50 protein-coding genes, 1 tRNA gene and 2 pseudogenes (1 of these 53 cut by a window edge) are annotated in these 57073 nt (G+C 62.5%); 21 read left to right on the top strand and 32 right to left on the bottom strand.

Features of this window, described 5'->3' with window-relative positions; genetic code table 11:
- The 3 genes from NKG99_RS23560 to bglA form a co-directional block, all read left to right on the top strand.
- On the top strand, positions 1 to 106 hold the 3' portion of the coding sequence (locus NKG99_RS23560) for an alpha-D-glucose phosphate-specific phosphoglucomutase (RefSeq protein WP_352871082.1). Its footprint begins 1523 nt before the window's first position; only the last 106 of its 1629 coding nucleotides appear in the window; the start codon falls outside the window, past its left edge; it ends in the stop codon at positions 104 to 106.
- 118 nt (positions 107 to 224) lie between these two features.
- Complete coding sequence (gene glgX / locus NKG99_RS23555; protein WP_352871080.1) at positions 225 to 2231, top strand: glycogen debranching protein GlgX; 2007 nt, start codon at positions 225 to 227, stop codon at positions 2229 to 2231.
- On the top strand, positions 2218 to 3843 hold the full coding sequence (bglA, locus tag NKG99_RS23550) for a beta-galactosidase BglA (RefSeq protein WP_352871078.1): 1626 nt from the start codon (positions 2218 to 2220) through the stop codon (positions 3841 to 3843). The genes glgX and bglA overlap by 14 nt, the downstream gene beginning before the upstream one ends.
- 18 nt (positions 3844 to 3861) lie before the next feature.
- Here bglA and NKG99_RS23545 read toward each other — a convergent pair whose 3' ends face one another.
- On the bottom strand, positions 3862 to 5628 hold the full coding sequence (locus tag NKG99_RS23545; RefSeq protein ID WP_352871076.1) for a Tad domain-containing protein: 1767 nt from the start codon (positions 5626 to 5628) through the stop codon (positions 3862 to 3864).
- Entirely contained in the window at positions 5629 to 6084 is a 456-nt protein-coding gene (locus NKG99_RS23540) for a TadE family protein (RefSeq protein WP_352871108.1), read from the bottom strand.
- A gap of 356 nt (positions 6085 to 6440) precedes the next feature.
- On the opposite strand from NKG99_RS23540, the gene NKG99_RS23535 reads away from it, so the two are divergent.
- The 4 genes from NKG99_RS23535 (at position 6441) to NKG99_RS23520 (ending at position 11871) form a co-directional block, all read left to right on the top strand.
- Positions 6441 to 8030 carry a peptide ABC transporter substrate-binding protein gene (locus tag NKG99_RS23535; protein ID WP_352871074.1) on the top strand — a complete coding sequence of 530 codons (1590 nt, stop codon included), beginning with the start codon at positions 6441 to 6443 and terminating at the stop codon, positions 8028 to 8030.
- A gap of 166 nt (positions 8031 to 8196) precedes the next feature.
- Complete coding sequence (locus NKG99_RS23530) at positions 8197 to 9120, top strand: ABC transporter permease subunit (protein ID WP_352871072.1); 924 nt, start codon at positions 8197 to 8199, stop codon at positions 9118 to 9120.
- A complete protein-coding gene (locus tag NKG99_RS23525; protein WP_352871071.1) occupies positions 9113 to 10234 on the top strand; it encodes an ABC transporter permease subunit in 1122 nt (373 codons plus the stop codon). Before NKG99_RS23530 ends, NKG99_RS23525 begins: the two co-directional genes overlap by 8 nt.
- Positions 10235 to 10251: 17 nt before the next feature.
- On the top strand, positions 10252 to 11871 hold the full coding sequence (locus tag NKG99_RS23520; protein ID WP_352871069.1) for an ABC transporter ATP-binding protein: 1620 nt from the start codon (positions 10252 to 10254) through the stop codon (positions 11869 to 11871).
- Between the two features lie 51 nt (positions 11872 to 11922).
- On the opposite strand, the gene NKG99_RS23515 is transcribed toward NKG99_RS23520, so the two are convergent.
- The 6 genes from NKG99_RS23515 to NKG99_RS23490 all read right to left on the bottom strand — a co-directional run bounded on the left by NKG99_RS23515 (position 11923) and on the right by NKG99_RS23490 (position 15007).
- Positions 11923 to 12291 (bottom strand): hypothetical protein, encoded by a 369-nt coding sequence (locus NKG99_RS23515; RefSeq protein ID WP_352871068.1) that lies wholly within the window; start codon positions 12289 to 12291, stop codon positions 11923 to 11925.
- Positions 12292 to 12464: 173 nt separating this feature from the next.
- Entirely contained in the window at positions 12465 to 12905 is a 441-nt protein-coding gene (locus tag NKG99_RS23510) for a hypothetical protein (RefSeq protein ID WP_352871067.1), read from the bottom strand.
- Between the two features lie 6 nt (positions 12906 to 12911).
- Positions 12912 to 13127 carry a hypothetical protein gene (locus NKG99_RS23505; protein ID WP_352871106.1) on the bottom strand — a complete coding sequence of 72 codons (216 nt, stop codon included), beginning with the start codon at positions 13125 to 13127 and terminating at the stop codon, positions 12912 to 12914.
- A gap of 70 nt (positions 13128 to 13197) precedes the next feature.
- Positions 13198 to 13497 (bottom strand): DUF1236 domain-containing protein, encoded by a 300-nt coding sequence (locus tag NKG99_RS23500; protein ID WP_352871104.1) that lies wholly within the window; start codon positions 13495 to 13497, stop codon positions 13198 to 13200.
- A gap of 556 nt (positions 13498 to 14053) precedes the next feature.
- Positions 14054 to 14341 (bottom strand): hypothetical protein, encoded by a 288-nt coding sequence (locus tag NKG99_RS23495; RefSeq protein ID WP_352871065.1) that lies wholly within the window; start codon positions 14339 to 14341, stop codon positions 14054 to 14056.
- Positions 14342 to 14930: 589 nt separating this feature from the next.
- Positions 14931 to 15007, bottom strand: a tRNA-Pro gene (locus NKG99_RS23490).
- Between the two features lie 201 nt (positions 15008 to 15208).
- On the opposite strand from NKG99_RS23490, the gene NKG99_RS23485 reads away from it, so the two are divergent.
- Both NKG99_RS23485 and NKG99_RS23480 read left to right on the top strand, forming a co-directional pair.
- Positions 15209 to 16729, top strand: a complete 1521-nt coding sequence (locus NKG99_RS23485) for a phosphomannomutase/phosphoglucomutase (RefSeq protein ID WP_352871064.1) — start codon at positions 15209 to 15211, stop codon at positions 16727 to 16729.
- Between the two features lie 12 nt (positions 16730 to 16741).
- Positions 16742 to 18981: pseudogene (locus NKG99_RS23480) on the top strand (mannose-1-phosphate guanylyltransferase/mannose-6-phosphate isomerase).
- Positions 18982 to 18988: 7 nt separating this feature from the next.
- Here the strand turns inward: NKG99_RS23480 and betB are convergent.
- The 5 genes from betB to betI form a co-directional block, all read right to left on the bottom strand.
- Positions 18989 to 20452 (bottom strand): betaine-aldehyde dehydrogenase, encoded by a 1464-nt coding sequence (betB, locus tag NKG99_RS23475; protein ID WP_352871062.1) that lies wholly within the window; start codon positions 20450 to 20452, stop codon positions 18989 to 18991.
- 80 nt (positions 20453 to 20532) lie between these two features.
- The gene (betA, locus tag NKG99_RS23470; protein ID WP_352871060.1) at positions 20533 to 22185 is read right to left on the bottom strand and encodes a choline dehydrogenase; all 1653 of its coding nucleotides are present in this window, start codon (positions 22183 to 22185) and stop codon (positions 20533 to 20535) included.
- On the bottom strand, positions 22178 to 23182 hold the full coding sequence (locus tag NKG99_RS23465) for a threonine/serine dehydratase family protein (RefSeq protein ID WP_352871059.1): 1005 nt from the start codon (positions 23180 to 23182) through the stop codon (positions 22178 to 22180). Before NKG99_RS23465 ends, betA begins: the two co-directional genes overlap by 8 nt.
- Entirely contained in the window at positions 23179 to 24708 is a 1530-nt protein-coding gene (gene betC / locus NKG99_RS23460; protein WP_352871057.1) for a choline-sulfatase, read from the bottom strand. Before betC ends, NKG99_RS23465 begins: the two co-directional genes overlap by 4 nt.
- Entirely contained in the window at positions 24705 to 25295 is a 591-nt protein-coding gene (gene betI, locus NKG99_RS23455; protein ID WP_352871055.1) for a choline-binding transcriptional repressor BetI, read from the bottom strand. Before betI ends, betC begins: the two co-directional genes overlap by 4 nt.
- Positions 25296 to 25495: 200 nt before the next feature.
- Between betI and NKG99_RS23450 the strand changes: the two genes are divergently transcribed.
- Entirely contained in the window at positions 25496 to 26662 is a 1167-nt protein-coding gene (locus tag NKG99_RS23450) for an acetyl-CoA acetyltransferase (RefSeq protein WP_352871053.1), read from the top strand.
- Positions 26663 to 26690: 28 nt separating this feature from the next.
- Positions 26691 to 27695 carry an asparaginase gene (locus NKG99_RS23445; RefSeq protein ID WP_352871051.1) on the top strand — a complete coding sequence of 335 codons (1005 nt, stop codon included), beginning with the start codon at positions 26691 to 26693 and terminating at the stop codon, positions 27693 to 27695.
- A 7-nt stretch (positions 27696 to 27702) separates the two neighbouring features.
- On the opposite strand, the gene NKG99_RS23440 is transcribed toward NKG99_RS23445, so the two are convergent.
- The gene (locus NKG99_RS23440) at positions 27703 to 29079 is read right to left on the bottom strand and encodes a TIGR03808 family TAT-translocated repetitive protein (RefSeq protein ID WP_352871049.1); all 1377 of its coding nucleotides are present in this window, start codon (positions 29077 to 29079) and stop codon (positions 27703 to 27705) included.
- 120 nt (positions 29080 to 29199) lie between these two features.
- Here NKG99_RS23440 and greA point away from each other — a divergent pair, with 120 nt between their 5' ends.
- Positions 29200 to 29673 carry a transcription elongation factor GreA gene (gene greA / locus NKG99_RS23435; protein ID WP_352871047.1) on the top strand — a complete coding sequence of 158 codons (474 nt, stop codon included), beginning with the start codon at positions 29200 to 29202 and terminating at the stop codon, positions 29671 to 29673.
- Here greA and NKG99_RS23430 read toward each other — a convergent pair.
- From NKG99_RS23430 to NKG99_RS23415, 4 genes are all read right to left on the bottom strand, one after another.
- Positions 29670 to 30059 carry a type II toxin-antitoxin system death-on-curing family toxin gene (locus NKG99_RS23430; protein ID WP_352871046.1) on the bottom strand — a complete coding sequence of 130 codons (390 nt, stop codon included), beginning with the start codon at positions 30057 to 30059 and terminating at the stop codon, positions 29670 to 29672. The two genes, greA and NKG99_RS23430, sit on opposite strands and share 4 nt — an antisense overlap.
- The gene (locus NKG99_RS23425) at positions 30056 to 30277 is read right to left on the bottom strand and encodes an AbrB/MazE/SpoVT family DNA-binding domain-containing protein (protein ID WP_352871044.1); all 222 of its coding nucleotides are present in this window, start codon (positions 30275 to 30277) and stop codon (positions 30056 to 30058) included. The genes NKG99_RS23430 and NKG99_RS23425 overlap by 4 nt, the downstream gene beginning before the upstream one ends.
- Before the next feature lie 70 nt (positions 30278 to 30347).
- Positions 30348 to 32465, bottom strand: coding sequence for a methylmalonyl-CoA mutase (gene scpA / locus NKG99_RS23420; RefSeq protein ID WP_352871042.1), 2118 nt, complete (start codon positions 32463 to 32465; stop codon positions 30348 to 30350).
- On the bottom strand, positions 32462 to 33904 hold the full coding sequence (locus tag NKG99_RS23415) for a methylmalonyl-CoA mutase subunit beta (RefSeq protein WP_352871040.1): 1443 nt from the start codon (positions 33902 to 33904) through the stop codon (positions 32462 to 32464). The genes scpA and NKG99_RS23415 overlap by 4 nt, the downstream gene beginning before the upstream one ends.
- 352 nt (positions 33905 to 34256) lie before the next feature.
- On the opposite strand from NKG99_RS23415, the gene NKG99_RS23410 reads away from it, so the two are divergent.
- Complete coding sequence (locus NKG99_RS23410) at positions 34257 to 35804, top strand: helicase HerA-like C-terminal domain-containing protein (protein ID WP_352871038.1); 1548 nt, start codon at positions 34257 to 34259, stop codon at positions 35802 to 35804.
- Between the two features lie 36 nt (positions 35805 to 35840).
- On the opposite strand, the gene NKG99_RS23405 is transcribed toward NKG99_RS23410, so the two are convergent.
- Positions 35841 to 36665, bottom strand: a complete 825-nt coding sequence (locus NKG99_RS23405; RefSeq protein WP_352871036.1) for a L,D-transpeptidase — start codon at positions 36663 to 36665, stop codon at positions 35841 to 35843.
- A gap of 174 nt (positions 36666 to 36839) precedes the next feature.
- A complete protein-coding gene (locus NKG99_RS23400) occupies positions 36840 to 37502 on the bottom strand; it encodes a haloacid dehalogenase type II (protein ID WP_352871034.1) in 663 nt (220 codons plus the stop codon).
- A gap of 158 nt (positions 37503 to 37660) precedes the next feature.
- On the opposite strand from NKG99_RS23400, the gene NKG99_RS23395 reads away from it, so the two are divergent.
- From NKG99_RS23395 to NKG99_RS23380, 4 genes are all read left to right on the top strand, one after another.
- On the top strand, positions 37661 to 38539 hold the full coding sequence (locus NKG99_RS23395) for a branched-chain amino acid aminotransferase (protein WP_352871032.1): 879 nt from the start codon (positions 37661 to 37663) through the stop codon (positions 38537 to 38539).
- A 107-nt stretch (positions 38540 to 38646) separates the two neighbouring features.
- On the top strand, positions 38647 to 39249 hold the full coding sequence (locus NKG99_RS23390) for a superoxide dismutase (RefSeq protein WP_352871030.1): 603 nt from the start codon (positions 38647 to 38649) through the stop codon (positions 39247 to 39249).
- A 140-nt stretch (positions 39250 to 39389) separates the two neighbouring features.
- Positions 39390 to 39827 carry a c-type cytochrome gene (locus NKG99_RS23385; RefSeq protein WP_352871028.1) on the top strand — a complete coding sequence of 146 codons (438 nt, stop codon included), beginning with the start codon at positions 39390 to 39392 and terminating at the stop codon, positions 39825 to 39827.
- Positions 39828 to 39836: 9 nt separating this feature from the next.
- Positions 39837 to 40787: a cytochrome c gene (locus NKG99_RS23380; protein ID WP_352871026.1), complete on the top strand. Its 951-nt coding sequence runs from the start codon at positions 39837 to 39839 to the stop codon at positions 40785 to 40787.
- Here NKG99_RS23380 and NKG99_RS23375 read toward each other — a convergent pair.
- The 3 genes from NKG99_RS23375 to NKG99_RS23365 form a co-directional block, all read right to left on the bottom strand.
- Positions 40784 to 41185 carry an SET domain-containing protein gene (locus tag NKG99_RS23375; RefSeq protein ID WP_352871024.1) on the bottom strand — a complete coding sequence of 134 codons (402 nt, stop codon included), beginning with the start codon at positions 41183 to 41185 and terminating at the stop codon, positions 40784 to 40786. The two genes, NKG99_RS23380 and NKG99_RS23375, sit on opposite strands and share 4 nt — an antisense overlap.
- A 151-nt stretch (positions 41186 to 41336) precedes the next feature.
- Positions 41337 to 41963: a LysE family translocator gene (locus NKG99_RS23370; RefSeq protein ID WP_352871022.1), complete on the bottom strand. Its 627-nt coding sequence runs from the start codon at positions 41961 to 41963 to the stop codon at positions 41337 to 41339.
- Positions 41960 to 44083, bottom strand: coding sequence for a S9 family peptidase (locus NKG99_RS23365; protein ID WP_352871021.1), 2124 nt, complete (start codon positions 44081 to 44083; stop codon positions 41960 to 41962). The genes NKG99_RS23370 and NKG99_RS23365 overlap by 4 nt, the downstream gene beginning before the upstream one ends.
- Before the next feature lie 751 nt (positions 44084 to 44834).
- Here NKG99_RS23365 and NKG99_RS23355 point away from each other — a divergent pair.
- Entirely contained in the window at positions 44835 to 45260 is a 426-nt protein-coding gene (locus NKG99_RS23355; protein WP_224696683.1) for a Ros/MucR family transcriptional regulator, read from the top strand.
- A 112-nt stretch (positions 45261 to 45372) separates the two neighbouring features.
- Here the strand turns inward: NKG99_RS23355 and NKG99_RS23350 are convergent, their stop codons facing one another.
- Entirely contained in the window at positions 45373 to 45801 is a 429-nt protein-coding gene (locus NKG99_RS23350; RefSeq protein WP_352871019.1) for a SufE family protein, read from the bottom strand.
- 100 nt (positions 45802 to 45901) lie between these two features.
- On the bottom strand, positions 45902 to 46255 hold the full coding sequence (locus NKG99_RS23345; RefSeq protein ID WP_352871017.1) for a DUF5330 domain-containing protein: 354 nt from the start codon (positions 46253 to 46255) through the stop codon (positions 45902 to 45904).
- Between the two features lie 525 nt (positions 46256 to 46780).
- Between NKG99_RS23345 and NKG99_RS23340 the strand changes: the two genes are divergently transcribed.
- From NKG99_RS23340 to NKG99_RS23330, 3 genes are all read left to right on the top strand, one after another.
- Complete coding sequence (locus NKG99_RS23340; RefSeq protein WP_352871016.1) at positions 46781 to 48529, top strand: PAS domain-containing sensor histidine kinase; 1749 nt, start codon at positions 46781 to 46783, stop codon at positions 48527 to 48529.
- A complete protein-coding gene (locus tag NKG99_RS23335) occupies positions 48504 to 49286 on the top strand; it encodes a peptidoglycan-binding domain-containing protein (RefSeq protein WP_352871014.1) in 783 nt (260 codons plus the stop codon). The genes NKG99_RS23340 and NKG99_RS23335 overlap by 26 nt, the downstream gene beginning before the upstream one ends.
- A gap of 118 nt (positions 49287 to 49404) precedes the next feature.
- A complete protein-coding gene (locus NKG99_RS23330; RefSeq protein ID WP_352871012.1) occupies positions 49405 to 49752 on the top strand; it encodes a DUF1491 family protein in 348 nt (115 codons plus the stop codon).
- Here the strand turns inward: NKG99_RS23330 and NKG99_RS23325 are convergent.
- From NKG99_RS23325 to NKG99_RS23295, 7 genes and pseudogenes are all read right to left on the bottom strand, one after another.
- Positions 49730 to 50767 carry a hypothetical protein gene (locus tag NKG99_RS23325; protein WP_352871010.1) on the bottom strand — a complete coding sequence of 346 codons (1038 nt, stop codon included), beginning with the start codon at positions 50765 to 50767 and terminating at the stop codon, positions 49730 to 49732. The two genes, NKG99_RS23330 and NKG99_RS23325, sit on opposite strands and share 23 nt — an antisense overlap.
- 393 nt (positions 50768 to 51160) lie before the next feature.
- On the bottom strand, positions 51161 to 51730 hold the full coding sequence (locus NKG99_RS23320) for a DUF1254 domain-containing protein (RefSeq protein ID WP_352871008.1): 570 nt from the start codon (positions 51728 to 51730) through the stop codon (positions 51161 to 51163).
- A complete protein-coding gene (locus NKG99_RS23315; RefSeq protein WP_352871006.1) occupies positions 51723 to 52307 on the bottom strand; it encodes a DUF1214 domain-containing protein in 585 nt (194 codons plus the stop codon). The genes NKG99_RS23320 and NKG99_RS23315 overlap by 8 nt, the downstream gene beginning before the upstream one ends.
- 120 nt (positions 52308 to 52427) lie before the next feature.
- Positions 52428 to 54581 carry a transglycosylase domain-containing protein gene (locus NKG99_RS23310; RefSeq protein WP_352871004.1) on the bottom strand — a complete coding sequence of 718 codons (2154 nt, stop codon included), beginning with the start codon at positions 54579 to 54581 and terminating at the stop codon, positions 52428 to 52430.
- A gap of 227 nt (positions 54582 to 54808) precedes the next feature.
- Entirely contained in the window at positions 54809 to 56053 is a 1245-nt protein-coding gene (locus NKG99_RS23305) for a Zn-dependent hydrolase (protein WP_352871003.1), read from the bottom strand.
- Complete coding sequence (locus tag NKG99_RS23300) at positions 56050 to 56892, bottom strand: BtpA/SgcQ family protein (RefSeq protein ID WP_352871001.1); 843 nt, start codon at positions 56890 to 56892, stop codon at positions 56050 to 56052. Before NKG99_RS23300 ends, NKG99_RS23305 begins: the two co-directional genes overlap by 4 nt.
- Positions 56889 to 57073: pseudogene (locus NKG99_RS23295) on the bottom strand (ribokinase); the annotation flags it as partial. The pseudogene NKG99_RS23295 and the gene NKG99_RS23300, both read right to left, overlap by 4 nt.

The raw sequence follows: 57073 nt of genomic DNA, 5'->3' as shown, positions 1-57073 counted from the left end.
CGATCTCGATACGCAGGCCGCACTTGCCGATCTGATTGCCGCGGCCGATGATATTGCCGGGATTCGCAGCCATACCGGCCGCGCCAAGCCGAGCGTGATTACTTGACGCAGGCGGATAGCCGGCCGCTTGAGTTCCGCCTGCGTCGCGAGGCTCCCCCTTCTCCCCTTGTGGGAGAAGGGTGCACCTGTTCGCGACTCTCCCAGCAAGCGCTGGAGGCCGCCGCATGAGTACGCTCGGCGCCACCGTCACCCGTGACGGCATCCGCTTTGCCGCCTGGTCGCAAGCCGCCAGACGGCTCTGGATCTCGGTCTTCGATGAGCGGGGCAACCGGGAAATCGAACGGCTTGAGCTGCGGCCGGAAGGCGAGGGCGTGCATGCGCTGTTTGTCGCGGGCCTTGGCCCCGGCACCCGCTACGGGTTCCGCGCCGATGGTGACTACGCGCCGGAGCGCGGGCTGTGGTTCGACCCCGCTAAGCTGCTGACCGATCCTTACGCCATCGAGATCGACAGGTCCTACGCGTATGACTGGCGGCTGGCCCAGCGCCGGGGTGAGGGGGCCGATACCGCGCAGCTGATGCCGAAAGCGATTGCCGCCGCCTTGCCCAAGCCCGTGCAGGCCACGCCGCCGCTCTTTCAGCCCGGTGGCCTGATCTACGAAGTGCCGGTGCGCGCCTTCACCGCGCTGCATCCGGACATTCCGGAAAAATTGCGCGGTACGGTCGCGGCTCTAGCTCACCCCGCGGTTGTCGAGCACCTGAAAAAACTCGGCGTTGGCGCGGTCGAACTGATGCCGGTGACGGCGTCGATCGATGAGCGGCATTTGCCGCCGCTCGGGCTGCGCAATGCCTGGGGTTACAATCCCGTGACGTTCATGGCACTCGATCCGCGCCTGGCGCCGGGCGGCCTTGCGGAATTGCGCAACACGGTCGCCGTGCTGCGCCAGGCCGGCATCGGCGTCATTCTCGACCTCGTCTTCAACCATACGGGCGAGAGCGACAGGCTTGGCCCCACGCTGTCGCTGCGCGGCTTCGACAACCAAGCCTATTACCGGCACACGCCTGACGGCAGGCTGGCCAACGACACCGGCACCGGTAACACGGTCGCTTGCGACCACCCGGTCGTCCGGGAAATGGTCCTCGACACGCTTCGCCATTTTGTCCGGGATGCCGGCGTCGATGGCTTCCGCTTCGACCTGGCGCCTGTTCTTGGCCGTGTCGAAGGAACATTCGATGCCGAGGCGCCACTGCTGAGGGCGATGCGAGAGGACGCCGTGCTGGCCGATCGCGTGCTGATCGCCGAGCCCTGGGACATCGGTCCGGAAGGCTATCAGCTCGGCAATTTTCCGCCGCCTTTCCTCGAATGGAACGACAAGTACCGCGACGATGTCAGACGCTTCTGGCGCGGTGACGCCGGCATGGCCGGCGCCCTGGCGACCCGGCTTGCCGGCTCGTCCGATGTGTTTGCCGCGAAGGGGCAAAACGTCAGCCGCACGGTCAACTTCATCGCCGCCCATGACGGCATGACGCTGGCCGACATCGTGCGCTACGAGCGCAAGCACAACGAGGCCAATGGCGAGCAGAATCGCGACGGCCACAATGAGAACCTATCCTGGAACAACGGCGTGGAAGGAGATGCGGACGACCCGGCGGTGGCCGAGGCTCGTCGGAACGACCAGCACGCGCTGCTCGCCACGCTGTTCGCCTCGCGCAGCACCATCATGCTGACGGCTGGCGACGAATTCGGCCGCACCCAGCAGGGCAACAACAACGCCTATGCGCAGGACAACGAGATCACCTGGCTCGACTGGGCAGGCCGCGACCAGGCGCTGGAGCGCCACACGGCGCTGCTCTCGACGTTGCGCCGCGCGATATCAGCGCTTTCCGACACAGGCTTCCTCACGGGCCAGCCACCGGCAGGCTCGGAGATGCCCGACGTCGCATGGCTGACCGAGACAGGCGCGCCGATCGATGAACAGAGTTGGCGGGATCCGCGGCGGCACCGCCTTGTCATGATCCTGGGTGGCGACGGCGATGGCGAGTGCCGTGTTGCCGTCATCATCAACGGCGATCGCCGCGCCTGCATGGTCACGCTGCCTGAACGTGAAGGGTTTTTCTGGACCGCCGTCGTCGATGCGGCGGACATCTCGCGGCCGGTATCGGGGCGGACGGTGATCTTCATGATCGAACGCATACAGGCCGGCACAAGGAAAAAGCGCAATGGCGGCAGCTGACAAGGCCGGATGGTGGCGCGGCTGCGTCATCTACCAGATCTATCCACGCTCGTTCCAGGACACGACCGGCGACGGCAGCGGCGACCTCAGCGGAATTACCTCAAGGCTCGCTCATGTCGCCTCGCTTGGTGTCGACGCTGTCTGGCTGTCGCCCTTCTTCAAGTCGCCGATGGCCGACATGGGCTACGACGTGTCGGATTACCGCGATGTCGATCCGATGTTCGGCACGCTTGAGGATTTCGATGCGCCGGTCGCCGAGGCGCATCGTCTCGGCCTGAGGATCATCATCGATCAGGTGCTGTCGCATTCATCCGACAAGCACGACTGGTTCGTCGAAAGCCGAGCCAGCCGCGATAATCCCAAGTCCGACTGGTATGTCTGGGCCGATGCCAAGCCCGACGGCGGCGCGCCCAACAACTGGCTCTCCGTCTTCGGTGGCCCGGCCTGGGAATGGGATTCGACCCGCCGGCAATATTACATGCACAATTTCCTCGCCTCGCAGCCGGATCTGAATTTCCACAATCCGGAGGTTCAAGACGCGCTTCTGGAAACGGTGCGGTTCTGGCTCGAGCGTGGCGTCGACGGCTTCCGGCTCGATACGGTCAATTACTATGTCCACGACCGCTGGCTGCGCAGCAATCCACCCTTGGCATCAAGTGTCGCGGGCACGAATACGGAGACCAACACCTACCTCTACCAGGAGCATCTGTTCGACAAGACGCAGCCGGAAAACCTGGCGTTCCTGCGCCGCTTCAGGGCGCTGCTCGACGCGTATGAGGACCGCGCCGCTGTCGGCGAGATCGGCGATGAGGGCCGCTCATTGCAGACGCTCGCCGCCTACACATCCGGCGGCGACACGCTCCATATGTGCTACACCTTCGATCTGCTTGGCCCACGGTTCTCCGCGGCGCATGTGCGCGGCTGCGTCGAAGCCTTCGAGACGGCCGTTTCCGATGGCTGGGTCTGCTGGGCGTTCTCCAACCATGATGTGGTCCGCCATATCAGCCGCTGGACAAGGCCGGGTAGCGATCCCGACGCGATCGCAAGATTCTCGATCATGCTGCTGTCCTGCCTGCGCGGCTCGATCTGCCTCTATGAGGGCGAGGAACTCGGCCTGGAGGAGGCGGACCTTGCCTATGAGGATCTGCGCGACCCCGTCGGCATCCGCTTCTGGCCGGGCGTCAAGGGTAGGGATGGGTGCCGCACGCCGATGGTTTGGGAGGCCGGCGCCGACAATGCGGGCTTCTCGACGGCCAAGCCGTGGCTGCCGATACCGGCCAGCCATCGCGCCCGCTCGGTCGACGTCCAGAATGCCGACACAGCCTCCGTGCTGACATCCTATCGGGTCGCCCTGGCGTTGCGCGGGGAGCACCAGGCGCTGGTGACGGGCTCGATCCGCTTTCTGGACGCTGAGGGTGAGGTGCTTGCGTTCATCCGCGAAGGCGGCGGCGAAAGACTGCTCTGTGTCTTCAATTTCGCAGGGGAATCAGCGAATTGGCCGTTGCCGCCCGATATCGGAGCGGTTGCAAGGCTTGACGGCGATACAGCTGTCGTAGAGGAGGCCGAGCTTTCGTTGCCCGCGCTCGGATGTTTCCTTGGCCGCCTCGACTGATTTGGCGCTTCGGCCGTCTTATTGGACGAGAACCGAGCGTCCGCAGGTCGCGCCGGTGACACGCACGTCGGCCTCGCCGACGCCGACACCCAGCGCTGAAAGCACATTGTAGAGCAGGTCGTCGACGGGTGCTGTTACACCGTTCAGCACCGCCACCACCGCCGGCTTGACCGCTCCGAGCAGAGCAGTCAGGTCGATCCCGAGGCCAAGCGCATTGACCGAAAGCGACAGGTTGCTGACCAGAGATGTGGTGAGCGATTGTGTAATGTTGCGCGTCGAAACTGTCTTGATCGTCTTGTTGGCGATGTCGGTCGCATCGAAGGTCAGCGTCGTCGGGTTGTTGTTGGTGATCGCGGTGGCGGCGGAGCCCATCACCTGGATCAGGGGAATGTTGGTCAGCAGCAGCTTAAGGCTCACATCCGCGATTTCGGCGTCGGTGAATGTCTGCGGTTGGCTGAAGTCGCCAAAGCCTGAGCTGTTGCTGTTGGCCAGGTGCAGCGCGGCAATGCCTGGGTGGGCCGCGATGGAAACCTTGATGCTGGAAGGCCCTGTCGGACAAGTGATGTCGGTCAGTTTGGCTTCGGCATAGGCGACTTCCACATTGAGGGGCAGGTTCACGGCCAGCAGACTGATGCCGCCGCCGAGACCAGGTGTGCCGACTCCGACGCTGGCCACCAGCTTGATACGCGTCTGGGCCGTGCGCACCGTGGTACCGATTCCACCGACCGCGAGCCATGGCGAAAATTGTGCCGGCTCGCCAATGGCAATGGTAAGCTTGGTGGAAAGAAGCCCCGGTACGGTGGCTCCGAGATTGACCTGAGCCTGGTTGGTGCCGTTAGCCAGCACTGCGGCGGCAGTCAGCATTCCCATGGCGCTTGCATCGACCCCAAGGCCTGCCGGGTTTTGTCCCAAGCCCGCGCTGCCCACGGAGCCGAGGTCGACAAGGCTGCTGAGCGGGATCTTGACGGTGCTGGTCGACTTGGACGCGATCGTCTGCAGGGCTACCTTGGCCGTGTTGCCAAGTCCGGGCACATTGGCCATGGCGGTAGCGATCTGGCCGACGGTCGCCTTGGAGGCCAGCACATCCGTATAGGTACCGCCGGTCACGTTCACTTGCGTGGCAAGGGCACTTATGAAGGAGAGGACGCTGACATCGGCCGAGATCAACCCGTTGTAGTCCATGACGCTGAGCGAAATGTTGCCGCCGAGAAGTCCGCTCAGAAGCGCGTTGAGTATGCCGCCATTGACGCTGGCAAGTCTCGACCCGACCGAGAACGTCGCCTGCGGCGTCATGCTGGCGGTGGCCTCCGTGCCGATGACGGGAGTGGGGATCAGCGAACTCGCGAAATAGCGGGCGGGGATCTTCTTCAGGGTTACGCGGACGGCATTGTAGGGTGTCAAGTTGGCCTGGAAGCGCTGGCTCACATTGGCGCCTGATGCCGCGTATCGCCCCGGTGTGACCGACACGACGGTTTTGCCGACGGCCGGTGCGATCGTCTGTCCCGAGCCTTGAACGACAACCCCTGGCATGCCGTTGTCGGTCAGCGTGGTCACGACCGCGGTGTCGATCTTTGTGATGTTCGAGGCGGCGGTGATCGCGGCCAAGTCCACCATTGCCTGTGCTTCGCGACGCTCCGTGTAGATCGAGGCTTCGTCGATGGCGACGGCAGCCAGCGCAAGCCCGACCGGCGCCATGAGCGCCGTCATCACGGCAAAATTCGCTTTTCTGTCACCCAGCATCAGCCGTGCCAGCCGGCCGATCTCCTTGCAGGCGTGCGGCAACATTCAGATGCCCCCGACCCTTATCGTTGACTGGCGCGTGATTGTAGTCCCTGGCATCGCGATGCCTGGGAAGAGATTCCAGATCGGCAGATTGCGCGCATCGTACTGGATGGACACCACGAACTGGCTTCCATCGGCCGTGCTGTCGTTGGCCTGGTAGGTCAACTTGCTGACATCCACGAAGGGATATCCGCCGGCATTGTTGGTGACGAAGCTGGCTACCAGCGTCTGGCGCTCGGTCTGGTTCAGCCCGGCAATCGCCGTGCGGGCTGCATCCGCCGCGATCTGCTGGATCGAGTTGGCGGCGCCGAAATATATACCATATGCAACCATTCCGAGCAGAAGAAGAATGAAGATCGGAGAGAGCAAGGCGAATTCAACCGCCGAAGTTCCGGAATTTTCTTGAAATTTGTACCTTATTTGACGGATATTGGGCAATTTACTTGCTCTGTTACTCATGGCCATCGACGTTGGAGATCGAACCATATAGGAAGTAGTCGCAATGTAACCGGTGGTTGCTTAAGAACGCATTAACACATTCCGTCAAACGGACGCGGCGATAGATTCCTTGTGATAAATGGGGTCGACATGAGGAAACCAAGTCAAGCTTCTGATTTCGGCTGCCACGGCATAGCTTTCATCCCGCCTTACTTTGGGTGACCCAGAGAGTCTGTTGAAATAAAAATTCTCCGCGTTAGTGTCTGGACACCAGCCGCAGGAAGGGAACCGGCGGCGCGCTCAAAGGGGTCAGATATCGGCTCCGGGGCGTCAACACGTAAAGGCGCGCCGACGGCAGCGCCGACAGGGAGAACTTCATGCTGAAAAACATGCTGAAGGCGACTGTGTTCGCCACGACCATGGCGCTGGCCGGCACGTTCTACACGCCGACTTTCGCCGAGAGCGTCTATAACAGGGGATCCGCCGCCGAAGCGGAGACGCTCGATCCGCACAAGACCTCGACGGTCTACGAAGCCGATATCATACGCGACCTGTTCCAGGGCCTCGTCATGCATGACCAGAAGACGAACCTCATTCCGGGCGCCGCCGAAAGCTGGACGGTGTCCGACGACGGCACTGTCTACACCTTCAAGCTGCGCAAAGACGGCCTGTGGTCGGACGGCAGCCCGGTGACGGCGGACGACTTCGTCTATTCGTTCCGTCGGCTGGAAGATCCGGCCACCGCTGCCGAATACGCTTCCATGCTCTATCCCGTGAAGAACGCCGAGGAAGTCAACACCAAGAAGGCCAAGCCGGAGGAGATGGGCGTCAAGGCGCTTGACGCAAATACCCTCGAAGTCACGCTGAAGGCGCCGACGCCTTACTTCCTGGAGATGCTGACCCACCAGGCGACCTACCCGGTTAACAAGGCGTCCATCGAAAAACTTGGCGCCGACTGGATCAAGGCAGGCAAGCTTGTCTCCAACGGGGCCTTTACAGCGGCGGAGTGGATCCCCAACGACCATCTGAAGCTGGTCAAGAATCCGAAATTCTGGGACGCCGCGACCGTCAAGTTCGACGTGGTCAACTACATCCCGACCGAAGATCGCTCGTCGGCGATGAAGCGCTTCGAGGCCGGTGAACTCGACAGTTACGGTGACCTGCCGACCGAACAGCTCGCCGATCTCAAGACCAAATTCGGCGATCAGATCCGTGTCGGGCCATATCTCGGCACCTACTATTATGCGATCAAGACCGACAAGGCGCCGTGGGACAATGTCGAGCTGCGCAACGCCATCTCGATGGCGATCGATCGCGACTTCCTGGCGGAGAAAGTCTGGCAGAATTCGATGCTGCCCGGCTATTCGATGGTACCTCCGGGCATCGAGGGCTACACGCCGGCACTGGCCAAATACGCCGACATGCCGCAGATCGACCGCGAGGACGCTGCCAAGAAGATCCTCGAGAAACTCGGCTATACACCCGAGCATCCGTTGAAGATGCAGATCCGCTACAACACCTCGGAAAACCACAAGAACACCGCTGTCGCCATCCAGGAACAGTTGAAGCCGCTTGGCGTCGAGATCACGCTGCTCAACACCGACACCAAGACCCACTACTCATTCCTCGAGCAGAAGGGCGACTACGACGTGGCGCGTGCCGCCTGGATCGCCGACTACAAGGACCCGGAAACCTTCCTCGGCATCTCGCGCAAGGCCAGCGGCAACAATTATTCGAACTACAACAGCCCGAAATACGAAGCGGCGATGGACAAGGCCGCCGCCGCCGGCGGCAAACCCGAACAGCGCATGAAGGAACTCGCCGAGGCCGAGCGCATCCTCGTCGATGATGTCGGCGAGATCCCGCTTCTCTACTACAGCTACCACGACATCGTTTCTTCGAAGCTGCATGGTTTCGACGACAATGTGATGGACATCCATCCGTCCCGCTTCATCAGCAAGGACTGATCCCTTGGCTGGGTCGCCGCGCAACTCAATGCGCGGCGGCTCTGGTTTGCCATCGCATCGGCCCGGGAACCGGATTCGATTTTCGACAATGTCGGTGCGAAGATTTGAAGACTAGAGCGCAATCGTCCAGCCGGACGCGCGCTGCTCTGGATCAAGCGGGGCACCGATGCTGCGATATGTATTAAGGCGGCTTTTGACCGCCATTCCGACGCTGTTCGTCATCGTGACCATGGCGTTTTTCCTGATGCGCGTCGCGCCAGGCGGCCCGTTCAACCAGGAGCGGGGGCTGAGTCCCGAGATCAGAGCCAATCTCGAAGCTCAGTTCGGTCTCAACGACCCGCTCTGGCTGCAATTTGTCCACTATCTCGGCAATCTTTTGCGCGGCAATTTCGGCCCGAGCTACAACATGCCGGATTTCACCGTCACCGAGCTGTTCGCCAAGGGTCTGCCTATTTCGGTCCAGCTCGGCGCGTCGGCGCTTGTCCTGGCACTTCTGTTCGGTTCCGTGCTCGGCACCATAGCCGCGCTCAACCAGAACAAGCTTGGCGATTATGCCGTGATCGCGCTGGCGACCGCCGGCAGCACCATCCCCACCTTCGTCATCGCGCCGGTGATCCAGCTCCTGTTCGGGCTGACTTGGAAGCTGCTGCCGATCGGTGGATGGGGCGATGGCGCTTTGATCAACAAGGTCGGCCCGGTGCTGACGCTCGCTCTGCCGCAGATCGCCATCGTCGCCCGCCTGATGCGCGGCTCGATGATCGAATCGCTACGATCCCATCACATCCGCACGGCGCGCGCGCTCGGCCTCTCCGATTGGTCGGTGGTGGTCAAGCACGCGCTGCGCGGCGCCATCCTGCCGATCGTCTCCTTCACCGGCCCGGCGGCCGCGGCTCTGCTCACCGGTTCGGTCATCGTCGAGACGATCTTCTCCATTCCCGGTGTCGGCCGCTATTTCGTCGATGCCGCGCTCAACCGCGACTACACACTGGTGATGGGGACGGTGGTGGTGATCGCCATCTTCACCATCGTTTTCAACCTGATCGTCGACGTCATGTACGCGGTCGTCGACCCGAGGGTGCGCTATGACTGACATCGCAGCCACGGCTCCCGCCGTCATCGGCCGCTCGCTCTGGGGCGATGCCTGGGCGCGCCTCAAGGCCAATCGCGCCGCCATGTTCAGCCTCTATTATCTCGCTTTGATCGCGATCATCAGCGTGGTCGGCCCCTCACTCGTGCCGCATCAATACACGACCATCTATGGTGATTATGTGCGCACGCCGCCAAGCCTGTCGGCCTATCCGAAGGCCGACACGATCGAGACGGCGCTCACCGAAGCGATCAAACGCATGCGGGTCGATATCAAGGAGTGGCGGCAGGAAGGCAACCAGGTCTTCGTTACCGTCAAGTCGACCAAGCCGATCGACGACCGCAATATCCGCTATCTCGATCGTTCCGACGCCTTTGACGGCACCAAGATCGAGAGCAAGTCGCCTGACGGCCTCGAAGTGACGATGAGTGCCTCGATCAAGCAGCAATATTTCCTGTTCGGCACCGACAACACCGGCCGCGATCTGTTGTCTCGCACGCTGATGGCCGGGCGCATATCGCTGGCCATCGGTCTGCTCGCCGGCGTCGTGGCGGTGGTCATCGGCGTGATCTACGGCGCCGCGGCCGGCTTTGCCGGGGGCAAGGTCGACGAGGTGATGATGCGCATCGTCGACGTGCTCTATTCCTTGCCCTTCATCTTCTTCGTCATCATGCTGGTGGTGTTCTTCGGCCGCAACTTTGTGCTGATGTTCCTGGCGGTCGGCGCCGTGCTGTGGCTCGACATGGCGCGCATCGTGCGTGGCCAGGCGCTGTCGATCCGCCGGCAGGAATATGTCCAGGCGGCGGAAGCCATGGGTGTCGGTCAGCGCGGTATCCTGCTGCGCCACGTCATTCCCAACCTGCTCGGCCCGGTGGTGATCTACATGACGCTGCTGGTGCCGCAGGTCATCATCCTGGAGAGCTTCCTGTCGTTCCTGGGGCTCGGCGTGCAGGAGCCTATGACCAGCTGGGGCGTGCTGATCTCGGTCGGCGCCAAGAACATCGGCACCGCCAACTGGCTGCTGTTGTTTCCCGCCTTCTTCCTCGTCTCGACGCTGTTCGCGCTGAACTTCGTCGGCGACGGCCTGCGTGACGCGCTCGACCCGAGAGATCGATAAAGATGGGGATCGATGAGATGGCTGCTTCCGAAACGATCCTCAGCGTCAAGGACCTGCGTGTCCGCTTCCGCACGCTCGACGGCGCGGTCGAGGCGGTCAAGGGCATCAACATCCACGTCAACGCGGGCGAAACCGTTGCCGTGGTCGGTGAATCCGGATCCGGCAAGAGCCAGACGATGATGGCGGCGATGAGCCTGCTGGCATCGAATGGCGAAGCGACAGGCAGTGTCGACTATCGCGGCCGCAATCTTCTGACTCTGAGCAAATCCGAACTCAACAAGGTCCGTGGCCGCAAGATCAGCATGATCTTCCAGGAGCCGATGACCTCACTCGATCCGCTCTATTCGATCGGTAACCAGCTGATCGAACCGATCCGCCGGCATCGGGGCTTGAATGCCGCCGAGGCGCGCCAAGAGGCGCTCAAGCTGCTGCGCCTAGTGCATATTCCCGATCCCGAACGGCGGATGAAATCCTATCCGCACGAAATGTCGGGCGGCCAGCGCCAGCGCGTGATGATCGCCATGGCGCTCGCCAACGACCCCGACATTCTGATCGCCGACGAGCCGACGACGGCGCTCGACGTGACCATCCAGGCGCAGATCCTGATGCTCTTGGCCGAATTGCAGCGCAAGCTCGGCATGGCGATCGTCTTCATCACCCATGATCTTGGCATCGTCCGTCGCTTTGCCGACCGGGTCTACGTCATGCGCCAGGGCGAGGTTGTGGAGGAGGGCGAGGCCGAAGCCATCTTCGTCAATCCGCGGCATGCCTATACGAAAATGCTGCTGGCGGCCGAGCCGACCGGCAGCAAGGCGCCGCCGCCCGCCAATGCCCCGGTGCTGCTCGAAGGCAGGAATGTCGAAGTGACGTTCAGGATCGGTGGCGGGTTTCTTGCTGGCGAGCCGCTGATGCTGCGCGCCGTCGATCACATCTCGATCCGGCTACAGCGCAACCAGACCATCGGCATCGTCGGTGAATCCGGCTCGGGCAAATCGACGCTCGGTCGCGCCTTGCTGCGGCTGTTGCCGAGCGACGGTGTCATCCGATTCGGCGACCGCGACATTTCCCAGGCCGACCGGCGGGCGATGCGGCCGCTACGGCGCCAGATGCAACTCGTCTTCCAGGACCCGTTCGGCTCGCTGTCGCCGCGCATGACCGTCGGCCAGGTCATCACCGAAGGGCTTCTGGTGCATGAGCCGAATCTTTCGGGCAAGCAACGCGACCAGCGCGCGGTCGAGGCCTTACGAGAAGTCGGCCTCGATCCCAACGCCCGCAACCGCTACCCGCACGAATTCTCCGGCGGCCAGCGGCAGCGCATCGCCATTGCCCGCGCCATGATCCTGAAGCCCAAGCTGGTGGTGCTGGACGAACCGACCTCGGCACTCGACCGCTCGGTACAGAAACAGATCGTTGAACTGCTGCGCAAGCTGCAGGCCGACCACGAGCTGTCCTACCTCTTCATCAGCCACGATCTGTCGGTCGTGCGCGCCATGGCCGACTACATCATCGTCATGAAGCAGGGCAAGATCGTCGAGGAAGGACCGACCGAGGCGATCTTCAGCAATCCGCAGCACGTCTACACACAGACGCTGATGGCCGCGGCAATCGACGTCACGCGGTTCCGGTTGAGCGCCTGAGACAGTAGCCGCCAGGTGGGCGCTCAAGGCACCAAGGCGGCGCCTGTTCACTCAGTCCGTTGACCTCGGGCACTTGTTTGCCCGTACCGCGACTATGGCTTGTTGCTGTTGCTTCAGCCGGTCGATCCTGGCCGTTTCACGGTCGGCGACCGCGGTTTTCACGCGCGCGCCGCCCAGCAGCCAGCGGGGAACGTTGGTGTTCGCGACCTTGCCGCGGGTGATTGCGGTTCGCGAGATGTCACGGGCAACGTCTCCCAGCGCGCTGTTGAGCTCGGTGCATGTCATCGAATCGTATTTCGCCGGATCGATGGTTTTGCCGATCGACGAACAGCCGGCGACAAGAAACAGCGCAATCATCAGGGCCAGAGGCGAGGCTGTCGTCGAATTCAGATTCATGTCGCATCCGGCTTGCCGTTTCATCGACCCATCGTACCGCATCGAAGTATCTAGGGCCGACGGCCATTTCGTCAAAGTTTGCGATCGCGAAGAAACCTGTCGCCGAGCTGAGCCTTTCCGGCCGATGCAGGAACATTCTCCCCACCGCGCCCGCCCTCAAAACTATCGGGTTGTTCATTCAATTTCCCTGGAAATTCTCACGCTGCTTCAGCGACGAATGTCGTTGGGGGGCAACCGCCGAACACTGCCTGAGCGATGTCGGTCTCGTTTTCATCAACATGCGCCGTCACCAAAACGATCCCCTCGGTACCGCGATCATCCGTCTTTGCGGCAGTCGTGGTGAACGTTGCGAACAGGCCACCGGCAACGCCGCCACAGATGGCACCGGCCGCTGCTGTTGCCCATACGCTTGCAGCAAGAGGATTGATGCCGTGGGCTGCAACAGCGCTCAGGCAGGCCAGCCCGCTGGCGACACCGCCAAGGACGGACCCCAACGCGGAAACCAATAGAGTTCCCGCTTCGTCACGATAAGGTCCGATGATGGCAATCTGTACCCGCGGAATTCCGGCCGCCACCAAGTCGCCGGCAACCCTTGCCGCTTCGGCATGGGAATCAAAAAGTCTGCTAATTGTCGGCATGGTCACTCAAGGCTTTTGACTGTTCGTCAGCGTGTCGATGACGAAGGACGCGGCAATCAGGTCGTCACCCCGAATTCGGCCTTCGCGGTCCTCCATGATGGCCGCGACCTTCTGGAAGGTCTTTATTTCGCCCGCGGTGATCTGAGCCTCCTGCATCCTGGCCTTGAGGTCAGCCACGCGCACCCCCAGCGCTTGGGATATTTCAGTCTCACGGTTCAACATGGCGATCTGCATCCGTTATTGGGAAGCCCGTCGCCTCGAGGGCGGCGGGCTTCAGCCGCAAGCGGCTGGTTCAGTCGATGATCTTGATGATCTTGTGGGTGTCCGGATCCACAACAACTGTTCGGTTGTCGATCACCGTGTAGCGGTATTTGACGTTGGGGACTTCGTGAAGCTCGACCGTTTCGGGCAGCGCTGTTCCGATATTGAGTTCCACACCAGGAATCTTCACCGAAGCGAGGGGCTGCTTTTTCACATATTCACGGATGACTGTTTCCTGCTCGGGCTGGATGATGATGTCCTCGGCTGCGGCTGCGCCGACACCTGCAAGCAGCAAAAGCGACGCCGCGGCAGCGGCAAGATGCATTTTCATGAATTCCTCCTTTGCAAACCGGCGCAGCACAACATCGTCCGCGCCAAACCACCGAACTTGGGGAAAGTGCAAACGTTCCCAGGGCTGGGCTTCGGTCGGGCGAGGCATGAGACCTAAGTCCGATCGCGAAACGCAATGGTCTGATCCCAGGCGTTGCTCGGAACGGCCACTGTTTGCGGTCGTTGTCGGCTGCATGTTGCGGGAGGAAACCGATGGAGAAGAGTGTTGGCCAGGCGCGCTGGTTGCTCGCACCAGTCTTCGCGGTGGCCATCACCTTGATGGTGATTGGAGTAGCTCTTGGCTGATCGTTCAGGAGAATTATCCACGAAGGTTTGCATATCGGCGCAGCTACGTCCCTTCCTGTGCCGATAGGGTTCGCTCGCCGGGTGCCAATCCTGGCGAGCGAACTCTCGTTTCCATACCGCAACCATGCCAACAGGCGCATTTGGTTCCAACAACGCGCAACCGATTTCAGATTGGATAGAGAAGTCTGGGCACGTGTGCGGCTAACAAGCCAACGGCCCGGCTCCAAGCCGGGCCATTGGGCAGTCGGCGATCAGTAGCCGTCGTTTTCGATCACCACGGGATTGTGGCGATGATGGCGGTGAGTGGAGATGGAGCCTGTCACGACGACGGTGTCTCGACGATGATGCCGGCGCCCATGGTCATAGAATGCAACGGTACCGTGGCGACGGTGGTGCAAGCGCTGTCCATCTTCGTTGATGATTTTGACGCTGCTGTGGTGTCGATGATGGGTTCTGATAACCACATCGGCCTCGGCTGCCGAAGCCATCACGGGCAATCCCAAGGAAAGCGCCAAAGCGCAGATGACCATTGTTTTCATTGCAATTTCTCCATCGCCTTAATTAGCCCTTCGTCGGATAACCGCCGCTTCTCCCTTTGGTTCCGGTTTTTCCTTGCGGGCAGCCGGACGGCAGCGCGGTAAGTCGAAGGACGGGCGATCATCGCCTGGGGCTGAGAAGGGAGCTGCCTCTCGCTCGTGGTACTTGCGGAGACGATGTGTCCGGCCGGGTCAGTCGCTCACATCAGGCAACACAACGATCTGCCCCAAAAGTCGCAATATCTGGCTACTGCCTCCGGCAGTTCCTTGCATGACCGCTCGTCGTCCGCATGGGAGGGCGCACAACATCACTTGGCTCGTTGGAGCGGTGGTCATCGTGATAGCGATCTTGAGCTTCCTCGGCCTTCGCTAAGCGCGACGTCAACGATGTCCGGCGGCCCTTATCTGAATGGGATCAGTCGAAGCCGACACCGCGGAAGCGCCGCAAACGGGTCGGCCGAAGATCGACAGGCATCATACGAGGAGCAAAACTCTTGGCCCGTCTCAACAGCGGGAGAGCTATTTCGCTCCATTTTCAGGCGGGATGTATGTTTGAGCGCCAAAGTCGGGATGCGCTAACGCTTTGTTTTTCTGGTCGGAGTGGCAGGATTTGAACCTGCGACCCCCTCGTCCCGAACGAGGTGCGCTACCAGGCTGCGCTACACTCCGTGACCAGACCGCGGGCTTATAGCCGCCACACTTCGTTCCTGCAAGCGGCAATGGCAGCGCTTCTGTCGCATTTCGTTCGCTTTCGTCGGGCATTTCCGCCAAGCCCGGATTTCGGTCCGGGATAAACGTGGCTTAAAGCCTTGTGTGCTAAGCCGCAGCTCTCGATAGATCGTATTTTCTGCCGCCTGGAGTTCTGCTGTCTTGCCCCCAAAAATCGTTGGCGACGCCCGGCCCAATAGTTTCGAATTCGAAACCGAAGCGCTGATCAAGGCGTCCGGCTTTCGCGAATACGATGCGCGCTGGTGGTTCGGCCATCCCGGCTCCGCGCAGTCGCCGGAACTCAATCTGATCGGCGTCCAGGCGCTCGGCATGGGGCTTGGCACGCTGATTCGCCGTCTTGGCGCCGGCCCCGATATCGTCACCGGGCATGATTTCCGTTCCTATTCGCTGTCGATCAAGCTGGCGCTGGTGTCGGGCCTGATGGCCGCCGGAGCGCGGGTGAAGGATATCGGCCTGGCCTTGTCGCCCATGGCCTATTTCGCCCAGTTCGCGTTGGATATCCAATCCGTCGCCATGGTCACGGCCTCGCACAACGAAAATGGCTGGACCGGCGTCAAGATGGGCGCGGCGCGGCCGCTGACCTTTGGCCCCGAGGAGATGAGCGCGCTGAAGGCGATCGTACTGGCAGGCGATTTCGACCTCGCCGGCGGCGGCTCCTATGATTTCGTCCGCGATTTTCGCGCGACATATCTCGACGATCTGACCCGCGACAAGCGCATTGCGCGAAAGCTGAAAGTGGTCGCCGCGTGCGGCAACGGCACCGCCGGCGCCTTTGCCCCGCAAGCGTTGGAACGCATCGGCTGCGAGGTGATCCCACTCGATGTCGAGCTTGACCACACCTTCCCACGCTACAACCCCAATCCCGAGGATATGCGGATGCTGCATGCCATCAGGGACAAGGTGCTCGAGACCGGGGCCGATGTCGGCCTTGGCTTCGACGGCGACGGCGACCGTTGCGGCGTCGTCGACAATGAAGGCAACGAGATCTTCGCCGACAAGGTTGGCGTGATGCTGGCGCGGGATATTTCGAGCCAGTATCCGGGCTCGACCTTCGTCGTCGACGTCAAGTCGACAGGCCTGTTCAACACCGACGCAGTTCTGCGCGCGAATGGCGCCGTCACCGATTACTGGAAGACCGGCCACTCCTACATCAAGCGCCGCGTCGCCGAGCTTGGCGCGGTCGCCGGTTTCGAAAAGTCGGGCCATTTCTTCTTCAACCCGCCGATCGGTCGCGGCTACGACGACGGCCTAGTCACCGCCATCGCCATCTGCCAGATGCTGGATCGCTGCCCCGGCAGTTCGATGGCCGATCTCTACCGCGCGCTGCCGCTGACCTTTGGCACGCCGACCATGTCCCCGCACTGCGCGGACGATGTGAAGTATGGCGTGGTCGAGCGGGTGGTTGCCGACTTTCAGGCCATGAAGCAGGATGGCGCCACCTTCGCCTGCCAGAAGATCGCGGACCTCATCACCGTCAACGGCGTGCGCGTTGTCGCCGAGGACGGCACCTGGGGGCTGGTGCGCGCCTCGTCGAACAAGCCGGAACTGGTCGTGGTCGTCGAAAGCCCGGTATCATCGCAGCGCCGCCGGCAGATGTTCGACGCCATCGACGCCGTGCTGCGCCGCAGCCCCGAGGTGGGCGCCTACAACCAGACTTTTTGAAATGGTAGTTCAATGACCGAGCGGATTGTGAGTTTTGTCATGAGCGGCGGCGTCGGCTCGCGGTTGTGGCCGCTGTCACGCGAGGACAATCCCAAGCAGTTCCACGATCTGTCGGGCGACGGCTCGATGCTGGCCAAGACCTTACGCCGGCTGATGGCCCGGCAGGAAGGCGAAACGCCGATCTTCCTGATCGCCGCGGAGCGTCATGCCAACCGTGTCCACGCTGACCTCGCCGGCCTCGATCTCGCTGGTGGCGGTCCGCTGTTCGAGCCGACCGGGCGCAACACAGCCGCCGCTGTCGCACTGGCGACATTGCGCACTTTGTCCGAATTCGGCGACAGCCTGGTGCTGGTGTGCCGTCGGACCATGAGATATCGACCCCGCGCCAATTCTGGCAGAGCGTCGAAGCTGGCGCCCAGGCGGCGCGCAGTGGCCGGTTGGTTGTGTTCGGCATCAAGCCGACGCAGCCTGAGACCGGCTACGGCTATATCGAGGTCGCTGCCGAAGGCGGCGGCACCTTCGACGTGTCGCGCTTCGTCGAGAAGCCGGATCTGGCGACTGCGCAGAGCTATCTCCAGGCCGGAAATTTCTACTGGAACACCGGTATCTTCCTGTTTCGCGCCGGCGCCATGCGCGATGCCTTTATGGCGTTCCAGCCTGATATCTGGCAGGCCACAGAAGCAGCCTACAAGGCCGCGACATCGGATCTCTCCGGCCTCTACATGCCGCTTGAACTCTACGCCGCCATCCCGTCGAATTCGATCGACTACGCCATCATGGAGCGGGCAAAAGACATCGCCATGGTGCCGGCCGGCTTCCGCTGGAACGATCTCGGCTCGTGGCAGTCGCTGCTCGATGTCGGCCCCGCCGACGACCAGGGCAATGTCATCATCGGCGATGTCGTCGCCATTGACTGCGAAAACTCCTACATCCGCAGTGACGGCCGCCTGCTGTCGGCGATCGGCATGAAGGACGTCGCCATCGTCTCGACATCGGACGCCACCTTCGTCGCCCCGGTCAGCCACAGCCAGCACGTCAAGAAGATCGTCGAGCAGCTCGAAAAGTCGGGACGGCTGGAAACCAGGTTCACGCCGGCGCAAGACCGCGTCATCGAAAGCGGCGCCTGGCGGCGGCGCGTGCACCATTGGCTGTTTCAGGAGACCTTGCCGTTGTGGTCGACATCGGGCGTCGACGAACGCCATGGCGGTTTTCATGAAGCGCTGGGCCTGGACGCCTCGCCGCTGATGAAGCCCAAGCGCATGCGCACCACGGCTAGGCAGGTCTATGCCTTCGCCGTTGCCCGGGCGCGCGGCTGGGACGGCCCGGCCGACCGGTTGATCAGCCACGGCATCGCGTTCATGGCCGGGAAGGGCCGCACCGACAGGGGTGGCTGGGTTCGCACGCTGAATGTCGATGGTTCGGTCGCCGATGCCACCGAGGATGCCTACGATCATTCCTGTGTGCTGCTGGCGCTGGCGCATGCGCATATGTCGGGCAATGCCGACGCCTTAAGGCTCGGTGAGGAAACCTTCGCCTTTCTCGATGCGCATCTCGAGGACAGCCGTATGACCGGCTTCCTCGAAACGTCGGGCGGCGAAGGCGAGCGCCGCTCCAACCCGCATATGCACCTGCTCGAAGCCTTCCTGGCTTGGTACCAGGCCACCGGCGAGCGCGCCCATCTGCGCCGCGCGGCGCGCATCATCGACCTGTTCCGTAGCCATTTCTTCGATTCGGAAAGCTGGACGCTTGGCGAGTATTTCGATGCCGAATGGAAGCCGTCCGCCGGCGAGAAAGGCTCGTGGACCGAGCCCGGCCATCACTTCGAATGGGCCTCGCTGCTGATCGATTTCGCCGGGCGCAGCGGCCAGGCCGAGCTGAGCGGCTTTGCCCGAAAACTCTATGCCTCGGCCATCGCCAATGGCCTCAACCGCGCTACCGGACTTGCCTATGGCGCCGTCTCGCGGCAGGGCCTGCCGCTTGACCAGATATCACGCAGCTGGCCTCAGGCCGAGGCGATCAAGGCGGCGATCGCGCTGGATGGCTCAGGCGGTCCTGATCTCAAGCCGGAGATCGAAGCCCGCGTCGGCCGGCTGTTTCGCTGGCACATCGACCCAGCGCCGCTCGGCCTGTGGATCGACCGCATCGACGAGCGCGGCCGCTCGCTGGCAACTGATGTTCCGGCCAGCATCTTCTATCATCTGGTCTGTGCGCTGACGCAGTATCTGGACAGCACAGCGGAAAAGGCCGCGTAGGATCGGCTCAGTACGGGCTCGCCACATCCCCGATCTCGACATAAACCGACTTCAGCTGCGAATACAGCGCCAGTGCCGCCAGGGAATTCTCGCGTCCGATGCCGGACTGCTTGAAGCCGCCGAACGGGATTTCCACCGGCGTCAGATTATAAGCGTTGATCCAGCAGGTGCCGGCTTGCAGCTCGGCAATGACGCGATGGGCGCGCGGCAGGTCGCGCGTGAAAACGCCGGCGGCAAGGCCGAATTCGGTGTCGTTGGCGCGGTCGATCACCTCTTCCTCGCCGTCGAATTTCAGCACGCTCATGACCGGCCCGAAAATCTCTTCACGGGCGATACGCATGCCATCGGTGACGTCGGTGAATACCGTCGGTTCGACGAAGAAGCCGCCCTGGAAACCCTGAAGCGAAGGCACGTTGCCGCCGCAGGCAAGTGTCGCGCCGTCCTGCTTGCCGATTTCGATATAGCCGACCACCTTCTCGTGCTGCGCCTTGGAGACCAGCGGACCCATCTGGGTTTCGGGGTCGAGCGGGTCGCCGATGCGGATTTTCTTGGTCCGCTCGACCAGCCGTTCGACGAAACGGTCGTGGATGCCGCTCTGCACGAAGACCCGCGTGCCATTGGAGCAGATCTGCCCGCTCGAATAGAAATTCCCGAGCATGGCGCCGCCGATGGCGTTCTCGATGTCGGCATCGTCGAAGACGATCAGCGGCGACTTGCCGCCGAGTTCCATCGTCGCGTGCTTCATCTTCGAACCGGCGAGCGACAGCACCTTGCGGCCGGTCGGCACTGAGCCTGTGACCGAAACCTTGGCGACGACATCGTGTCCGACGAGGCCGGCGCCGACATCGCCATAGCCCTGCACGACATTGAACAGTCCGTCGGGCAGCCCCGCCTCGCTGTAGATCTCGGCCAGCGCCAGCGCTGACAGCGGCGTGTTTTCCGACGGCTTGAACACCATCGCGTTGCCCATGGCGAGCGCCGGTGCGGATTTCCAGCCGGCGATCTGGATCGGGTAGTTCCAGGCGCCGATGCCGACACAGACGCCGAGCGCTTCTCGCCTTGTGTAGGCGAAGGGCCCGCCGAGATCGACCGACTCGCCATTGTACGCGGCGACCGCACCGCCGAAATATTCGAGGCAGTCCGCTGCCGAAAGGGCGTCCGCCACCAACGTTTCCTGGATCGCCTTGCCGGTATCCAGCGTCTCGATGCGGGCGAGGTCGGCATTGCGAGCGCGCAGGATGTCGGCGGCGCGGCGCAGGATACGCCCGCGCTCGACCGGCTTCAGCCGCGCCCAGGCGGGCTGTGCGGCACGCGCCGCTTCGACGGCCAGTTCCAGCACGTTCGGCGTCGCCGAACGCAGCATGGCGATGGTCTCACCGGTTGCCGGATAGATGACCGGCAGCGGCGCGCCACCTTCGTCCTCGATGTAACGTCCGTTGACATAGTGCGATGCCGTGGGCTGGGCGCGCATGGGTGGTCTCCAAATGGTCTGCTCCCCCAAATGGGCGGCTCAATCTATCGGGCAGCTCAATCTGTCGGGTGGATCATGCTCTATCTGTCCGACGCCTGCCAGCGCGGATTGATCCATGGTTCCTGATTGGACGGCGCCAGCGGCGTGCGGCCAAGGATGTGGTCGGATGCCTTCTCACCGGTCATGATCGAGGGCGCGTTGAGGTTGCCGTTGGTGACGCGCGGGAAGATCGAGGAATCTGCGACCCGCAAGCCTTCGACACCGATGACCCGGCACTCCGGATCGACGACGCTCATCATGTCGTCGGCGCGGCCCATCTTGCAGGTGCCGCAAGGATGGTAGGCGCTCTCGGCGTGGTCGCGAATGAAGACGTCGAGATCATCGTCCGACTGTACGTGCGAGCCCGGCGAGATTTCCTTGCCCCGATAGGGATCGAACGCCGACTGGCCGAAGATTTCGCGCGTCAGCCTTATGCAACGGCGGAACTCCGCCCAGTCGTCTGGGTGCGACATGTAGTTGAAGCGGATCATCGGCTGCGATTTCGGGTCCGGCGAGCGCAGCGTCACCGAGCCGCGCGACTTCGAACGCATCGGCCCGACATGCGCCTGGAAGCCGTGCGCCTTCGCCGCCGCCTTGCCGTCATAGCGGACAGCTGCCGGGATGAAGTGGTACTGGATATCGGGGTAGTCGACGCCGGCACGTGAGCGCACGAAGGCCGCCGCTTCGAAATGGTTGGTGGCGCCAAGGCCGGTCTTGAAGAACAGCCACTGCGCGCCGATGAGCGCTTTCGAAAACGGGTTGAGCACGGAATTGAGCGTGATCGGCAGCAATGATTCCTGCTGGATGTAGAGCTCCATATGGTCCTGCAAATTGCGGCCGACGCCGGGCCGGTCGGCCACCACGGCAATGCCGTTTTCGCGCAGATGCTCGGCTGGGCCGATACCGGAAAGCATCAGGATCTTGGGCGAATTGATCGATGATGCGGCGACGATCACCTCACGTCGTGCCTTAACGACCTGAATCTGTTTGCGAGCTTCGATCTCAACGCCGATGGCGCGTTGATTCTCGATGATCACCCGCCGAGCAAAGCCTTTGACCAGGCTCACATTTTTGCGCCCAAGCGCCGGCTTCAGATAGGCCGATGCCGCCGACCAGCGACGGCCGCCGCTGATGGTTTGCTCCATCGGCCCAAAACCTTCTTGCTTGGAACCGTTGTAGTCGTCGGTCAGTTCGAACCCGGCCTGGCGGCCGGCCTCGACAAAGGCGCCGTAGAGCGGATTGCGGCGCGAGCCGCGCTGCACATGCAGCGGCCCACCGTGACCGCGCCAGCCGTCCTCGCCGCCGTCGGAGTCCTCCATGCGCTTGAAATAGGGGAGCACGTCGGCAAAGCTCCAGCCAGCCGCACCCTCTTCGGCCCAATGGTCGAAGTCGCGCGCATGGCCGCGCACATAGACCATGCCGTTGATCGAGGACGAGCCGCCGATCACCTTGCCGCGCGGTGTCGCCAGCACGCGGCCGCCGAGATGCGGTTCCGGCTCGCTGGCAAAGCCCCAATCATACAGGCTCATGTTGAGCGGGATCGACAGCGCCGACGGCATCTGGATCAGCGGCCCGATATCATTGCCACCGAATTCGATGACGATGACCGAATGCTTGCCGTCCTCGGACAGGCGATAGGCCATGGCCGAGCCGGCCGAGCCGGAGCCGATGATGACGAAATCCGCTTCAAGCATGGTTCATATGCGCCATAAAATCGGCGAGCGAGACATTGCCGCCGGTAGCCACGACAAGGACGGTCTTGTCCTTCACATCCACCTTGCCGCCGAGCAGTGCCGCGAGCGACGCCGCTCCCGATGGTTCGAGCACCAGCTTCATGCGCTCGAAGGCGATCCGCATGGCGCGCCGCACCGAGGAATCGTCGACGGTGATGCCGCGAACACCAGCGGTCTTGACCGCGGCAAAGGGCGCGTCGCCCGGCCGACGCGACATCAGCCCATCGCAGATCGACTTCGGCCCGATCGGCATCGTCTCGATGCTGCCACGCGCCAGCGACGCGCCCATACCGTTGAAACCTTCCGGCTCGACGCCGATGATTTCAGTGGCCGGCGAGAGATAGTGGAAGGCAAGCGAAACGCCGCCGATCAACCCACCGCCACCGACCGAGCAGAACAAAAGGTCGGCGCTGGAACCCTTGGCCTCAAGCTGGTCGATCGCTTCGAGACCGGCGCCCGCCTGGCCGGCGACGATCTCCGGGTCGTCGAACGGATGCAGCAGGGCCAGACCTTCGGTCTCGGCGATCTCGCGTGCCTTGGCGGCGGCGACCTCTTCTCGCGCACGCTCGCCATGGTCGGTGAGCACGACACGAGCGCCATAGCCTGCCGTGGCGTCGCGCTTGGCGACCGGTGCGTCGATCGGCATGACGATGGTGACGGGAATGCCAAGCGCCTGGCCGGCAGCCGCCAGCCCTTGCGCGAAATTGCCGGAGGAATAGGCGACGACGCCTTTCCTGGCTTCGTCAGCCGAAAGCTGCTTTAGACGCCAGTAGGCGCCGCGCACCTTGAACGAGCCTGCCCATTGCAGCGATTCCGGCTTGATGAAGACGCGTGCCGCACCCGTCTCACGGGCCAGTGCCGTCGATTCGAGTAGCGGCGTGATCTGCGTCGCCCGTGAGGTGACGGCATAGGCCTGTCTGAGATGGTCGAGCGAGGGGACGAGAAGGTCTGCCATCATTCGCCTCGCGGATACCTTTTGCTCTCTTCGAGATTGTCGAGGTTCATGTGGTTGCGCATGAAACGCTCGGACGCCTTTTGCAGCGGCTGGAAATCCCAGGGGTAGTAGGCGCCGTTGCGCAGCGCCGGATAGACGACCCAGCGGCGCGCCTGGCTTTCGCGGACGGCGGCATCGAAGCCTACCATGTCCCAGCGCGCCCGAACCTTGTCCATGAAATCAGCCACCAGGCCCGCATAGGCCGGGCTCTCCGCCAGATTGTTTCGCTCGAGCGGATCGGTTTCGAGATCGAACAACTGCGGTGGATCGAGCTCGCAATGGACGAATTTGTATCTGCCGTCGCGGATTGCCACCAAGGGCGCGCAGGAGCCTTCCGCCGCATACTCCATCAGCACAGGCGCGGTGCGCTCAATGCCCTGGGTGAGCGGCAGCAGCGACTGGCCGTCGGTCCACGGCGCGATCGCCTCAATGTCGATGCCGGCGAGGTCGCAAAGCGTCGGTGTCACATCAAGATTGGAGACCGGCGCCTCGATCAGCCCGGCTGGCACCCCCTTGCCGGCAATCATCAGCGGCACCCGCGCCGAGCCTTCGAAGAAGCTCATCTTGAACCACAGGCCGCGCTCGCCGAGCATGTCGCCGTGGTCCGAGCAGAACAGGACGATGGTGTCGTCGGCCATGCGGGTGCGCTCAAGCACGTCCAGAAGCTCGCCGAGCTTGTCGTCGACATAGGAGATGTTGGCGAAATAGCCGCGCCGCGAGCGACGAACCTGCTCTGGCGTGATCTCGAAAGAGGAATAGTCGCTGGCGTGGTACAGCCGCCGGGAATGCGTATCCTGTTCGTCATGCGCGATGAACCCGGTTTCCGGATCCAGCGCCTGGCAATGCTCATAGAGATCCCAATACTGCTTACGCGCGACATAGGGATCGTGCGGGTGCGACAGCGAGACAGTGAGGCACCAGGGCCGATGGTTCGCATCGTCCTGTTCGCGCGAAAGCTGATAGAGCTTCTGCGTGGCGAGGAACACGACCTCGTCGTCATACTCCATCTGGTTGGTGGTCTCGGCGACGCCGGCGCCGGTGACCGAGCCTAGATTGTGGTACCACCACTCGATGCGCTCGCCGGGCTTGCGATAATCCGGCGTCCAGCCGAAATCGGCCGGGTAGATGTCGGTGGTCAGCCGCTCCTCGAAACCGTGCAGTTGATCAGGCCCGACGAAATGCATCTTGCCCGACAGGCAGGTGTAGTAGCCGGCGGCGCGCAGATGATGGGCGAAGGTCGGGACCGATGAGACGAATTCGGCCGCATTGTCATAGACACCGGTGCGCGACGGCAACTGCCCGCTCATGAACGAGGCACGGCCCGGCGCGCAGAGCGGCGACGCCGTGTAGTTGTTGGCAAAGCGCGCCGAACGTGCGGCCAACGCTTTCAGATGCGGTGTGTGCAGAAACTCCGCCGGGCCGTCCGGAAACAGGGTCCCGTTGAGCTGATCGACCATGACGATCAGGAAATTGGGTTGCTTCGTTGTCACTGTTTGCGCCGCTCGCCAAGTTTGGTTTCGAGATAGTCCTCGACCAGCGCGATCGCGGTCGCGGCATCAGGCACGCCGTCCTTCAACGCCCGCCTGATATAGAGCCCGTCAATCATCGCCGCTGTCGCTTCGGCGGCGCGGTCGGCTTCGGCTTTGGGCAGGATGCCGGTCAGGCCGCTCATCAAATTGGAGTGCAGGCGCCGCGCGTAGACCCTGAGCAACCGGCGCAAGGCCGAGGATTTCTGTGCCTCGACATAGAAGGCAAGCCAGGCGGCGATGGTTTGCGGCTGGAACTGAATGTCGGAGAAGTTGACGGCCACCACGGCCGAGACGCGCTCGCGCGCGGTGTTGGCGGATTGCAGGGCGCGTCGCATGTCGATGGTCAGTTCGGCCAGGATGTGCCGCATCGTCGCCAGCAACAATTCGTCCTTGGCGCCGAAATAATGATGGGCAAGGGCGGACGACACGCCGGCGCGCCCGGCGATCTCGGACATGGTCACGTCGAGTGAACCGCGCTCGCCGATCGCCGAGATCGTCGCATTGATGAGCGCCTTGCGGCGCAGCGGTTCCATTCCGACTTTCGGCATCTCGCTATGATCCTTTGAAGCAGGATTATTTTTTATTGACGGGTCAATCAACAAAAAAATCAGCACTGGCTTTGTTTGTACCAAGCGATTGTCCGATTCCAGCCCTTCACGAAGCGGGTCGGATTGTTTATCTTTGAACAATAAATACGACGTGCGCCTTGAGCCCACATGCTAGGCTGGCGCCAAGGATGGAGACCGCCATGACCGCATGCATCGTTGGCTGGGCGCATTCGCGCTTCGGCAAGCTCGAGGGCGAAACGCTCGAAAACCTGATCGTCAAGGTGGCAACGGACGCGCTCGACCATGCCGGCATCGGCCCGGACGAGGTCGACGAGATCGTGCTCGGCCACTTCAACGCCGGCTTTTCGGCGCAGGATTTCACCGCCAGCCTGGTGCTTCAGGCCGACGACCGGCTGCGCTTCAAGCCGGCGACGCGCGTCGAGAACGCTTGCGCCACCGGGTCGGCGGCGGTCCGGCAAGGCATCCGCGCCATCGATGCGAATGCCGCCCGCGTCGTGCTGGTGGTAGGTGCCGAGCAGATGACGACGACGCCCGGGCCGGAGATCGGCAAGAACCTGCTCAAGGCGTCCTATCTGCCCGAGGATGGCGACACGCCCGCGGGTTTCGCCGGCGTCTTCGGCAAGATCGCGCAGGCCTATTTCCAGCGCTATGGCGACCAGTCGGACGCGCTGGCGATGATTGCCGCCAAGAACCACAAGAACGGCGTCGACAACCCCTATGCGCAGATGCGCAAGGATTTCGGCTATGAGTTCTGCCGTCAGGAGAGCGAGAAGAACCCGTTCGTTGCCGGCCCGCTGAAGCGCACCGACTGCTCGCTTGTCTCCGACGGCGCCGCTGCCCTTATCCTTGCCGACACCGCGACGGCACTGAAGATGCGGCGTGCCGTTGCCTTCCGCGCCAACGAGCATGTGCAGGATTTCCTGCCGATGTCGAAGCGCGACATCCTGACCTTCGAAGGCTGCGAGCAGGCCTGGACCCGGGCGCTTAAGAACGCCGGCGTGACGCTCGAGGATCTTTCCTTCGTCGAAACGCATGACTGCTTCACCATTGCCGAACTGATCGAATATGAGGCGATGGGTCTGGCCAAGCCGGGCGAGGGCGCCAGACTGGCGCTGGACGGCACAACGGCCAAGGATGGCCGCCTGCCGGTCAACCCATCCGGCGGGCTGAAGGCCAAGGGCCATCCGATCGGCGCCACGGGCGTGTCGATGCATGTCTTGACCGCCATGCAGCTTGTCGGCGAAGCCGGCGGCATTCAGGTGCCCGGTGCAAAACTCGGCGGCATCTTCAACATGGGCGGTGCGGCGGTCGCCAACTACGTTTCAATATTGGACCGGATCAGGTAGAAGCAGCCCGTATTTTTGCGGGGTAGCCATGACAGATCCGGTTCTGATCGAAGTCTTGCGCGGCGCGATCGTCGAGAGCGCGCATCGTGGCGCGGTCGCGGTCTTCGATGCCGATGGCAAACCGGTTTGGGAGATCGGCGATACGGCCAAGCCGGTGTTCCCGCGCTCGGCGGTCAAGGCGATCCAGGCATTGCCGCTGGTCGAAAGCGGCGCGGCCGACGCCTATGGCTTCGGCAACCGCGAGTTGGCGCTTGCCTGCGCGTCCCATTCGGGCGAGCCGGCACATGTCGAACTGGCGCGGTCCATGCTGGCCAGGGCCGGGCTGGACGGGTCGGCGCTCGAATGCGGCACGCATTGGCCATCCAATCATGAAGCCGAGATTGCGCTCGCCCGCTCCGGCGGCTCGCCGAACGCATTGCACAACAATTGTTCCGGCAAGCATTCCGGCTTCCTCTGTACATGCGTCCACGCCGGCATTGCGCATCGCGACTATGTCAAGCCAGGACACGGCCTGCAGGAGATGGTGCGCGACGCCATGCAATCGGTCACGGGCGCTGTCCATGGCGCGGACGAGCGAGCGACCGATGGCTGCTCGATCCCGACCTATGCGGTGCCGCTCCGGAGCTTCGCGCTCGGCTTTGCACGTATGGCAACGACAAATGGTTTTGGTCCCGAGCGAGCCAAGGCCGCGAAGCGCCTGCTGGCCGCCTGCATGGCCGAGCCCTTCTTCGTTGCCGGAACCGGCCGCGAAGACGTCGCCCTGATGGTGGCCGCACCAGGGCGCATTTTCACGAAAGGCGGCGCCGAAGGCGTCCATTGTGCCGCAATTCCGGAACTTGGTCTTGGTATCGCACTCAAATGCGATGATGGCGCCGGCCGCTCCGGCGAAGCCATGGTTGCCGCCGTTCTTGCCAAATTGTTGCGCGCTGACGAGGCCTTGGCAGCTAAGCTAACCGACCTGGCGAAAGCGCCGATCCAAAGCCGGAACGGCGCCAAGGTTGGGGCGCTGAGGCCCACCGCAGCCTTGAATTAAACCGCCCTCAACTGACGTGATTGCGCTCGACGGTCAGATGCGCGTAGCCGCTATTGTCCGATGACGCCAGGTCACCCGTCGCCGGCTCGGCCCAGCGCTGGCCGACAACGGCTCCGTTCAACGCGCCGTCGATGACATTGTCTGATATGACGGCCGTGCCGGCGCCCTCGACCACGGACACGACGATGGCCGTTCCAGCCTTGCGGATGATGTTACCGGTGGCGACGACATTGCGCAGATACGGACCCCAGCCGATCTGCATGCCGTAGAGCGGTGCGTTCTCGATGACGTTGTTGGAAACGGTCGTGTCGGCCTCGACCCCGATGCCGACGCCGAATCCAGGCGAGTCGGCGGGGTAGGGGCCGCTGGTCGACAGATTGCGCACGATGTTGCCCGAGCACACACCCATACGGCCGCCTTCGTTGAAGTTGACGATCGAGATGCCGTTGGCGGCTCCGTCGACGATGTTGTTGCTTATGACGGCGCCTTCGAACGAGAACTCGGAGTAAACCGCTGTTTCGCCCGAGCGCGAGCAGGTGTTGCCCGATATCTGCAGATTGCTGGCGCTGTTGGCGCGGATCGCCGAAAAGGCGCAGTCCGAGACGATGTTGCCGGAAATGACGACATTGCCGGCCCGGAAGGCATTGATGCCATTGCCGTTCTGGCCGGTCCCGCCGCTGCGCGCCTGGATCCGTTCGACGCGATTGCCGGTGACCATGGTGCCGTCTTCCGCCGCCTGCCAGCGGTGCACGAGAATGCCGCCATTGGCGCAGTCGGAGACGGTGTTGCCCGTGATCGCCAGCCCGCCGGCCTCGACCGAATAGATGCCGGCATCGGCAGCTCCCGATATCTGCGAGCGCTCGACCCGGCCCGTCGCGTGTTCCAGAGCCAGCCCGTTCTTGCCGCTGCCGGTTATTTGACAATTGTCGACGACCAGATGCGCGACACGGCGCAGATCGAGCAGCCCTTGCGCGTAGTCGCCCATCGTGCGGTTTGCGCCGTCGAAGACCAGTCCGCTGAGTTCGATATGATCGGCCTGTTCTGCCATGAAGAGATGACCGTCGCCGCCGTAAACGATGCGCGTTGCCCCAGGCACGCCGGAAAGACGCACGCGGCCGGGCAGCGAGAGGTTCGACACCACATAGGCGCCCGGCGGCAGGAACACCGGCATGTCGCGGTCGTTTGCGTCGCGCAGCAGCTTGGCGAAGGCCTTGCTCTGATCGTCGAAGGTACCGGGCTGCACGCCGAGTTCGGTGGCATTGATCGAGCCGCGCATCGAGGCTTTCTCGATGCCGGTCAGGCTGGCGGCCGCCGCCTTGCCAAGCGAGAGGCCCATGACGGCAAAGCCGGCGGTTCCGGTCAGCAGCGTTCGTCTGTTCAACATCGGCACAGGTCCTGGCTTTCAACCCTGACACCGCAGGAATCATGCCAGCCGGTCTGCCTCTTCCGTCGAGGGCAACGACAATGGCTTGTCGAGCAGCCTTTCCGCGCCTAAGTTCAGACGATGAGCAGAGCTTTCACGCGCGAGGAAGACAGCGAAAACGCCATTGCCGGTGTCGGCGAGCGGCCAATCAGCCATCACCGCAATCTTGTGACGGAGCGCGGCCTGGCGATGATCGAGGAGAATCTCGCCGATCTGCGCGATATACTGGCGAAAGCCGAGAGGAAGGCAGACCGCGAGCGCATCGCGGTGGTGTCGCGCGATCTGCGCTACTGGACCGCCCGGCGTGAAAGCGCCGAGTTGTCGGTGCCGGAACCGGGCAGCGACCTTGTACGCTTCGGCATGGGCGTCACACTCGAGGGCGATGACGGCAGGAAGGTGCACTGGAAAATCGTCGGCGAGGACGAAGCCGACCCGGCCAAGGGGACCATTTCCCACGTATCGCCGATGGCGGTCGCCCTGTTCGGCAAGAAGGTCGGCGACGTGGCAAGCGTCAACGGCAAGGAATGGGAAATCGTCAAGCTCTCCGACAGCTAATCCTCTAGCTTGACGACATGATCGCGGAAGAAGGCTGCGGCGCCGGCTTCATCGATTTCGCCTGAAGCAACTGCCATGACGAATTCGTAAAGCGTGCCGTTGTCGGCTGTCAGGACATGGCCGTTCACGATCAAAAATGCGCCTGCGGCCACGATGGCGGTACGCTTGTTGCCGTCGACAAAGGCATGATTCCTGGCAATGCCAAAGACATAGGCGGCAGCGAGATCCTCGATCGCCGGATCCCCATAGTTCGCCTTGTTTTCAGCACGGGCGAGCGCCGATTCAAGAGCATTTTCATCTCTCAAACCTGGCGCTCCACCATGCCTGCGCAATTGCTCGGCATGCATCGCTTCGACCGCGCGACGTGACAGAAACTCCCAGTTCATTCCGCGAGCTTCTGAAGTGCGACCTTGTATTTGTCCATGACCTGGCGAGCAGCTTCCATCTGCCGTTCGAAACTGTCATCCATCGGCTCAAGAGCAATACCCTTGTCCGTTTCGACGATCTGAAGCTGATCGCCGGTCTTCATGTTCAAACGGTCGAGCAGCTCCTTGGGCAGGATAACACCTTCGGAATTGCCTATCTTGCGAATGGTCGTGTTCATGATGGATCATCCTGTTGCAACGCCGATTATAACTGGATCGGCGCGCTGTTGCAACAGGTATTATAACAGGCTAGGCCAGCAACCGGTCCAGCAAGCGATCCGCCGCTTCCGGAATGACGGTGCCCGGCGGGAAGATTTCCGCCGCACCTGCTTGCAGCACCGCGTCATAGTCCTGCGGCGGGATAACGCCGCCGGCGACGATCAGCATGTCGCCGCGGCCGAGCTTCTTCAGCGCGTCGCGCAGTTCGGGGATCAACGTCAGATGCCCCGCCGCCAGCGACGAGGCGCCGACGATATGGACATCCTGCGCGACCGCCAGCCTGGCGATCTCATCGGGTGTCTGGAACATCGCTCCGACGGTGACGTCGAAGCCGAGATCGGCGAAGGCCGTGGCGATAACCTTCTGCCCACGATCGTGGCCGTCCTGTCCCATCTTGGCGACGAGAATGCGCGGCTTGCCGCCAGTTTTCTTTTCAAAGGCGTCGAGCTTGTCCTGCAGCCCGTCGACCACGGGATGGTCGCCAAGGGCCTTGCGATAGACGCCGGAAATGGTCTGCACCGTGGCGACGTGGCGACCAAAGACCCTTTCCAACGCAAATGAAATCTCGCCGACCGTGGCATTGGCGCGCGCGGCGCGGATGGCGAACTCCAGCAGGTTTTCATTGCCCTGCGCGGCACGGGTCAGCGCATCGAGCGCGCTTTCGACCGCGGCGACATCGCGCGTACCCTTCAGCCGTTGCAGCTTCGACAATTGCCGGGCCCTGACTTCGGCGTTGTCGATCTTCAGCACGTCGACCTCGATGTCAGTCTCGGGCCGATGCGCGTTGACGCCGACCAGCATTTGTTCGCCGGAATCGATGCGCGCCTGCGTGCGTGCGGCGGCTTCCTCTATGCGCAGCTTGGGAATGCCCTGTTCGGTCGCGGCGGCCATACCGCCAAGTGCCTCGACCTCCTCGATATGGGCAAGCGCGCGCGCCACGAGGTCATGCGTCAGCCGTTCGAGATAGGCCGAGCCGCCCCACGGATCGATGACGCGCGTGGTGCCGGATTCCTTTTGCAGGATGAGCTGTGTGTTGCGGGCGATGCGCGCCGAGTGGTCGGTCGGCAGCGCCATCGCTTCGTCGAAGGAATTGGTGTGCAGCGACTGCGTGTGCCCCTGTGTCGCTGCCATCGCCTCGATCATGGTGCGGATAATGTTGTTGTAGGGATCCTGCGCCGTCAGCGACCAGCCCGAGGTCTGGCAATGGGTGCGCAGTGACAGCGAGCGCTCGTCCTTCGGCGAAAAATTCTTCTTCATCAGGGTCGCCCACAACAGGCGCGCGGCCCGCAGTTTGGCGACTTCCATGAAGAAGTTCATGCCGATCGCCCAGAAGAAGGACAGGCGCGGCGCGAAGCGGTCGATATCGAGGCCCGCCGCAACGCCGGCGCGGGCATATTCGATGCCGTCGGCAATCGTGTAGGCAAGCTCCAAGTCGGCTGTCGCGCCGGCCTCCTGCATGTGATAGCCGGAGATCGATATCGAATTGAACTTCGGCATGTTCTTCGACGTGTAGGAGAAAATGTCCGACACGATCCGCATCGAGGGTTTCGGCGGATAGATATAGGTGTTGCGGACCATGAACTCCTTCAGGATGTCGTTCTGAATGGTGCCGGCAAGATCCTTCTGCTCAACGCCCTGCTCTTCCGCAGCGACGATGTAGAGCGCCATGATCGGCAGCACCGCGCCGTTCATCGTCATCGACACTGTCATCTCGCCGAGCGGAATGCCGTCGAAGAGCTGCCGCATGTCGAGAATGGAATCGATGGCGACGCCCGCCATGCCGACATCGCCGGCAACGCGCGGATGGTCGCTGTCATAGCCGCGATGCGTGGCAAGATCGAAGGCGACCGACAGGCCCTTCTGGCCGGCGGCCAGATTGCGCCGGTAAAAGGCGTTGGATTCTTCGGCCGTCGAGAAGCCGGCATATTGCCGGATCGTCCAGGGCTGCTGGACATACATGGTCGGGTAGGGGCCGCGCACGAAGGGCGGCAGGCCCGGGTAGGTGTCGAGATACGGCAACCCCTTGAGGTCGCTCTGATTGTACAGATGCTTCGCGATAAGTCCTTCCGGCGTCGTCCGCTGGCCTTTGACCTCGACGGGTGCGCGCCGTGGCGGGACCCAACCGATCTGGCTGAAATCGGGGATCAAGAGGCGGCTCCGATGGATTGGTCGATGCGGACCGGAAACAGCGGCTCACAGACGGCAACGCCTTCCGTGAAGGCGGGCCGCCGTTCCGCCGCGAGCGTTTCGACCGGAGGTTCGCTTTTCAGCGGGTAAAGCGTGGTGCCGATGATGGTCCGTTCGCCTGCCCGGTAGGCTGCGTTGCGCTGCGCTGCAGCGGCGTGAACGCGCTTCTGGATATGTCCGTCCTGAAGGCTGGACAAGACGCCGCCCTCGGCCTCGATTGTCTGCAATTCCGTCCAAGCCATCTCGCAGAGTTTGGTGGTCAGCGCTTCGACCGCGCCGGAACCATAGGCAGGATCGGCGACATGATCGATATGGCTTTCATTAGCCATGATCAGCTGCGTGTTGCGGGCAACGCGACGCGCAAACCCCGCTGGCAAGCCATGCGCGATCGTGTGCGGCAAGATCGAGATCGAATCGGCGCCTCCGGACGCCGCGGCAAAGCAGGCAATCGTGGTGCGCAGGATGTTGGTCTCCGGATCCATGGCCGTCATCATGCGAAACGACGTCTCGGCATGGATGTTGGCCGTGGAATTGGGGATCGAGCAGGCTTCCTGCACCCGCGTCCAGAGCCTGCGCAGTGCCCGCACCTTGGCCATCGACAGCAACTGGTCCTGGTCGACGCTGAGCGCAAAGCCGATATGGGGCGCGGCATAGACGAGCGGCTGCCGCGCCGTCTCGAACATTCTGAGATAGGAGACCGCCGAAGCCAGCATGATGCCAAGTTCCTGCGCTTCCGTCGCGCCGGCGTTGTGGAACACACGCCCGTCCGCCTCCAGAAGCACGCCCGGAACGCCCATCGAGAAGAAGTGCGCCAGCGATTGCGGCATCGAGGCCTGCAATGCCTCGATCGACATGCGCAGCCCGCCGGTTCCGGCGAAGATCGCCGCCGGATCGATGCCGAAGGAGAGGTTGAGCTTTGCCGGGTCGGACCGGCGCTTGCTCAGGAACGCCACCAGCCAGTCGGCCACGGCGCGGCTCCAGGGATGGGCGTCGATGCGAACCTGGACGCGGTTCAGCGGTACGCCGTCCAGCACCATCTCAAGCGCTTCCGCCGTTCTCGGCAAGCCGTAGCCGAACGCGTTCGGCGCTCCTTCGAAGACAAGCGATAATCCCGTGGCGCCTTGCGCTATGTCGTCTTGAGCCTGGGTTCTGGCGCGGTCGATATCCGGATCGTCGATGCGCTGGCTGACGATCCAGGGCGATTTCGGGTTGGCGCGCACGGTCGGTTCCGCAGCGGTGCTGCGGTCGTAGAGCGGTTCGATGCGGATGTTGTCGTCGGTATGCGAGACCAGCTTCTCTTCGAAGGATGCGCCGGCCAGTGCCTTTTCCGCCAGGGCTAGCCATCGCTGGCGCTCGGCGTTCTCTGGTTCGACATCCTTGGTCAAGGCTCCGGCGCCCATCCGTCTTCCTCGTTTAATGCGGCCGCACCAGCCTGGAGCGGTTCAGTCTACGGTTCTCGGTCCGATATCGCAATGTAATGCGCTTTCAGCGGCCGAATTCGATCCAACAGATATAGGTCGGCCTGCGTGCACGAACCATGAACGATTGCCAAACACCGGCAAAATCCGCAAGCTTCAAAAGATCGATTTGGAGTGTTGCCCCCGATTGAACGATTGGCCTGATTTGAACGATTGCCACCATTGGACGAATGATCCCGACTTGAACGAATGGCATTGTCGCTGTGCAACGGCCTCACTATACCTGCGGCAAGGCCACTGGCTTTAAACACATCAGTTTGCGGAGACCGGACATATGGCTGACGACACCAGTATTTTCATCGGCGCCAGCCGCAAGCCCGACGACAGCTATCAGCGTGCCGAGCAGCTGTTGCTGCAATATGGCAATCGTCATGGCCTGGTGACCGGCGCCACCGGTACCGGCAAGACCGTCACCTTGCAGATACTGGCCGAAGGTTTTTCCAACGCCGGCGTGCCGGTCTTCTGCGCCGACATCAAGGGTGACCTGTCCGGCATCGCGATGATGGGCACGGCGCAGGATTTCCTCGTCAAGCGGGCCGAGCAGGTCAAGCTCGACCCCTATGACTTCCAGGAATTTCCGGTCATCTTCTGGGACCTGTTCGGCGAACAGGGCCATCCGATCCGCGCCACGGTTTCGGAAATGGGGCCGTTGCTGCTGTCGCGCCTGATGAACCTGAGCGAGGCGCAGGAAGGCATCATGAACATCGCCTTCCGCCTGGCGGACGAAGAAGGCCTGCTTCTGCTCGACATGAAGGACCTGCAGGCGCTGCTGGCCAACATCGCCGAGCGCGCCGACGAGATCGGCTCGCGCTACGGCAATGTCACGAAGCCCTCGGTCGGGGCGATCCAGCGCACGCTGCTGGTCCTGGAGCAGCAGGGCGCGGCGAATTTCTTCGGCGAGCCGGCACTGCGCATCGCCGACATCATGCGCACCACCCGCGACGGACGCGGCGCCATCAGCGTGCTTGCCGCCGACAAGCTGATGATGAACCCACGGCTCTACGCGACGTTCCTATTGTGGCTGATGTCGGAACTGTTCGAGGTGCTGCCGGAAGTCGGCGACCCGGATAGGCCGAAGCTGGTGTTCTTCTTCGACGAGGCGCATCTTCTGTTCGACGAAGCACCCAAAGTGTTGATCGATCGCGTCGAACAAGTGGTCCGACTGATCCGCTCGAAAGGCGTCGGCGTCTATTTCGTCACGCAGAACCCTTTGGATATCCCTGAAAAGGTTCTGGCCCAGCTCGGCAATCGTGTGCAGCACGCGCTGCGCGCCTATACGCCGCGTGAGCAGCAGGCGGTGAGGACGGCGGCCGAAACGTTCCGACCAAATCCCGATTTCGATTGCATGACCGCCATTACCCAGCTCGCCACCGGCGAGGCGCTGGTCTCGACGCTTGAGGTCAAGGGTGTTCCGTCGATTGTGCAGCGGACATTGATCCGGCCGCCATCCTCGCGGCTTGGCCCCATAACGGCTGCCGAGCGACAAAAGCTGATCCAGGAAAGCCCGGTCGCCGGCCAGTATGATCAGCTCATCGATCGCGAATCGGCCTTCGAGATGCTGCAGAAAAAGGCCAGGGATGCGCAGAATGCCGAAGAGCAGGCGCAGCAGGCCGGCGGCGGCGGCTCACGTTGGACCATTCCGGGCTTCGGCAACGATGATCCCGCGCCGCAATCCGGTGGCAGGCGCGCGCCTGCACCACGCCCGTCCAATCGCCAGACCGTGGCCGAGGCGGCGATCAAGTCGGTGGTGCGATCCGTCGGCTCGTCCGTCGGCCGGGCAATCGTGCGCGGCATCCTGGGCAGCCTGTCACGGGGGCGTTAGGACTTGAGGCCGCGCCGTTGCCGCTGCCTCGTCGGCTCAGAAAATCGAGTTGGTGATCTCTGTCAACGGGCCGAGCAGCACCGATCCGTCCGGCACGCCGGCGTCGATCGGGATAGCCCTGCGATGGGCCGTCGCCACCACTGGCTGGCTGGCATCGCTGGTGACGACAACTGGTGTCTTCATGGGCACGCGATCATAGAGATCGATGATGTCCTGGTTCATCAGGCGTACGCAGCCCGACGAGACCGACTTGCCGATCGACTTCCATTCCGGCGAGCCGTGCAGGCGGTAGAGCGTGTCGACGTTGCCCTGGAAGAGATAGAGCGCGCGTGCGCCGAGCGGGTTCTTCAGGCCGCCGGGCATGCCGCCATTTTCGGCGCTGTATGGCTTCAATTCCGGCTGCCGGGCGATCATTTCATCCGGCGGCGTCCATTTCGGCCATTTCTGCTTCCACTGGACGACGGCGTCGCCGGACCATTCGAAACCGGCGCGGCCTAGGCCGACACCATAACGGATTGCCTGACCGCCCGGGCGAACCAGATAGAGGAAATGGCCGGTGGTATCGACGACGATCGTTCCCGGCTTCTGCCCGGTCGGATCGGGAACGATCTGGCGCAGGAACTGCGGATCGATCCTGTCGACCGGGATCGCCGGCAGATCGAAGCCGCCATCACTGACCGCTCCGTACATCGTCACATAGTCGGCTAGCGGCGGCTCGATATAGGCTGGCGGCGGTGGTTCGACCGGCCCCGGTCCGGTGGTCGCGCATGCGGAAACCGCGATCGAAGCAGCGCCTAAGGCTGCGGCGTTGAGAAAGCCGCGACGGCTCAGGCGATAGGATTCGATTTCGATTTTGGACATGGTTGCCTTCTTTAAGTCTCAAATCGCAACAAAGCGTCAATGCGCCGATCGCTGCGCGGGTGCCTGACAACACCTGGGGCGATAGGCGGTTCCGATTCTGGCTTGAAGGTGGACAAACAAAGGCGAAGCTGTGACCGCGCCGCCACTGTGGCGCTGGGGACACACGTCCACGTGCTAGGTACCTGGCACCAAAGCTTCGAGCGACGGCAGGATCAGGGCAGGTGGAAAGTCCCGGTACTCTTCGGGCTGGTTGGAACGGTTGATCCACACCGTGCGAAAACCGAATTTGGTGGCGCCTGCGATGTCCCAGCGATTGGAGGACTGGAAGGAAACCGCGCCGGGGTAGAGGCGCCAACCGGTGGCGACCATGTCGTAGACCGCCGGATCGGTCTTGAAGCGCCGCACCGTATCGACGGAATAGATATGGTCCAGAATCTGGTCGAGCGCGGCGGACTTGACCGCGGCCCGCAGCATTTCGGGCGAACCGTTGGACAGGATCGCCAGTCTTGCTCCCGAAGCCTTGAGCGCCTTTAGCACGGCCGGAACTTCCGGATAGCAATCCAGCCGCCAGTAGGCGTCGAGCAATGTCGCCTTGAGACCGGGATCGGCCGAGGGAACCTTGCGCAAGGCGAAATCGAGCGCCTGTTCGGTCAACTGCCAGAAATCGGCATAGGCGCCCATCAGCGTGCGCACCCAGGAATATTCGAGCTGCTTGGCGCGCCAGATCTCGGACAGCAACTGGCCCTCCGGCCCGATCCGATCGGCATGGCGGCGCACGGCGGCATGCACGTCGAACAGCGTGCCATAGGCGTCGAAGACGTAGGCGGCGTATTGCATGACGACAGTTTTGAGGGCAGGCGCGGCAAGGTGCAAGCTTTGATTGCATTGCGCCCCGTCGCTGGCCTCAACAAAACTCTTCGATGCCGATTGACGGCGCCCGCCAAAGCATCTTCCAATGGCTGTCACACGACACCGATTGAGACGGGACAAACACGATGACACTGGCGGCTGCGGCGCAATCCGCGACATGGACTTTCGTCGATGGTGATTGGCATGAGGGCAATGTCGCCATTCTGGGACCGCGCAGCCACGCCATGTGGCTCGGCACCAGCGTGTTCGACGGCGGCCGCTGGTTCGAGGGCGTGGCGCCGGACCTCGATCTTCACGCCGCCAGGGTGAATTCTTCGGCGATCGCACTCGGCCTCAAGCCGTCGATGAGCGCCGACAAGATCGTCGGGCTGACATGGGATGGGCTGAAGAAGTTCGACGGCAAGACAGCGGTCTATATCAGGCCGATGTACTGGGCCGAGCATGGCGGCTATATGGGCGTGCCGGCCGATCCGGCATCGACCCGCTTTTGCCTTTGCCTCTACGAATCGCCGATGATCCCGCCGACCGGCTTTTCGGTGACGGTGTCGCCGTTCCGCCGCCCTACCATCGAGACCATGCCGACCAACGCCAAGGCCGGCTGCCTCTACCCCAACAACGGTCGTGCCATTCTCGAAGCCAAGATGCGCGGCTTCGACAACGCAATGGTGCTCGACATGCTGGGCAACGTCGCCGAAACCGGAACCTCGAACATCTTCCTGGTCAAGGACGGCCACGTGATGACGCCGGCGCCGAACGGCACCTTCCTGTCCGGCATCACCCGCTTGCGGACCATGACGCTGCTTGGCGAGTATGGCTTCAAGACCACCGAAAAGACGCTGTCGGTGCGCGATTTCCTCGAGGCGGATGAGATATTCTCGACCGGGAACCATTCCAAGGTGGTGCCGATCACCCGTATCGAGGATCGCAATCTGCAGCCTGGGCCGGTGGCCAAGAAGGCGCGCGAACTCTATTGGGATTGGGCGCATTCGACTTCCGCCGCCTGAGCGGATAAAAAGGCGATCGGCGCTCCATTCCGGAGTTGCCCCAACCCATCCCAGACCTATCTTAGTCCGGTATCCACACCGGATTTTTCCACGAGGGAGTATCATCCATGGCTTTTGAATTGCCCGCTCTGCCTTACGACTATGAGGCGTTGCAGCCTTACATGTCGAAAGAGACGCTGGAATATCACCACGATAAGCACCACAAGGCCTATGTCGACAACGGCAACAAGCTCGCTGCCGAGGCCGGCCTGGGTGATCTATCGGTCGAAGATGTGGTTAAGCAGTCATTCGGCAAGAATGCCGGCCTCTTCAACAATGCCGCCCAGCACTACAACCACATCCATTTCTGGAAGTGGATGAAAAAGGGCGGCGGCGGCAACAAGCTGCCGGGCGCCCTGCAGAAGGCGGTCGACAGCGATCTCGGCGGCTACGACAAGTTCAAGGCCGACTTCATTGCCGCCGGCACGACGCAGTTCGGCTCCGGCTGGGCCTGGGTCTCGGTCAAGGACGGCAAGCTGGCGATCTCGAAGACGCCGAATGGCGAGAACCCGCTCGTCCATGGCGCGTCGCCGATCCTCGGCGTCGATGTCTGGGAACACTCCTATTACATCGACTATCGCAACGCCCGGCCGAAATATCTTGAGGCGTTCGTCGACAGCCTGATCAACTGGGATCACGTACTCGAACTCTACGAAAAAGCGAAGGCCTGACCGATCTCCAGAAAAGCCCCGGCATCCGGGGCTTTTCTTTTGCGGGGTCGCAGCAAAAAATCATCCGGGGAAGGGAATTTTCTCCCTGTGGCATCCGTTAACGTCCTGTCTCGAAATGCCTTCATCATGGAGCCAAATGAATGAGAAAGCTTGTCATCGCCATCTCAATGCTCGCCCTCGCGGCGTCGGCGGCCTTTGCCGACCCGATCCTCGACCGGCAGGCTCTGATGAAGGAGCGTGGAAAGATCGTCGGCGGCATTTCGAAGGTGGTCAAGGGCGAGGAGCCTTTTGACGCTGCGGCGGTGCTGACGGCACTGCAGGCCTTGCAAGCGAATGAGGAGAAATTGGATGTCGACGCGCTGTTCCCGGCGGGCAGCAACACCGGCGATACCACGGCGTCGCCGAAGATCTGGGAAGACATGGCTGGCTTCAAGGCCGCCAACGACAAATATCTGGCCGACATCAAGGCAGGGGTCGCCGCCGCTCCTGCCGATGTCGATGCGTTGAAGACGCAGTTTGGCACCATCGCGTCCAATTGCGGCACCTGCCACCAGACGTACCGGGTGAAAAAGAGCTGACAGCGGGCGATGCGCCGGCTGAAAAAACTCGTTGGCGCCCTCGTCGTTCTGGGCGGCGTCGGCGCGGCTGCCGGGTGGGTCCTGTCGGCGCCGGTGAGGCTCGACAGTGAGACCCTGGCCAAGCTCGGCCCCGGCGACACGGCCAAGGGCAAGCGCATTTTCTATGCCGGCGGCTGCACCTCCTGCCATGCAAAGCCGGGTTCGCAGGGCGATGCGCGGCTTCAACTCGTGGGTGGTCTCGAACTCAAGACGCCGTTCGGAACCTTCGTTCCGCCCAACATTTCGCAAGACCCCAAGGATGGCATCGGCACATGGTCGGTCGAGGACCTCGCCAACGCCATGCTGAAGGGCGTGTCGCCCTCTGGCGAACATTTTTATCCGGCGTTTCCCTATGCCTCCTACGCGCGCATGAACCCGGCCGACATCGCCGACCTCTACGCCTTCCTGAAGACGTTGCCTGCCGTCGCCGGCAAGGCGCCCGCGAATTCCCTCGGTTTCCCCTTCAACATTCGTCGCGGCATCGCCCTGTGGAAACTGCTCTACCTCCGTAACCAACCGGTCGTGGCATTTCCCGAAGGCACGCCTGACCCAGTGATGGCCGGCCGTTACCTGGTCGAGGGGCCGGGTCACTGCGGCGAATGCCACACGTCGCGCGACTTTGCCGGCGGCACGAAGAAAAGCGAGTGGCTGGCAGGTGCCGTGGCTGCCGAGGGCAAGGGCATCGTGCCCAACATCACATCGGGCGAGGGCGGTATCGGCAATTGGTCGGAAGCCGACGTCGCCAACTACCTCGAAACCGGCTTTACGCCCGACTTCGATTCCGTCGGCGGCGCCATGGTCGACGTGCAGCGCAACATGGCCCAATTGACGCCGGAGGACCGTGCGGCCATCGCCGCCTATCTCAAGGCGATACCGCCGCATCCCAACGGCTATCCGGCGCGCAAGAAAACGGCGAACTAGTCATCGGATGACAGGTGGCGGTCGCCGAGAAAGTCGAAGCCTGTTTCGAAGAAATGGTTGTAGTTGCAGGTCAACTCCTCGCCGGGAGCGATGTCGCGCAGCGCAAAGGTCTCCTCGGGCGAGGAGACATCGCAATTCGGCTCATCGGCATGGTTCATGTAGCGCGCGTCATCGGCTTCGAAGACGATGTAGTTCGGGTCGCGCCGGTCGGGATAGGAGTAGCGGTCGAGATAGTTCTTCACCGGCCCGGCTTCGCGCTCATAAGTTTCGACCTCGATGAGCCGGTCGAACCTTGGATCCAGCTTCCAGATCAGCGTGCCGCGGGGAATGGCGTTCTTGGCAAAGACGCCGATGCCCTGGATGGGCGATTTGTCGAGATAGACGTCGACGAGCAGCATGATGGACCTTTACGCGATTGGGGCTATCGGGCCTAGGAAAAGCCGCGCACTGGGTAGCGCGCGGCCATCGCAATTGCGAGCAAAATGAGCAGCGCGGAATTCAAAAAGTCATGATCGCCAAGGCGACTGGCGGACCACGCAGCTTCCCCCGTCAGCGCTGCTGCAGCGCGAGCCGAACACCCAGAGCACAGTAGATGCCGCCAACAACCTTGCCTTGCCATTTCAGCACCGTCGGATTTCGGCGGAGGAACACGCCGAGCCGACCGGCACTCACTGCAAAGACGACCGTGCTGAAAAGGCCGAGTAAGACGAAGATAACCCCCAATGTGGCCAACTGAAGTATTATCGATCCGTTTTCAGGCCGCACGAACTGAGGCAGGAAAGCGAGAAAGAAAAGCGCTGTCTTGGGGTTGAGCACTTCGGTCAGGACAGCCTGTCGAAACGCCTTGCCGGCGGAGATCGCGAGCGCGCCTGCAGCCGGGTTGGCCGGTGTCTTCTCAGTGATCGCGCGAATGCCGAGATAAACCAGGTAGGCCGCGCCCATGTATTTTATGAGGCTGAACAGCGTCGCCGACGTGGCGATGATCGCCGAGATGCCGACCATCGCCATGACGGTGTGAAACACATCGCCGGCCGCGATCCCCGCGCCGGTGGCGATGCCAACCTTGGTTCCGGAGCTCGTTGCCCGCGCTATGGTAAGGAGCGTGGCTGGGCCCGGAATAAAGACGAAGCCGAGCACAACCGCGACATAAGCGATCAATGTAGCGAGATCGATCATCGGTCGATTTCTCCCGTAAGCTGCAGCTTGCCCATCACCTTCAGTGCAAACGAATAGGTATAGGCGATTTCCTCCAGTCGCGAAAACCGGCCGGAGGCACCGGCGTGTCCGGAATCCATGTTGATCTTGAACAGCACCGGATTGTCCCCGCTCTTGCGGTCGCGCAGCCGCGCCACCCATTTGGCCGGTTCCCAATAGGTGACCCGCGGATCGGTGAGTCCGGCCAGCGCCAGGATCGGCGGATAGTTGAGCGCGGCGACATTGTCATAAGGCGAATAGGCGGCAATGGTCCGGTAATCGTCTGCCGACGCGATCGGATTGCCCCATTCAGGCCATTCCGGCGGCGTCAGTGGCAGGCTGGCGTCGAGCATCGTCGTCAGCACATCGACGAACGGAACCTCGGCGACGATGCCGCCGAAACAGTCCGGCGCCATGTTGGCGACGGCGCCCATCAGCATGCCGCCGGCCGAACCGCCTTGCGCGACGATGCGGTCATGCGCGGTGTAGCGCTCGGCAACAAGGTGGCGCGCACAGGCGATGAAATCCGTGAACGTGTTCATCTTGTGCGCCCGCTTGCCGTCGTCGTACCAGCCATAGCCCTTGTCCTTGCCGCCGCGGACGTGGGCGATGGCGAAGACAAAGCCGCGGTCGACCAGTGAAAACCAGTTGGTGTTGAAAGCGGCCGGCACGGCGATGCCATAGGAGCCGTAGCCGTAGAGCAGGCAAGGCGCGGATCCATCCAGCGGCGTGTCGCGGTGGTGCAAGAGCGAGATCGGCACCAGTTCGCCATCGCTGGCCGGCGCCATAAGCCGCCGCGTGACATAGTGGTCCGCATCATGGCCGGACGGCACTTCCTGGGTCTTGAGCAGCACCCGCTCGCGAGTGCGCATATTGTAGTCGAACACCTGGGCCGGCGTCGTCATCGACGAATAGGAAAAGCGCATGATCTCGGTGTCGTACTCATAGGAACCCGACAGGCCGAGCGAGAAAGCCTCCTCGTCCAGGGACAAAAGATGCTCTTCGCCGCTGGTGCGGTCGCGCACGACGATGCGTGGCAGGCCTTCCTTGCGTTCGAGCCGGACCATGTGATCCCTGAAGCCGATTACCGACAGGATCAGCCGGCCGGGCTCGTGCGGCACCAGTTCCTGCCAGTTGGCGCGCACCGGATCGCTTGCCGGCGCCGTCATGATCTTGAAGTCCTTGGCGCCGTCGGCATTGGTCAGGATGAAGAAGATGTCGCCGCCTTCTTCCAGATCATACTGGAGGCCAATCTCGCGCGGCGAGACTAGTTTCGGTTCGGCAAACGGATCATTGGCGCGCATCAGGCGGTATTCCGACGTCTCGTGATCGTTGATGCCGATCATGATCCATTCGTTGTTGCGGGTGCCGTCGACATTCATGAAGAAACCGGGATCGGTTTCCTCATAGACCAGCCGGTCGCTTTCCGGGCTGGTGCCCAGCGCATGGAACAGCACCTTGGACGGGCGATGGTTGGGGTCGAGACGGGTGTAGAAGAAGCCGTCATTGCGGGCGTTCCAGACGCCGGAACCGCCGGTGTCGGAAATCTGGTCGGCAAGCTCCTTGCCATCGGCAAGGTCGCGCACGCGAAGCGTGTAGAATTCGGAGCCCTTGTCGTCGAATGCCCACAAAAGCTTGGCGTGGTCGGCCGAGTGATCGACGCCGCCAAGACGGAAATAGGGCTTGCCTTCGGCCTCCGCGTCGCCATCGAGCAGGATATGCTCGGCGCCACCGTCGCGCGGCATGCGGAAATAGCGCGGCTGCTCGCCGCCAAGCTTGAAGGACGAACCATAGGCATAGGGCCCATCCTTCATCGGCACGGAAGAATCGTCTTCCTTGATGCGGCCCTTCATCTCCTGGAAAAGCTGCTTTTGCAGCTCGACCGTGTCGGCCATCAGCTTTGACTGGTAGGCGTTCTCCGCCTCGAGTTCGGCGCGTATCCCCGCATCGAGCAATGACGGATCCCGGAACATCTCCTGCCAGTTGTCTGCCCGCAGCCAGGCATAGTCGTCGGTTCGTGTGATGCCGTGATGCGTGTCGAAAACCGGCCGCTTCTCGGGCGTTGGCGGGCTTACGATCGGAAATGCGGATGTCTTGGTCATTGCGTCTCGCTTTGCCGGTATGTTGATTGGGGAAGTATCTTGAATGGGAATGAACACGTCGATCAGGGCGGGTTCAAGAGCCGTGGCGTATAGGTTGTGTCGGCTCCAGAAGATGAACCGGGAGGAGAGATGATGACTATTTGGTCCCGGACTGCCGCGGCTTTCGCCGTTGCTTCGGTAACTCTGGCCTTAGCCGGCCAGTCTCATGCGACCGTATTCGCGGCTTGGCAAGTGGCCAATGTGCCGTTTGGCGACACGCTCAATGTGCGCAAATACCCTTCGGGCACGTCCCAGAACCAGGCGGCATACCCAAATGGGACTGTTCTGCGGATGACCGGACGATGCACGGCGTGTCGCGTGATTGCTTTCGCGACGGTGGCAACCTGTGGTTTTGAGTGCGGGCGTGAACAACCAAGTTTGCGCGTGCAATAGCCAAGAAAAATCAAGCATTGAAACCTGATTTGTGAGTTACCGCGAATGTAATGGAGAGCTGACGTGGCGTCAGCCGTTGCTCGTTGGCGCGAGAAATATCGATAAATTACACGATGCACGAAAGATTGAAGCTGATCGGGGAATGATTGACCAGCATCGTTCAATATAGCGCAAAGGGTGAATTGACTTACTTGGTCCGCAGGGTCATTGATGTGCCTGTGACACGAATCGCAGAAGCTCTAGCTGCACAAAATTCGTGCAATGCCCTGGCTGTAAAAAGGGCGCAGATCGAAGTAACTCTTGTTGGGGCCTGAAGACCATGGATATTGTCGAAACACCTTCCAGAAACAGCGATGCGCTGATCGAGTTGACCGCCGATGTGGTGGCCGCCTATGTCAGCAACAATCCCGTGCCGGTCGGCGAATTGCCGAGCTTGATATCCGACGTCCATGCCGCGCTCGGCCGTGTGGGCGGAACCGCCGAACAGCCGCCTGCCGACAAGCAAAAGCCGGCGGTCAACCCGAAGCGCTCGGTTCATGACGACTACATTGTCTGCCTTGAAGACGGCAAGAAGTTCAAGTCGCTGAAGCGCCACCTGATGACCCACTATGACCTGACGCCGGATCAGTATCGCGAAAAGTGGAACCTCGACCCGACCTATCCGATGGTTGCACCCAACTATGCCGCTGCCCGGTCCCAGTTGGCCAAGAAGATGGGCCTCGGCCGCAAGCGCAAGGCGCGGTAATCGCTGCCAGCAGACTTATCGACCCAAACGGCGCCTTCGGGCGCCGTTTGATCTTGCTGGGCGGTAGCGCTGATCGAGCGGAGCAATTCCAGCAAGAGCGTGTGAAACGCTTTCAGGCGGTTTGCTTGAGCGCCGCCTCGGCGTCGCGCTTGATGCGCTTGACCATCGAGCGGAGGCCATTGGCGCGCTGCGGCGACAGATGCTCGTCGAGGCCGAGCTCTTTCAATGTCGCTTCCGCGTCGGTCTTCTGGATTTCGCTGGCGGCCCTGCCGGAAAACAGCGCCAGCATGATCGCGACCAGTCCACGCACGATATGAGCGTCCGAATCGCCGGTGAAGGTGATGACCGGATCAGCTCCAGGCCCCTGTTCGGTGGTCAGCCAGACCTGACTGACGCAGCCCGGCACCTTGTTGGCGGCGCTGCGCTCCTCGTCCGGAAACGGCGGCAGTGCCTCGCCGAGTTCGATGACGTAACGATAGCGGTCTTCCCATTCCTCAAGGAACGAAAAATCGTCGCGGATCGTCTGGATCGTGGTGGTCATGGCCCGGATATAGTTACGCGGCGGCGCCGCGTCACGGAAAAAACAAGGACACCCCGGGCGTCGAGAGGGCAGATAGCCCGCGGTGCGCCGTCGAAACGGCTTAATTCCGCGCCGGCAGGGTGACTGTCTCGGGCAAGACGACTTCCTCCGGCACGCTGCCGGTCATCGTCGATGTGTCAGGGCCGGCGGCGGACTTGTCGTCCAGCATCGCTGCCGCGATCTTGGCGGTCTCCCTGGCGCGGGCGGTGATGGTGTGCATCGCCGACTTGCCGGTCTCGCAGACATCGGGCTTGCGTTCGCAAATGCCGGCGATGTCGCCAACCGCTTCGCGCGCCGCAAACAAGGCCTGGATCGGGCCAACACTTTCGCGGCCGGTTTCATCGGGGCCAACAGTCAGCGGCAGCGCCAGCAGCACCAGCGAAAACCAGAAAGCCATTCTTATCAGGAAGACCATGCCCTTGTCCTCTCGTCGTGACCGGATCATGCATCCATATGGCATGACCTCTTTTGTAGGCAGGATGTTGGCACACATGCGCAAAGGACGGCTTGCGGGCTAAGTGAGAATTTTCCTCAAATTTTAGGCAAATTCGAAACGCGCCGTTGCGCAATCGATTTGTCTCAAATCCGAATGATTTTTCTTAACGCGAAATAACCATCTATCTCCATGCTTTTCCTGCTTTTTCCTGAAAGCTGGGAGTCCGCGCTCTGCCAATGGGCACGGGTCGCCGAATAACCCTCCGTTTACTATGGCTGCATTTGCCCGGGCTTTCGGCTGCCGGCATCCCGATATTTGCCGCAGGCCGGGGCCTTGGTCGGCCCTGCCTTATCCATTCCTTAAACGCTGGATGCGAGTTTCAGAGCCAACCAGAACGATCTGCAAAGCAGAGCTGTCCACAACGATTACGGGTGCGTTGAGTTGAGTTCAATCAAGGCCAGATACGTTGAATTGCCTGGCGCGATTGCCGCCGGTTGCGAACGTATGGTCCATCCGTCCATCCTTGGGCGGAGCGACCGCGAGCGCCAGCGCCGCTTCATCGGGGTCATGCTCGCCGCTCCTTTCTTTGCCGCTGGCGCCGCGGTCACGCTGGTCACTTCAGGCATGGGCGCCGCCGTCACCATGGCCGCCATCTTCGCGGCCTTTGGCCTGTGCTGGTTCGTCGCCTTGCTGGTGGCGGCGACCGGCAAGATGGCGATCGCAAGTCAGCTCGCCCTGGCAGTGGCGGGCGTTTCTCTCGGCAGTCTCATTGCCGCCGCGGGCGGGCTGAGTTCACCTGTCGCCATGCTGGTCGTGGCATTGCCATTCGAAGCCTGGTGGATCGGTGCCTCGCGGCGTGCGGCACTTTGGGGAGCCGTATCGGCCGCCGCCGCCATTTTGGCACAGCCTCTGGCTGCAACCGTGTTCCCGTTCGCAGGAGCGCAGATTGCTACCTGGCACTGGCTGGTGCCATTGGCCTGGGCGCTCACACTGATCCCGCGCGCGTCGGTGTTTCGCGACACGACCGCCGCGGCCGATGTCGTGGACACGGCCGATCGGCTCGAAGACATCATCGATGCGGTGGTCTTGCGCGTCGCCCGTCATGGCGAGGTTCTGGACGCTTCGCCAAAGGCGCGCACGCTTTTGAAATTGCCAGCCGAACTGCTATCAGGAAATGGCTTCTTCGATCGCATTCATCTCTCGGATCGCGTCTCCTATCTCAGCGCCCTGGCCGACATGCGCGATGGCGCGCGGTCGCGCCGGCTCGAATTGCGCGTCAGGCTGCCTCAGAACGGCAATGGCCAAAATGACAATCGCGTGGCGGCCGACAATTATCGGCCGTTCTCGCTCGATCTGGTGCGGAGTGAGGAACAGGGCGACGTCTTCACGCTTGTCCTGCGCGAGAATGACGAGATTGCCCGGCTGCGCGAGGATCTCGCGGCGGCCAATGAGGCGGCCGCGTCCGCCGAGGTGGCGAAGGGGCGCTTCCTGGCGGTGGTCAGCCATGAACTGCGCACGCCGCTGAATGCCATCATCGGCTTCTCGGACATGCTGCTGCATGAGATGTTCGGCGCCTTCAAGGATCCGCGCCAGAAAGAATATGTCGGCCTGGTGAGGGATTCGGGCCAGCATCTGCTGGCCGTCGTGACCTCGATACTCGACGTGTCCAGGATCGAATCGGGCGTCTATGCGACTGAACCGGAGCCATTCCGGTTCGCCGAAGCGGTCGACATGTGCCAGTCCATGATGCAGCTGCAGGCGCAGGCCAAGAACATCGATCTGCGGACGCAGATCGCGCCGGACGCTGGCGACATCAATGCCGATCGGCGTGCCGTGCAGCAGATGCTCATCAACCTTGTCTCCAATGCGATCAAATTCACCCCCGATGGCGGCGATGTCGTCGTCGGCGCCAAGCGGATCGGTTCGCGTCTGCATTTCTGGGTCAGGGACACCGGCATCGGCATAGCCGAGGAGGATTTTGCCAATCTCGGCAAGCCCTTCATGCAGATCCAGAACGACTATACCCGCCGTTTCGAAGGGACAGGTCTTGGCCTTTCGCTGGTCAAGGGCCTAGTGGCCTTGCACGAAGGCACGATGTCCATCGAAAGCATGCCGGGCGAGGGCACCACGGTGACCATCAGCCTGCCGGTGAACGGACCGAAGGGACGCCAGGCGGAGAAAGCCGGCGTGCTGACCATGCCTGTGGCTATGGCGAAAGGGGACAGAAATGGCTCGCTCCGCAAGACAGCCTAAGAAGCCGGTCAAGCGCCCCAGCAATGCCCTTCAGGATGGCGCCGTCGCCGTCGGCGGCATGATCTCGCGCAATCCCGTCCTGGTGGGTGGCTCGACGGCATTCCTGGTGACGCTGTTCTACGTTTCCGCGAATGCCTTGTGGTACCAGCCTTTCCCGCATGCTGGCGCGTTCTTCGCGACCCGCAGCATCGAGGGCTTTCCGCACGCGGCGTCCGACGAACCGGAGACGACATTCAACATCCTGCGGCCATCCGGCGCGCCGGCACCGATCAAAGGCGATCCGGTGGTCGAGCAGGTGCAAGGCATACTCAAGGATCTCGATTTCTATTCCGGAACGGTCGACGGCATTTCCGGACCCAACACGCGCAAGGCCATCCAGGCCTATCAGCAGAAGGTCGGGCTCAACACGTCCGGCGAGATCGACGCGCTGCTGCTGGATCAACTGGGCGCGACGCCGAAAACCGCCTCCGTCGTACCCAGGCCGCGCCCGCGCCCGGATACGCCGGTCGCCGTTCCGGTGTCGTTACAGACGAATTCCGGGCAGACGAATGCCGACCAGGCGCCCGATGCCCGCATCGTCAAGATCCAGGCCGGGCTCAAGGCGTTCGGCAATGACGACATGCAGTTGGACGGCGTCGTCGGCGCGCGCACCAAGGCGGCAATCAAGGAATTCCAGTCGCTGTTCGGGCTGCCGCAGACGGGCGAGCCCGACGAGATCGTCTACGTCAAGATGCGTGAGATCGGCCTGACCAACTGACGGCTGAAACGACGGCTCGCCGAACGGCTGAAATATCGATAGAGCCCCTTGTTTCCATGCATGTCGTTGTTCCAAAACCGGGGCACATTTAGGCGACATGCATTAGCGGAGTTCTCTCATGCGCGTCACATCGGATCTATGGGTCTCGGCCCTGTTGCGCCGGGTGTTCAGCGCCGGCGGATTTGCAGCCGTGGTCAAGCGCGGCGCGACCGAGGCCGGTGCTGTGTTCGTCGTGACGCGGGGCAGGCTGGGCGAGGTTGCCCTGTTCGGCCCGGCGCCGCAGACGAGCTACGATTCGGCCAAGCCCGACGACCGGTTTTTCACTCTGCTCGGGGCCGGCGACGATGCCGCCGTGCTCGATGCCAGGCTGGAAAGGGAGAAAAAATTCGATCCCGACATCTGGGTAGTCGAGATCGAGGCGGGCACTGTGCCCGTCGAGGAGCTTATTTCCGTGAAGACGCCCTGAAGCCGGAGGAAGCCGCCGCATCGTCACTGTTCGATGCCGTGCGGGTATCGCTGTTTGCGGGTGCTGCGTCGCGAGCCACCCTTGAAAGGGTTTCGGCTTTCCAGAGCCGCACCTTGTCGGCGGCTGCTTCGCGATGCAGGAGCCGGTAGCGGTCGAGGAAGTTGCGGATTGCCTGCGGGTGCGGGAACTGGCCGGGATAGACCGCAACCGTGATCAGGAATGCCCTGTCCTCGCTGAGGTCGAGCGAGCGCAGTGCGGCAAGCAGCGAGGCATAATTCTGATTGGCGGTGAGCGCGCGCGCGATCGAGAAATCGATATCGAGCGCATCGGCGAGTGCGGTCTGGAAGAACGCGGCGTTTCCGGTCAGCGCCGTCTCGCGCAATTTCACATAGGTGTCCGCGCCCGTGAAGGGATCGGCGTTCGTCGCTGCCGCTTCGTCGCCAATGCGCATCATGGAACGCAGCCTGCGCCGTGCACTTTCGGCGGCAGCGCCGGCCACCTGTTCTCTGCTGGGCTCGTCGACGGCAGCTTCGGTGCTCGCAGGCGCAATCTTGTCTGCCGCGATGACGTTCGCTTCCGGCTCCCGCATTCGCACCAGAGTTGGCCTTTCGAGGGCCCGGATCAGGTCGGCTATGGTCGGGTTCAGGTCCTTGCGGCGCGCGATGGCGCGTGCATGCGGCAGTCCGTGCCGCCCGATCAGCGCGATGAGATCGATGTTGCTGACGGCGCGTGAGCGGATGAGCAAGGGAGCGGCAATGTCGACCGGTTCCTCGCAGAGACGGCGCACCAAAGCGGCGGGGGCATATTCGCATTCGGAAAGGGCGGCTGCCACGTAACGGCGAGACTCGACGGAGACATCGTTGAACAGCGGCAGCGTCAAGTCTTCGAGCTGGCCGATCTCACGGCGTGAAGGGCGGGTGAGCGAGCAGAATGCCGACACCGCGGCGCGGAACAGCCTTTCGGCCTTTCCTGAGTCTTTGCGTACCGCGATTTGCCTGAAGTCCGAAGATGACACGAAGGATACGCCCGTACTCGACACAATCTCGACCACGCTCCACCGGGACTATGTCGGTTTCGCGAGTGTCCGGTCAGGACGTCCTGACCTCAAGACAAAGGTCAAATTAGCGACGATCCGTTAGCGCTCCGTTAACCCTCTGCCGGCCTTAATGATATTTGGAGGCGTTGCGTTGTGCTCCGGGGAAACCGAGAGGAATGCGCGAATCATGGGCATGGTACTGTCTTTCGTGCCGAGAACGGCACCTAGCAATCGGACAAAGCAAACCGCCGAAATTCCGGCGGCGGTGATCATCTTTCCCGGCATCCGCTACGAGCGGTCTCATGGGGGCGACGTGCGGCCGGTCGATCCCGGCAAGCCAGGGTCGCCAGGGACCAAGCCGGTTCCGCACCACTAGAAGTCCTGCAACTCGCAGGAACTCTGCTCGAAGAAGCGCGACACGATCGGCTTCCAGCTGTCATCGGGTACGAAGGCACGGATGACGAAGATGCCTTCCTCGATCGGCGCTTCGACGAAGATCGCTCCCTGAAGCTCCTCGGGAAGGTCCTTGCGCACGTCGATCATCTGCGCCGGCGTCAGCACGACGGCATCCAGCGCGCCCTCAGTCGTGGTGTGGTCGTTGAAGGAATAGATGTTGTGGCCGCTGCGGTCATAAACCGACACCGACCAGAACGGAACATGTCCAGGCGCCTTGATGCGGACCATGCCTTCGCCCAGGTCGAACCGACATGCCGTAGCATAAAACAGCGGATCGACGGATTTCACCACGGGCGCGCCACCAGCCTCGGCATCGAGCCGGGTCATCTTGTAGAGATCCGACGCCATGGACAGACGCGACCAGGCATCGCGTTCGGAAAATTCAGGCACCAGAAACAGCACGACGATGTGCACGATGCCGGCGCCGAGCAGGCCGAGCAGGACCGCATGAAAAAGCCTGCGCATCGCCGCATGGAAACTACGCATCGCAGCCGACCTTTACGATCCGCGGCAGCGAAACGTCCGACAGGCCGGTGCTGCTGGCGATCGGCGTGTCGTAGAAGGTCAGCACGAAATACATCCTGCCGTAGCCGTCGGTCAGCAGCCAGTTGCCCGGCATCGGATAATGGCCGGCGGAAATGATGACCGAATTGTCGGGCTGGCGCACAACTCCATAGGATTGTAGTGCGGCTAGCCGGGTTTTGCCGGTTTCGACCACGCCGAGCGACTGGTCGGCGGCATAGAGCGTCCAGAACCGTGCCGTCGGAAAACCACCCGCGATCGTGTAGGTGCATTCGCGCCTGAGCTCGGCGCCGCCCGCGTCGCGCGCGGCCACGAAGGACAGCCCTTCGGCGCGGCCGAGCGCAAGCACGCCCTCGCGCGCCACGCGGGCCTTGGAATAAGGATCGGCGGACGGCGTGCCGATGTCGGGAAAGGCCGTCCATTGGCCGATCCGGATGGCGCCGGCACCATCCTGGACTTTCAGCGCATACCAGACGCTGCCGCCACCGCCGACGATGGCTATGGCAAGCGAAAGCAGTGTCAGGAAGGCATTCTTGAGCATGAAGGGCCGGGGACACGAAGAGTTGCGCTCGGGGATATCGCGGCGTGGGGCCCTGTGGCAAGCGGGCCGATGGATTTGCCCGCCCAAGCCAGTCGGAATGATCCGCCCAGTCGGAAAGGATCACAGTGCCGACAGCGTCTCCGGCGATTGAGGCGCATCGAGGGCCAGCGGCGACTGGAACAGTTTGGTCATGTCCCGCAGCGTCTGCGTGGTCCGGCTGGACAGCACCGCCGGCCGTTCAGCCGCGGCATCGGCCGCCGCCTGCGCGTCGCTCTTCTTCTGCGCTTCCTCGGCCTTGGCCGCGATCTCCTCGTCGACAAAGGGTTTGTCGATGCCCGGGATCGGCTTGAGGTCGATGTTCTGGTGCGCGTAGACCATCAGTCGCTGCCACACCATCGCCGGCAGCGAGCCACCCGTCATGTTCTTGGTCGGCGTGAAGTCGTCGTTGCCCATCCATACCGCCGCCGTGTAGTTGCCGGTGAAGCCGACAAACCAGGCGTCGCGGTAGGATTGCGTCGTGCCGGTCTTGCCGGCGACGACGATGTTGGGAAGTTGGGCCCGCCGCGCCGTGCCCATCACCGGCACCGCCGCCAGCATCGTATTCATCGATTTCAGCGCCTGCTCCGACAGCACCCGGTGTGGCGGCGGCGCATCCTTGGCGAAATCATAGACCACGTCGCCGGTGCGGGTCACCAACTGGGTGATGCCGTGCCGCGAGCCGACGAAGCCATTCTGCGCGAACACGCTGTAGCCCGTCGCCTGGTCCATCACCGTCATGCCGGAAGTGCCGAGCACCATCGTCTTGTGCGATTCGAGCGGCGACTCCACGCCCATAGCCTCGGCCATGGCCTTGATCGGGCCGATGCCGAGATGGTCCTTGGCCAGCCGCACCGGCACGGTGTTGATCGACTTGGCCATTGCCATGATCAGTGTGACATTGCCCGCCGAGCCGCCGCTGTAATTGTGCGGTGACCAGCTGCCCCAGCTGATCGGGCCGCCGGAAATGATGGAATTGGGCGTGAAACCGTGCTCCATCGCCGTGGCATAGACATAGGGCTTGAACGATGATCCGGTTTGGCGAAGCGCCTTGGTGGCGCGGTTGAACTGGCTGGCGCCATAGTCGCGGCCGCCGACGATGGCTCTGACGGCGCCGTTGGTTTCGATGACGACCACCGCGCCCTCGGTGACGTTATATTCCTTCCCGAACTGGCGCAGGTGGAACTCCACCGATTCTTCCGCCGCCTTCTGGATGTTGGCGTCGAAGGTGGTGTGGGCAACGAGTGAGTGCTGACCCGGTTTGGCGATCTTCTTGACCTCGTCGAACGCCCAGTCGAGGTAATAATCCGGGCTCTTCTGTTCGCCGCGATCGACGACATCGGCCGGGTGCAGCCTTGCCTGCAGAACCTGGCCTTCGGTCATGAAACCGGAATCGACAAGGTTGGACAGCACCACATTGGCGCGCGCACGCGCCGCCGGCAGGTTGATGTGCGGCGCATATTTGGTCGGCGCCTTGAACAGCCCGGCCAGCATCGCCGCCTCGGCGAGGTTCAGGTCCTTGACGCTTTTGCCGAAATAGAAGTCGGCGGCCGCCTCGATGCCGAATGTGCCGCCGCCCATATAGGCGCGGTCGAGATAGAGCTGCAGGATTTCCTTCTTCGACAGATTGGCCTCGAGCCACAGAGACAGGAAAGCTTCCTTGATCTTGCGCTCCAATGTGCGCTCATTGGTCAGGAACAGGTTCTTGGCCAGCTGCTGGGTGATGCTTGAGCCGCCCTGGACGACGGAATTCGCCCGCACATTCTCGAAGATCGCGCGTGAAAGGCCCAATACATCGATGCCGTAGTGATCGAAGAAGCGGCGGTCCTCCGTGGCGAGAACCGCCTTGATGACATGATCGGGCATCTCGTCGACTGGGACGGAATCGCGCTGGATGATGCCGCGCTGGCCGATCTCGTTGCCGTAGCGGTCGAGGAAGGTAACCGCGAAATCGCCCTGGGCGCGCCAGTCGCCGGCCGTGTCCTGGAAAGCTGGTACGGCGAGCGCCAGCATCACCACAATGCCGCCGGCGCCCAGCGTGAAACCTTCGCTCAACAGTTCGATGATGCCGCGGCGCCAGCCGCTGACGCGGAAGCGCCGCGAAAAAATCGTCGCGGATTCCCAGAATTGGCGCGCCTTGAAACCGATCTCGTAGAGCGAGGAATCGATCCACGCGTCGAGCGCCAGCAGCCGGGTGGCGATCGGCCCTCTTCTCTTGCGTGGTTCAGGACTGGCCATTCGGAAATCCGGCTAGCGATTGCACGACCTGAGGACCGCAAACCGGCAAATTCAGGGCGATGCACCGTCCCGACTATTCATCCATTTTGCGGACACCCACAAGGGCGGTGAGGACACAGCTGCACGGTTTGTTGGTGCAAGGGCAGGGGGGCAGGCATGAATGGCGACCGCCGCCGCTCGAAACCGAGCGCATCGCAATCAGCCTGCCAGAGCAGTGCCTTGAATGATCATCGCGGCGAGGCTGCCGCGATAGCCGCCTTGAGCAGAACCCGCGCGCCGGTGACCGCGTAGGCGGGCTCCACATATTCCGCCTCGTTGTGGCTCAGCCCCTCACGGCACGGCACAAAAATCATCGCGGCAGGCGCCACCCGGGCGAGGAACAGCGCGTCATGGAATGCCCCCGATATCATCTGCTTGTGCGGCAGCCGCAGGGAATTGACGGCCTCCTCGACGGTTTTGACCATATCGGGAGAGAATGCCGCCCCGGGCATGTCGAACGACCGCCTGATCATTGCAGTGCAATGCTGTGCCCCTGCCTCCGCCGCGCAGACCTGGCGCGTTTCGGCTTCGATGGCATCGAGCCGCTCTACCCGCGGGTGTCTGATGTCGACGGCGAAGGCCACCGACTGCGGTATGGCGTTGATCGATCCCGGCTTGGCGGTGACCCGGCCCACCGTCAGCCTTGCGCTGCTGTCGAGCGGCATGACCGTCGTCTGCAGCCTGTGCATTGCGGCAACGGCCGCGACCATGGGATCCCTGCGGTAGGCAAGGCCAGTTGTACCAGCGTGACCGGCAGCGCCCTCAATGGAGACTTCCAGCCAGCGCGTACCTTGCACGGCGGTGACGACACCGATCGGCAACCGCTCCTTTTCCAGCGATGGTCCCTGTTCGATATGGAGCTCGATATAGCCGGAGATCGGCATGCCGAGGGGGCGAAGGGTTGCCTCTGGCAGGGCGGAGATGGTTGCCGCGAGCTCCTCTGCGAGGGACGCACCGTCGCTGCCGACTATGGATTGCCATGCGGAAATATCGGCGCCGGTGAAGGCCATGGAGCCCATGACACCCGGCGCGAACCGGCTACCTTCTTCATTGGCCCAGGCGACGACCTCGATCGGCATTCGAGTTTCGACCTTCGCGTCCTCCACGGCTTCGAGCGTCTCGAAGGCGGAAAGCGTGCCGAGCGCTCCATCGAAGCGCCCGCCGGTCGGCTGGCTGTCGAGGTGGCTGCCGATCAGCAGCGGCGGCAGCGTGGCATCCGTGCCCTCGCGGCGGATGAAGAGGTTCGCCATTGCGTCCTGAAAAACCGCGAAGCCGCGCTCGAGCGCCAATTCCGCCAGCAGGCGCCGGGCGCTGCGATCCTCAATGCTGAACGCCTGTCGGTTTACGCCGCCGGCTGGTGTCGCGCCGATCCGGGCGAAGGCATCGAGGCGGCCCAGCAGCCGCTCGCCGTCGATCTCCGGCACCAAAGTCACCGCTTGAGGCCTCGGATAAAGCCGTTCACCCGTTGCGGGTCGACTTGGTTCCACCACACGCCATCGTGCTTAAGCGAACTGGCGACAATGACGCCGTCGACGATGGCGAGGATATCGTTGGCGTTGTCGGGCGTCACCCCGCTGCCGACAAGGGTCGGCAGTCCGGCGGCGTCCTTGATCATCCTGATGTAGCCGAGATCAGCGGCGTGGCCAGTGCGCTGGCCAGTGGCAATCACCGCGTCGGCATCGAAGAACACCAGATCCTTGACCTGTTCCTCGACCGGCCGGTCGCCGACGATGGCGTGGGCGCCATGCTTGACATGCGCATCGGCGAAGATGCGGATGCCATTGGCCCTAAGCCTGGCGCGGAAGCGCATGGCGCGCGCCGCTTCACCTTCGATAAGGCCCTCATTGGCGACATAGGCGTTGGCCCACTGATTGACGCGGACGAAGGAAGCGCCGGAGGCACTGGCGATCGACAGCGCGGGAATGGAAGCATTGGCAAGCACGTTGATGCCGATCGGCCGGCCGAGTTCCCTGCGGATCCGGTCTGAGACGACGGACATGTAGGCGGAGGTTTCCGGCCCGATATCATCGGGCTTGGCAAACGGAACGTCGCCGTGGTTCTCGACGATCACGCCATCGCAACCGCCGTGCAAATAGGCTTTGGCGTCGTCGAGGCCACGTTGATAGATGGCCTCGACCGCTTCACCATCATAGCGCGGCGCACCTGGAAGAGGCGCCAGATGAACAACGCCGATCACCACCTTGCTTCTGCCGAAGATCGACTGCAGCGCATCATTCGTCGCCTGGCCGACCGGTTTTGAGGATTTTGTCATGCGGTTTCCGCTTCCGTCGTTTCCATGAGCAGTTTCATCTCCCGCCTGTCGGGGCAGGAGCCGAGCGTGCCGGCCCGCCCGACCGAGATGGCTGCGGCGCGGCCCGCGGGGCGCGCCGGCGCGCCCCGGGCCCTGGCCGCGGCCCGACAGCCCGCGGGGGCCCCGCCAAACCCATCGCCCC

It is taken from the genome of Mesorhizobium sp. M1409, assembly GCF_040317535.1.
Lineage (GTDB): Bacteria > Pseudomonadota > Alphaproteobacteria > Rhizobiales > Rhizobiaceae > Mesorhizobium.
The sequence above is the reverse complement of the archived record's forward strand: the minus strand, read 5'-3'. Positions and strand labels throughout refer to the sequence as shown.

Bases quoted from the DNA above. Each gene is read 5' to 3' on its own strand.
- betB (WP_352871062.1), bottom strand. From the start codon at position 20,452: ATGCGCGCCCAGCCCACGGCATCGCACTATGTCAACGGACGTTACATC.
- NKG99_RS23500 (WP_352871104.1), bottom strand. From the start codon at position 13,497: ATGAAAATGCATCTTGCCGCTGCCGCGGCGTCGCTTTTGCTGCTTGCA.
- NKG99_RS23405 (WP_352871036.1), bottom strand. From the start codon at position 36,665: ATGTCCAAAATCGAAATCGAATCCTATCGCCTGAGCCGTCGCGGCTTT.
- NKG99_RS23340 (WP_352871016.1), top strand. From the start codon at position 46,781: ATGGTCCATCCGTCCATCCTTGGGCGGAGCGACCGCGAGCGCCAGCGC.
- NKG99_RS23365 (WP_352871021.1), bottom strand. From the start codon at position 44,083: ATGACCAAGACATCCGCATTTCCGATCGTAAGCCCGCCAACGCCCGAG.
- betI (WP_352871055.1), bottom strand. From the start codon at position 25,295: ATGCCGAAAGTCGGAATGGAACCGCTGCGCCGCAAGGCGCTCATCAAT.
- NKG99_RS23450 (WP_352871053.1), top strand. From the start codon at position 25,496: ATGACCGCATGCATCGTTGGCTGGGCGCATTCGCGCTTCGGCAAGCTC.
- NKG99_RS23350 (WP_352871019.1), bottom strand. From the start codon at position 45,801: ATGACCACCACGATCCAGACGATCCGCGACGATTTTTCGTTCCTTGAG.
- NKG99_RS23345 (WP_352871017.1), bottom strand. From the start codon at position 46,255: ATGGTCTTCCTGATAAGAATGGCTTTCTGGTTTTCGCTGGTGCTGCTG.
- NKG99_RS23400 (WP_352871034.1), bottom strand. From the start codon at position 37,502: ATGCAATACGCCGCCTACGTCTTCGACGCCTATGGCACGCTGTTCGAC.
- NKG99_RS23310 (WP_352871004.1), bottom strand. From the start codon at position 54,581: ATGGCCAGTCCTGAACCACGCAAGAGAAGAGGGCCGATCGCCACCCGG.
- NKG99_RS23520 (WP_352871069.1), top strand. From the start codon at position 10,252: ATGGCTGCTTCCGAAACGATCCTCAGCGTCAAGGACCTGCGTGTCCGC.
- NKG99_RS23505 (WP_352871106.1), bottom strand. From the start codon at position 13,127: ATGTTGAACCGTGAGACTGAAATATCCCAAGCGCTGGGGGTGCGCGTG.
- NKG99_RS23370 (WP_352871022.1), bottom strand. From the start codon at position 41,963: ATGATCGATCTCGCTACATTGATCGCTTATGTCGCGGTTGTGCTCGGC.
- NKG99_RS23515 (WP_352871068.1), bottom strand. From the start codon at position 12,291: ATGAAACGGCAAGCCGGATGCGACATGAATCTGAATTCGACGACAGCC.
- NKG99_RS23510 (WP_352871067.1), bottom strand. From the start codon at position 12,905: ATGCCGACAATTAGCAGACTTTTTGATTCCCATGCCGAAGCGGCAAGG.
- NKG99_RS23300 (WP_352871001.1), bottom strand. From the start codon at position 56,892: ATGACAAAATCCTCAAAACCGGTCGGCCAGGCGACGAATGATGCGCTG.
- NKG99_RS23330 (WP_352871012.1), top strand. From the start codon at position 49,405: ATGCGCGTCACATCGGATCTATGGGTCTCGGCCCTGTTGCGCCGGGTG.
- NKG99_RS23410 (WP_352871038.1), top strand. From the start codon at position 34,257: ATGGCTGACGACACCAGTATTTTCATCGGCGCCAGCCGCAAGCCCGAC.
- NKG99_RS23525 (WP_352871071.1), top strand. From the start codon at position 9,113: ATGACTGACATCGCAGCCACGGCTCCCGCCGTCATCGGCCGCTCGCTC.
- NKG99_RS23530 (WP_352871072.1), top strand. From the start codon at position 8,197: ATGCTGCGATATGTATTAAGGCGGCTTTTGACCGCCATTCCGACGCTG.
- NKG99_RS23535 (WP_352871074.1), top strand. From the start codon at position 6,441: ATGCTGAAAAACATGCTGAAGGCGACTGTGTTCGCCACGACCATGGCG.
- glgX (WP_352871080.1), top strand. From the start codon at position 225: ATGAGTACGCTCGGCGCCACCGTCACCCGTGACGGCATCCGCTTTGCC.
- NKG99_RS23315 (WP_352871006.1), bottom strand. From the start codon at position 52,307: ATGCTCAAGAATGCCTTCCTGACACTGCTTTCGCTTGCCATAGCCATC.
- NKG99_RS23380 (WP_352871026.1), top strand. From the start codon at position 39,837: ATGCGCCGGCTGAAAAAACTCGTTGGCGCCCTCGTCGTTCTGGGCGGC.
- NKG99_RS23375 (WP_352871024.1), bottom strand. From the start codon at position 41,185: ATGCTGCTCGTCGACGTCTATCTCGACAAATCGCCCATCCAGGGCATC.
- greA (WP_352871047.1), top strand. From the start codon at position 29,200: ATGAGCAGAGCTTTCACGCGCGAGGAAGACAGCGAAAACGCCATTGCC.
- NKG99_RS23335 (WP_352871014.1), top strand. From the start codon at position 48,504: ATGGCTCGCTCCGCAAGACAGCCTAAGAAGCCGGTCAAGCGCCCCAGC.
- NKG99_RS23390 (WP_352871030.1), top strand. From the start codon at position 38,647: ATGGCTTTTGAATTGCCCGCTCTGCCTTACGACTATGAGGCGTTGCAG.
- NKG99_RS23495 (WP_352871065.1), bottom strand. From the start codon at position 14,341: ATGAAAACAATGGTCATCTGCGCTTTGGCGCTTTCCTTGGGATTGCCC.
- NKG99_RS23465 (WP_352871059.1), bottom strand. From the start codon at position 23,182: ATGATGGCAGACCTTCTCGTCCCCTCGCTCGACCATCTCAGACAGGCC.
- NKG99_RS23545 (WP_352871076.1), bottom strand. From the start codon at position 5,628: ATGTTGCCGCACGCCTGCAAGGAGATCGGCCGGCTGGCACGGCTGATG.
- NKG99_RS23355 (WP_224696683.1), top strand. From the start codon at position 44,835: ATGGATATTGTCGAAACACCTTCCAGAAACAGCGATGCGCTGATCGAG.
- NKG99_RS23320 (WP_352871008.1), bottom strand. From the start codon at position 51,730: ATGCGTAGTTTCCATGCGGCGATGCGCAGGCTTTTTCATGCGGTCCTG.
- NKG99_RS23385 (WP_352871028.1), top strand. From the start codon at position 39,390: ATGAGAAAGCTTGTCATCGCCATCTCAATGCTCGCCCTCGCGGCGTCG.
- NKG99_RS23425 (WP_352871044.1), bottom strand. From the start codon at position 30,277: ATGAACACGACCATTCGCAAGATAGGCAATTCCGAAGGTGTTATCCTG.
- NKG99_RS23395 (WP_352871032.1), top strand. From the start codon at position 37,661: ATGACACTGGCGGCTGCGGCGCAATCCGCGACATGGACTTTCGTCGAT.
- bglA (WP_352871078.1), top strand. From the start codon at position 2,218: ATGGCGGCAGCTGACAAGGCCGGATGGTGGCGCGGCTGCGTCATCTAC.
- NKG99_RS23415 (WP_352871040.1), bottom strand. From the start codon at position 33,904: ATGGGCGCCGGAGCCTTGACCAAGGATGTCGAACCAGAGAACGCCGAG.
- NKG99_RS23540 (WP_352871108.1), bottom strand. From the start codon at position 6,084: ATGAGTAACAGAGCAAGTAAATTGCCCAATATCCGTCAAATAAGGTAC.
- NKG99_RS23445 (WP_352871051.1), top strand. From the start codon at position 26,691: ATGACAGATCCGGTTCTGATCGAAGTCTTGCGCGGCGCGATCGTCGAG.
- NKG99_RS23430 (WP_352871046.1), bottom strand. From the start codon at position 30,059: ATGAACTGGGAGTTTCTGTCACGTCGCGCGGTCGAAGCGATGCATGCC.
- NKG99_RS23440 (WP_352871049.1), bottom strand. From the start codon at position 29,079: ATGTTGAACAGACGAACGCTGCTGACCGGAACCGCCGGCTTTGCCGTC.
- betA (WP_352871060.1), bottom strand. From the start codon at position 22,185: ATGCTTGAAGCGGATTTCGTCATCATCGGCTCCGGCTCGGCCGGCTCG.